This is a genomic window from Egicoccus sp. AB-alg2 (assembly GCF_041821065.1).
GTDB lineage: Bacteria > Actinomycetota > Nitriliruptoria > Nitriliruptorales > Nitriliruptoraceae > Egicoccus.
The window spans coordinates 285,443-343,113 of the sequence record NZ_JBGUAX010000003.1 but is presented as its reverse complement, the minus strand read 5'-3'; the positions used below and the strand labels follow the sequence as shown (position 1 = coordinate 343,113).

At 71.4% G+C, this 57,671-nt stretch carries 46 protein-coding genes, 1 tRNA gene and 1 pseudogene (2 of these 48 running past the window's edge); 17 read left to right on the top strand and 31 right to left on the bottom strand.

Annotation, left to right across the window (positions count from 1 at the left end; genetic code table 11):
- From ACERM0_RS06865 to ACERM0_RS06815, 11 genes are all read right to left on the bottom strand, one after another.
- Nucleotides 1-285 carry the 5' end (the start) of an MFS transporter gene (locus ACERM0_RS06865; protein ID WP_373677808.1) on the bottom strand. 1,116 nt of this gene lie to the left of the window's left edge, so the window shows 285 of its 1,401 coding nt (coding positions 1-285); the start codon lies at nucleotides 283-285; its stop codon lies beyond the left edge, outside the window.
- Nucleotides 282-1,262, bottom strand: a complete 981-nt coding sequence (add, locus tag ACERM0_RS06860) for an adenosine deaminase (protein ID WP_373677806.1) — start codon at nucleotides 1,260-1,262, stop codon at nucleotides 282-284. Before add ends, ACERM0_RS06865 begins: the two co-directional genes overlap by 4 nt.
- On the bottom strand, nucleotides 1,259-1,657 hold the full coding sequence (locus tag ACERM0_RS06855; RefSeq protein WP_373677805.1) for a cytidine deaminase: 399 nt from the start codon (nucleotides 1,655-1,657) through the stop codon (nucleotides 1,259-1,261). Before ACERM0_RS06855 ends, add begins: the two co-directional genes overlap by 4 nt.
- Before the next feature lie 47 nt (nucleotides 1,658-1,704).
- On the bottom strand, nucleotides 1,705-2,598 hold the full coding sequence (locus ACERM0_RS06850; protein ID WP_373677804.1) for a dihydrodipicolinate synthase family protein: 894 nt from the start codon (nucleotides 2,596-2,598) through the stop codon (nucleotides 1,705-1,707).
- Entirely contained in the window at nucleotides 2,598-3,404 is an 807-nt protein-coding gene (locus tag ACERM0_RS06845) for an enoyl-CoA hydratase-related protein (protein WP_373677803.1), read from the bottom strand. The genes ACERM0_RS06850 and ACERM0_RS06845 overlap by 1 nt, the downstream gene beginning before the upstream one ends.
- Nucleotides 3,401-4,597, bottom strand: a complete 1,197-nt coding sequence (locus tag ACERM0_RS06840; protein ID WP_373677802.1) for a CaiB/BaiF CoA transferase family protein — start codon at nucleotides 4,595-4,597, stop codon at nucleotides 3,401-3,403. Before ACERM0_RS06840 ends, ACERM0_RS06845 begins: the two co-directional genes overlap by 4 nt.
- Entirely contained in the window at nucleotides 4,594-5,958 is a 1,365-nt protein-coding gene (locus ACERM0_RS06835; RefSeq protein ID WP_373677801.1) for an FAD-dependent oxidoreductase, read from the bottom strand. Before ACERM0_RS06835 ends, ACERM0_RS06840 begins: the two co-directional genes overlap by 4 nt.
- Nucleotides 5,959-6,001: 43 nt before the next feature.
- Nucleotides 6,002-6,838: an ABC transporter permease gene (locus ACERM0_RS06830; protein ID WP_373677800.1), complete on the bottom strand. Its 837-nt coding sequence runs from the start codon at nucleotides 6,836-6,838 to the stop codon at nucleotides 6,002-6,004.
- The gene (locus ACERM0_RS06825) at nucleotides 6,838-7,647 is read right to left on the bottom strand and encodes an ABC transporter ATP-binding protein (RefSeq protein WP_373677799.1); all 810 of its coding nucleotides are present in this window, start codon (nucleotides 7,645-7,647) and stop codon (nucleotides 6,838-6,840) included. Before ACERM0_RS06825 ends, ACERM0_RS06830 begins: the two co-directional genes overlap by 1 nt.
- A gap of 23 nt (nucleotides 7,648-7,670) precedes the next feature.
- Complete coding sequence (locus ACERM0_RS06820) at nucleotides 7,671-8,717, bottom strand: ABC transporter substrate-binding protein (RefSeq protein ID WP_373677798.1); 1,047 nt, start codon at nucleotides 8,715-8,717, stop codon at nucleotides 7,671-7,673.
- Nucleotides 8,718-8,883: 166 nt separating this feature from the next.
- The gene (locus ACERM0_RS06815) at nucleotides 8,884-9,543 is read right to left on the bottom strand and encodes a helix-turn-helix domain-containing protein (protein ID WP_373677797.1); all 660 of its coding nucleotides are present in this window, start codon (nucleotides 9,541-9,543) and stop codon (nucleotides 8,884-8,886) included.
- 325 nt (nucleotides 9,544-9,868) lie between these two features.
- Between ACERM0_RS06815 and ACERM0_RS06810 the strand changes: the two genes are divergently transcribed.
- From ACERM0_RS06810 to ACERM0_RS06800, 3 genes and pseudogenes are all read left to right on the top strand, one after another.
- Complete coding sequence (locus ACERM0_RS06810; RefSeq protein ID WP_373677796.1) at nucleotides 9,869-11,458, top strand: aldehyde dehydrogenase (NADP(+)); 1,590 nt, start codon at nucleotides 9,869-9,871, stop codon at nucleotides 11,456-11,458.
- Between the two features lie 204 nt (nucleotides 11,459-11,662).
- Nucleotides 11,663-13,117: an aspartate aminotransferase family protein gene (locus ACERM0_RS06805; protein ID WP_373677795.1), complete on the top strand. Its 1,455-nt coding sequence runs from the start codon at nucleotides 11,663-11,665 to the stop codon at nucleotides 13,115-13,117.
- A 697-nt stretch (nucleotides 13,118-13,814) separates the two neighbouring features.
- Nucleotides 13,815-14,216 (top strand): annotated as a pseudogene (locus ACERM0_RS06800) (CPBP family intramembrane glutamic endopeptidase); the annotation flags it as partial.
- Between the two features lie 121 nt (nucleotides 14,217-14,337).
- Here ACERM0_RS06800 and ACERM0_RS06795 read toward each other — a convergent pair.
- Both ACERM0_RS06795 and ACERM0_RS06790 read right to left on the bottom strand, forming a co-directional pair.
- A complete protein-coding gene (locus tag ACERM0_RS06795) occupies nucleotides 14,338-14,979 on the bottom strand; it encodes a GNAT family N-acetyltransferase (protein ID WP_373677794.1) in 642 nt (213 codons plus the stop codon).
- Between the two features lie 62 nt (nucleotides 14,980-15,041).
- Nucleotides 15,042-16,889, bottom strand: coding sequence for a hypothetical protein (locus tag ACERM0_RS06790; protein ID WP_373677793.1), 1,848 nt, complete (start codon nucleotides 16,887-16,889; stop codon nucleotides 15,042-15,044).
- A gap of 2 nt (nucleotides 16,890-16,891) precedes the next feature.
- Between ACERM0_RS06790 and ACERM0_RS06785 the strand changes: the two genes are divergently transcribed.
- On the top strand, nucleotides 16,892-17,797 hold the full coding sequence (locus ACERM0_RS06785; protein ID WP_373677792.1) for a DUF305 domain-containing protein: 906 nt from the start codon (nucleotides 16,892-16,894) through the stop codon (nucleotides 17,795-17,797).
- A gap of 381 nt (nucleotides 17,798-18,178) precedes the next feature.
- Nucleotides 18,179-18,619, top strand: a complete 441-nt coding sequence (locus tag ACERM0_RS06780) for an SRPBCC family protein (protein ID WP_373677791.1) — start codon at nucleotides 18,179-18,181, stop codon at nucleotides 18,617-18,619.
- A 212-nt stretch (nucleotides 18,620-18,831) separates the two neighbouring features.
- On the opposite strand, the gene ACERM0_RS06775 is transcribed toward ACERM0_RS06780, so the two are convergent.
- The 5 genes from ACERM0_RS06775 to ACERM0_RS06755 form a co-directional block, all read right to left on the bottom strand.
- Nucleotides 18,832-18,909: transfer RNA gene (locus ACERM0_RS06775), tRNA-Met, on the bottom strand.
- 128 nt (nucleotides 18,910-19,037) lie between these two features.
- A complete protein-coding gene (locus ACERM0_RS06770) occupies nucleotides 19,038-22,037 on the bottom strand; it encodes a UPF0182 family protein (protein WP_373677790.1) in 3,000 nt (999 codons plus the stop codon).
- A 304-nt stretch (nucleotides 22,038-22,341) separates the two neighbouring features.
- Nucleotides 22,342-23,442, bottom strand: coding sequence for a PDZ domain-containing protein (locus tag ACERM0_RS06765; protein WP_373677789.1), 1,101 nt, complete (start codon nucleotides 23,440-23,442; stop codon nucleotides 22,342-22,344).
- A gap of 43 nt (nucleotides 23,443-23,485) precedes the next feature.
- Complete coding sequence (locus ACERM0_RS06760) at nucleotides 23,486-24,859, bottom strand: S8 family serine peptidase (RefSeq protein ID WP_373677788.1); 1,374 nt, start codon at nucleotides 24,857-24,859, stop codon at nucleotides 23,486-23,488.
- 149 nt (nucleotides 24,860-25,008) lie between these two features.
- Nucleotides 25,009-26,076 (bottom strand): NAD-dependent epimerase/dehydratase family protein, encoded by a 1,068-nt coding sequence (locus tag ACERM0_RS06755; RefSeq protein WP_373677787.1) that lies wholly within the window; start codon nucleotides 26,074-26,076, stop codon nucleotides 25,009-25,011.
- 163 nt (nucleotides 26,077-26,239) lie between these two features.
- Between ACERM0_RS06755 and ACERM0_RS06750 the strand changes: the two genes are divergently transcribed.
- Nucleotides 26,240-27,763, top strand: a complete 1,524-nt coding sequence (locus tag ACERM0_RS06750; RefSeq protein ID WP_373677786.1) for a zinc-dependent metalloprotease — start codon at nucleotides 26,240-26,242, stop codon at nucleotides 27,761-27,763.
- Here the strand turns inward: ACERM0_RS06750 and ACERM0_RS06745 are convergent.
- Nucleotides 27,655-28,305, bottom strand: a complete 651-nt coding sequence (locus tag ACERM0_RS06745; RefSeq protein ID WP_373677785.1) for a M48 family metallopeptidase — start codon at nucleotides 28,303-28,305, stop codon at nucleotides 27,655-27,657. The two genes, ACERM0_RS06750 and ACERM0_RS06745, sit on opposite strands and share 109 nt — an antisense overlap.
- A gap of 468 nt (nucleotides 28,306-28,773) precedes the next feature.
- Here ACERM0_RS06745 and ACERM0_RS06740 point away from each other — a divergent pair, with 468 nt between their 5' ends.
- The 3 genes from ACERM0_RS06740 to ACERM0_RS06730 all read left to right on the top strand — a co-directional run bounded on the left by ACERM0_RS06740 (nucleotide 28,774) and on the right by ACERM0_RS06730 (nucleotide 32,152).
- Nucleotides 28,774-29,580, top strand: a complete 807-nt coding sequence (locus ACERM0_RS06740; protein ID WP_373677784.1) for an HAD family hydrolase — start codon at nucleotides 28,774-28,776, stop codon at nucleotides 29,578-29,580.
- Nucleotides 29,571-30,653, top strand: a complete 1,083-nt coding sequence (locus tag ACERM0_RS06735) for a Fic family protein (protein WP_373677783.1) — start codon at nucleotides 29,571-29,573, stop codon at nucleotides 30,651-30,653. The genes ACERM0_RS06740 and ACERM0_RS06735 overlap by 10 nt, the downstream gene beginning before the upstream one ends.
- Before the next feature lie 194 nt (nucleotides 30,654-30,847).
- On the top strand, nucleotides 30,848-32,152 hold the full coding sequence (locus tag ACERM0_RS06730) for an alpha/beta fold hydrolase (RefSeq protein ID WP_373677782.1): 1,305 nt from the start codon (nucleotides 30,848-30,850) through the stop codon (nucleotides 32,150-32,152).
- A 5-nt stretch (nucleotides 32,153-32,157) separates the two neighbouring features.
- Here the strand turns inward: ACERM0_RS06730 and ACERM0_RS06725 are convergent, their stop codons facing one another.
- The 5 genes from ACERM0_RS06725 to ACERM0_RS06705 form a co-directional block, all read right to left on the bottom strand.
- Nucleotides 32,158-33,099 carry an alpha/beta fold hydrolase gene (locus tag ACERM0_RS06725; protein WP_373677781.1) on the bottom strand — a complete coding sequence of 314 codons (942 nt, stop codon included), beginning with the start codon at nucleotides 33,097-33,099 and terminating at the stop codon, nucleotides 32,158-32,160.
- A 14-nt stretch (nucleotides 33,100-33,113) separates the two neighbouring features.
- Nucleotides 33,114-35,156 (bottom strand): thioredoxin domain-containing protein, encoded by a 2,043-nt coding sequence (locus ACERM0_RS06720; RefSeq protein WP_373677780.1) that lies wholly within the window; start codon nucleotides 35,154-35,156, stop codon nucleotides 33,114-33,116.
- 113 nt (nucleotides 35,157-35,269) lie between these two features.
- Nucleotides 35,270-35,701, bottom strand: a complete 432-nt coding sequence (locus tag ACERM0_RS06715; protein WP_373677778.1) for an SRPBCC family protein — start codon at nucleotides 35,699-35,701, stop codon at nucleotides 35,270-35,272.
- Between the two features lie 223 nt (nucleotides 35,702-35,924).
- Entirely contained in the window at nucleotides 35,925-37,700 is a 1,776-nt protein-coding gene (locus ACERM0_RS06710; RefSeq protein WP_373677777.1) for an LVIVD repeat-containing protein, read from the bottom strand.
- A 316-nt stretch (nucleotides 37,701-38,016) separates the two neighbouring features.
- Nucleotides 38,017-39,573 (bottom strand): peptide chain release factor 3, encoded by a 1,557-nt coding sequence (locus ACERM0_RS06705; RefSeq protein WP_373677776.1) that lies wholly within the window; start codon nucleotides 39,571-39,573, stop codon nucleotides 38,017-38,019.
- Between the two features lie 260 nt (nucleotides 39,574-39,833).
- Between ACERM0_RS06705 and ACERM0_RS06700 the strand changes: the two genes are divergently transcribed.
- From ACERM0_RS06700 to ACERM0_RS06690, 3 genes are all read left to right on the top strand, one after another.
- Nucleotides 39,834-42,185: an FtsX-like permease family protein gene (locus tag ACERM0_RS06700; protein ID WP_373677775.1), complete on the top strand. Its 2,352-nt coding sequence runs from the start codon at nucleotides 39,834-39,836 to the stop codon at nucleotides 42,183-42,185.
- A gap of 10 nt (nucleotides 42,186-42,195) precedes the next feature.
- A complete protein-coding gene (locus ACERM0_RS06695; RefSeq protein ID WP_373677774.1) occupies nucleotides 42,196-43,011 on the top strand; it encodes an ABC transporter ATP-binding protein in 816 nt (271 codons plus the stop codon).
- 128 nt (nucleotides 43,012-43,139) lie between these two features.
- Nucleotides 43,140-44,597: an alpha/beta fold hydrolase gene (locus ACERM0_RS06690; RefSeq protein ID WP_373677773.1), complete on the top strand. Its 1,458-nt coding sequence runs from the start codon at nucleotides 43,140-43,142 to the stop codon at nucleotides 44,595-44,597.
- Nucleotides 44,598-44,697: 100 nt separating this feature from the next.
- Here ACERM0_RS06690 and ACERM0_RS06685 read toward each other — a convergent pair whose 3' ends face one another.
- A complete protein-coding gene (locus ACERM0_RS06685) occupies nucleotides 44,698-46,704 on the bottom strand; it encodes a YncE family protein (RefSeq protein WP_373677772.1) in 2,007 nt (668 codons plus the stop codon).
- A 354-nt stretch (nucleotides 46,705-47,058) separates the two neighbouring features.
- Between ACERM0_RS06685 and ACERM0_RS06680 the strand changes: the two genes are divergently transcribed.
- Nucleotides 47,059-48,441 carry an FAD-binding oxidoreductase gene (locus ACERM0_RS06680; protein ID WP_373677771.1) on the top strand — a complete coding sequence of 461 codons (1,383 nt, stop codon included), beginning with the start codon at nucleotides 47,059-47,061 and terminating at the stop codon, nucleotides 48,439-48,441.
- A 93-nt stretch (nucleotides 48,442-48,534) separates the two neighbouring features.
- Here ACERM0_RS06680 and ACERM0_RS06675 read toward each other — a convergent pair whose 3' ends face one another.
- Complete coding sequence (locus tag ACERM0_RS06675; protein WP_373677770.1) at nucleotides 48,535-49,575, bottom strand: hypothetical protein; 1,041 nt, start codon at nucleotides 49,573-49,575, stop codon at nucleotides 48,535-48,537.
- Nucleotides 49,576-49,783: 208 nt separating this feature from the next.
- Between ACERM0_RS06675 and ACERM0_RS06670 the strand changes: the two genes are divergently transcribed.
- On the top strand, nucleotides 49,784-50,599 hold the full coding sequence (locus tag ACERM0_RS06670; RefSeq protein WP_373677769.1) for an aldo/keto reductase: 816 nt from the start codon (nucleotides 49,784-49,786) through the stop codon (nucleotides 50,597-50,599).
- Between the two features lie 30 nt (nucleotides 50,600-50,629).
- Here ACERM0_RS06670 and ACERM0_RS06665 read toward each other — a convergent pair whose 3' ends face one another.
- Complete coding sequence (locus ACERM0_RS06665; protein ID WP_373677768.1) at nucleotides 50,630-51,112, bottom strand: GNAT family N-acetyltransferase; 483 nt, start codon at nucleotides 51,110-51,112, stop codon at nucleotides 50,630-50,632.
- A 106-nt stretch (nucleotides 51,113-51,218) separates the two neighbouring features.
- On the opposite strand from ACERM0_RS06665, the gene ACERM0_RS06660 reads away from it, so the two are divergent.
- Nucleotides 51,219-52,688 (top strand): glutamate--cysteine ligase, encoded by a 1,470-nt coding sequence (locus ACERM0_RS06660; protein ID WP_373677767.1) that lies wholly within the window; start codon nucleotides 51,219-51,221, stop codon nucleotides 52,686-52,688.
- A gap of 87 nt (nucleotides 52,689-52,775) precedes the next feature.
- On the opposite strand, the gene ACERM0_RS06655 is transcribed toward ACERM0_RS06660, so the two are convergent.
- Nucleotides 52,776-53,006: a hypothetical protein gene (locus tag ACERM0_RS06655; RefSeq protein WP_373677766.1), complete on the bottom strand. Its 231-nt coding sequence runs from the start codon at nucleotides 53,004-53,006 to the stop codon at nucleotides 52,776-52,778.
- 413 nt (nucleotides 53,007-53,419) lie between these two features.
- Here ACERM0_RS06655 and ACERM0_RS06650 point away from each other — a divergent pair, with 413 nt between their 5' ends.
- Nucleotides 53,420-53,794 (top strand): response regulator transcription factor, encoded by a 375-nt coding sequence (locus tag ACERM0_RS06650; protein WP_373677765.1) that lies wholly within the window; start codon nucleotides 53,420-53,422, stop codon nucleotides 53,792-53,794.
- A 1-nt stretch (nucleotide 53,795) separates the two neighbouring features.
- On the opposite strand, the gene ACERM0_RS06645 is transcribed toward ACERM0_RS06650, so the two are convergent.
- The gene (locus ACERM0_RS06645; protein ID WP_373677764.1) at nucleotides 53,796-55,898 is read right to left on the bottom strand and encodes a PAS domain-containing protein; all 2,103 of its coding nucleotides are present in this window, start codon (nucleotides 55,896-55,898) and stop codon (nucleotides 53,796-53,798) included.
- 22 nt (nucleotides 55,899-55,920) lie between these two features.
- Nucleotides 55,921-56,583 carry a response regulator gene (locus ACERM0_RS06640; RefSeq protein ID WP_373677763.1) on the bottom strand — a complete coding sequence of 221 codons (663 nt, stop codon included), beginning with the start codon at nucleotides 56,581-56,583 and terminating at the stop codon, nucleotides 55,921-55,923.
- A gap of 261 nt (nucleotides 56,584-56,844) precedes the next feature.
- Here ACERM0_RS06640 and ACERM0_RS06635 point away from each other — a divergent pair, with 261 nt between their 5' ends.
- Nucleotides 56,845-57,555 (top strand): hypothetical protein, encoded by a 711-nt coding sequence (locus ACERM0_RS06635; protein ID WP_373677762.1) that lies wholly within the window; start codon nucleotides 56,845-56,847, stop codon nucleotides 57,553-57,555.
- 7 nt (nucleotides 57,556-57,562) lie between these two features.
- Here the strand turns inward: ACERM0_RS06635 and ACERM0_RS06630 are convergent, their stop codons facing one another.
- Nucleotides 57,563-57,671 carry the end of a molybdopterin-dependent oxidoreductase gene (locus tag ACERM0_RS06630; RefSeq protein ID WP_373677761.1) on the bottom strand. Its footprint extends 1,484 nt past the window's final position, so 109 of the gene's 1,593 nt are visible here — the last part of the coding sequence; the start codon falls outside the window, past its right edge; it ends in the stop codon at nucleotides 57,563-57,565.

Below are 57,671 nucleotides of genomic sequence, written 5' to 3'. Positions count from 1 at the left end.
TGAGACGGCCGCCATGGTCCCGCCCCCCACGAAGAGCACGGCCCCCCACACCCAGGCGCGACGCGGACCGAGACGGTCGCCGAGCTGCCCGAACAGCACCGTGCCGATGGGAAACGTGACCGAAAACGACGCCAGCACCCAACCGGCGGCGGACGTGTCGAGCTCGAGGTCGCGAGCCAACTGTGGGATCACCACGGAGACGGCCGAGGACGCGAGCACGCTCAGCGCCGTCACCAGGGCGTAGGCGCCGACCGTGCGGCGCCCGGGTGAGCCGTCACCGCTCATGTGGCTGGCGTCGTCTGCGACGCGAGAGCGCGAAGTGCCGGGCCGCGCACATGATCAGGCGCCGCGCTGTGCCTCAGGGAGTGCGCAGCGATCGCCGCCACCGGGAGTCCGTGTGCTGCGGCGGTCGCGTACTCCTGGGCGACGTCGCTGCCGAAGAAAGTCGGGTCGTCGCTGTTGAGGCTGACGGCGACTCCGGCCGCCACCAGCCGATGGATCGGGTGTGCGCTCCAGTCCTCGGCCACACCGAGCCGCAGGTTGCTGGTCGGGCAGACATCGAGGCATCGCTGGGTGTCAGCGAGCTGCTCGAGCAGCCCCGGGTCACGAGTCGCGGTGATGCCGTGGCCGATGCGATCCGCGCGTAGCAACTGCAGCGCCTCGAGTACCGCGTGCGGCCCCTGCGTCTCACCGGCGTGAGGGACGGCGAGGAGCCCAGCTTCCCGTGCCCGGGCGAACAGCGGCGCGTACGGACGAGCGGGGTGGCGCTCGTCCCCGACCAAGCCGAGTCCGACCACACCACGACCGGCATAGCGTTCGGCGAGTACGAGGGTGCGCCGTCCCAGGTCTGTGCCGTGCGCACGGTTGACGGCCAGCACCACGGCAGCCCCGGTGGCGTCCCCCTGTGGTTCGGCCAGGCCGGCCAACACTGCCTCCAGGAGTGCTTCCTCCCGGCCGAGTCGACCGCCGTAACTGAACGGCGCGAAGTGCACCTCGATCCAGACGCAGCCCTGTTCGAGGGCGTCCTCGGCGACCTCACGCGCCACCCGCTGTAGTTCGTCGAGGGAGCCGATCAGATCGCGCGCCGTCTCGTAGGCGACCACGAACGCGGCCAGGTCGGTGAAACCCTCCAAACTCGCGGCCGGAACGTCGCGCCTGCGCGCGTACTCGACCAACGTCGCCGGGCGAGCTGCACCCTCGAGATGCAGGTGCAGATGCGCCTTGGGCAGCCGCTCGGAGCCCCCGTCACCGTTGGCACTCACCGGCTGTCTCGCACGTACTTCACCGGGAGCAGGTCTCGTCCCGTCATGACCTCGGGCCCGGCATCGCCGGGCACGACGACCTCGACCGCCTCACCCCCGTAGTCATGCAGCATCTCGCGGCACATGCCGCACGGCGAGCAGACGACGGGCGGCAGCTGTGCGTCCGGCTTGTAGACCGCCACGGCGCGCATGATGGGGCCATCGGCGGCCATGACGCTCTGACCGAGCGCGATGGGTTCTGCGCAGACCGCGATACGCGACACGTAGGCCTGCAAATTCACGCCCGTGTAGACCGCACCGGACGCCCCGCGGACGGCGGCGCCGACGAAGTGCCAACCGGGCCGGTACACGGCCTCGACGGCCGCACTTGCTGCGGCCAGAAGCTCGCTGTCCACTGAAGGCACCGGGTCGTCGCAGCTGCTCACACCAGACCTCCGAGGAGTCAGATCGCCGGGACCGTGTCCAGGTGCTGCTCGATGCGGGCCGCCACCACAGCTGGCAGCGGTGCCGCCGGCGGCCGCACGACCGCGCACCGCATCGCCCCACGCCGGCGCAGGATCTCCTTCCGGATCGCCAGCGCGATACCGAGTTGGGCCTCGAAGTTTGCGATCGGCAGCCAAGGGGCATAGACCTCGCGCGCAGCCGGGAAGCCGTCACGGTCGAACGCGTCGACGCAGGCCTTGAGCGCCTCGGGGAACGAGAAGCCCGTCATCGCGCCGGCCGCGCCAGCGTCGAGTTCGTCCAACAGGCCCACTCCCCCGAGGCCCCCGAACACCGGCACGTTGGTATGGGGTGCGAGGTGGGCAACGGCGACAGCACTCGGTACCGCCTCCGCCTTCACCGCGACGGCCACCTCCGAATCGTCCACGGCCTGACGCAGCGCCGACGCGGAGATGTGGACGCCGGACTGGGCGGGGTAGTCCTGCGCGATGACCCCGACGCCGGCCGCCGCCGAGACGCGCCGAAGGTGTTCGGTCGTCACCTCGGCGTCGGCCGATGGCGCCTTGGTCATGACAGCCCGCAGACCGGGTGCCTGGGTCACGAGACGGGCTGCCAACTCCGTTGCCGGGGCAGTTGCGAGGGCGTCGATGCCGGCGACGACCGGAAGCTCCCCCGCCGCCTCGACGACCGCGGCCAGGACCTGCTCCTTCTCCGCGGTGGACAGACGCGCGGCCTCACCGAACACGCCCAGGGCGACCACGCCCGTGGCACCGCGCTCGCGCAGGAAGTCGACGCCCGTACCGACCGAGTCGAGGTCGACCTCGAGATCCTCGCGGAACGGGGTGGGGAGGATGCCCCACACCCCCCGCTGGAGTGGTTCGAACTGTGCCGCCATCAACGACCCTTCCAGACCGGAACCCGCTTTTCGCGGAACGCGCGGGGGCCTTCCTGCCCATCCTCGGAGTCGAAGGCCGCGAGCACGGTCGGCAGGCGGATGCCTTGCGCTTCCTGGGGTGTGAGGTGTCCCGTCCGCTGGACGAGCTGCTTGATGGCCTTCACGGACAGCGGGGCACAGGCCAGCACCTGCTGGGCCAACTCGTCGACGGCATCGTCCAGGTCGGACATCGGCACCACCCGGTTGACCAGGCCGAACCGCAGCGCTTCCTCCGCGCTGATGCGTCGACCCGTGAGCAGCATCTCCATGGCAAAGACGCGTGGGATCCGCCGCGGTAGCAGCGGCATGCCACCATCCGCCGGGAGACGGCCGACTCGGGGTTCTGGCAGCGCGAACTGCGCATGGTCGGCCGCAACGACCAGGTCGGCGCCCAACATCATCTCGAACCCGCCGCCCAATGCGTAGCCGTTGACACGGGCGATCACCGGGACGTCGAGGGTGTCGCGCAGCGACAGACCACCGAACCCGCCGGCACGTTCCTCGGCCCAATAACGCAAGCCGTCGGGTCCGTCGCCGTCCTCAGCGGACATGTCCGCTCCGACGCAGAACGACCGCTCGCCTGCGCCGGTGAGGATCACCAGCCGCACGTCGTCGTCGGTCTCGAGTTCGTCCCAGATGTCCTGCAGGCGCCGAAGCGTCTTCTGGTCGACCGCATTCAGGACCTTCGGCCGATCGATCGTGACCCGAGCAAGGTGGCCCTCACGCTCCAGGCGGACTTCGTCGGTCGGCCCAGTGTCGTCGTTCATCCCAGCACCCCTTCTGCTGCCAGTCGGTCGATGTCGGCCTGGTCCATGCCGAGCACGTCGGTGAGCACCTCGGCGGTGTGCTGCCCGAGCTTGGGTGGCGGCGACGGTTCACGCATCGGGGTGGAGGACAGCGTGATCGGGGACGCGATGGTCCGGACGGGAGCTTCGTCGCCTCGAGGGATGTCGACGACCATGCCGTTGTGCTTGGTCTGCGGGTCTTCCAGTGCCTCGCCCAGCGACTGGACCTTCGCGCACAACAGGTCCTGGTCCTCCAGGCGTTCGAGCCAGTACTCCACGCGGTTCTTCGCGAACTCGCGTGTGAAGACCGCCTGCAACTCCTCGCGGTGGGCCATCTGACCATCGAAGGTGGCGTATCGCTCCTCCTGCGACAGGTCCTCGATGCCGAGGGCGACGCAGATGTCGCGCAGGGGGTTCTGCTTGAAGGCGCCGATCAGGACGAAGGCACCGTCCGTGGCGTGGAAGACACCCGAGAGCGGATAGGCGGCCCAGTTCAGGATCTGTCCGGTCATCAGGTGGGCGGTGGCCTCCTGCATCTGCATCGACAGCAGCGCGTTGAACAGGGAGGCGTCCACCCGCTGCCCCTCGCCGGTCAGGTCGCGTGCACGCAGCGCGAGCAGTACGCCCTGCACGAGGTGCATGCCGGCGGAGTAGTCGGCGAAGGTGGTGGCGTAGACGGACAGCGGGATGGACTGGTCCGCTCGACGTTCCATGACGCCGGTCAGCGCCTGGGCGAGCGCATCCTGACCACCCTTGTGCTGGTACGGGCCGGTTGGCCCGAACCCCGAACCGACGGCGTAGATCAAACGCGGGTTGATGGCGCGGCACTCCTCGTAGCCGAGGCCGCGGCGCTCCATCGCGCCGGGTCGGAAGTTGTGCACCAGCACGTCGCAGTTGGCGACGAGGTCACGGATGATTCGCCCACCCTCGGGTGACCGCAGGTCGACCGTGATCGAGCGCTTGTTGCGGTTGAGACTCGCGAACACGGGGTTGTCCAAGCCCGCAGCCTCGCCCATCGCCGAGCGCGAGAGGTCACCGGCTCCAGGCCGTTCAACCTTGATGACCTCGGCACCGTGGTCCGAGAGCAACTGCGTGGCCGAGGGGCCGAGCATCACCTGGGTGAAGTCGAGCACCCGGATGCCGGACAGCGGCTGCACGTCTGCGTTCCCGTTCATGCCGGCACCTCCGCCGCCTCGAGGATGGTCGCGTTGGCCGACGGAACGTCACCGGGGTCGGCGCCTTGGGCGCGCAATCGCCGCTGCACCTCCGCGACGTCAACGTCGCGGACGCGTACACCGCGATCCAGCGCCGTCGCTGCCGCCACACCGGCGGCCTCGCCCATCGACATGCATGGCGGAATCTCCCGCGACATGCGCTGAGCGTCGGGGGTCGCCGAGTAGTGGCGCCCGGCGAGCAGCAGTTGGTCGACGTGCTGCGGGACCATGGCCCGGTAGGGCGTGTAGTAGTCGCGGCCGCGCGCCACGGAGTCGGCGAAGTGGTGGCGTCGGACGATGTCCTCCTTGGTCACGACGTACTCGCCTTGGATCAACCGGGACTGGCGCACGCCGATCTGGGGGGCCACGTCGACGACATGACAGTTCTCGAAGCCGGGCAGGTTCTCGCGGGCGAAGTCGACGAGGTCATTGATGTGGCGTCGCCCCTCGAACTGCGCGTTGGTCAACGCGACCGGGTCGGTCGCCGAGAAACCCCGCATGTGGGGACAGTTGCACCACACGATCCCCTCCAGGGGCGTGCGCAACCACCACAGGTCCCACGAGCCGCCCAGGATGCGCTTGGCCTTGCGGTTCAGTTCACGGGCCTTCTCCGGCTCCTCCCACTCGAACCGTTCGGCGGCGTCGACGTCGACATTGCCGAGGCGGAACACCGGAGTGACGATGTAGCTGTCCTCGATCAGCGGTGCGCCCGCCGACCAGGCGACGTCGGCATCACCGGAAGCGTCGATCACCACGTCGGCGAGGATGGCCTGCGGGCCCTCCTTGGTCTGCACCACCACGCCACGGACCGTGCCGTCCTCGACGAGCGTCTCGGAGAACCAGCTGTGCAGGCGCAGCTCGACGTTGCTCTCCTGCACCAACTCGTTCGACACCTCCTTCCACCCTTCGGGATCGAACGCGACCGCGTACACGATCGGCTTGGGGCGGCCATTGCTGTGGATGTCGAACGCGCCCCAACGCGTCCACTTGCGGATCGCGGCCTCGTCCAGGCCACGTTCGGCCTCGGACGGGTACGCGGCCAGCCCCTTCGCGGCCATCCTCTCCACGAACTCGTCCACGAGACCGCGGACCGTGATCTCCTGCCCGTTGACCATGTCGTCGAGGACGAGCACGAATCCGCCGGCGGCCATCCCGCCCAGGGCTGCGTAGCGCTCGACGAGTGTGACCCGGGCGCCGTTGCGCGCCGCGGAGACGGCGGCCGTGGTTCCGGCGGGGCCACCGCCGACGACGACGACGTCGGTCTCGGACACCACCTTTGCGTTGCGCTCGGCAAGGCGCACCGTGCCGTCACTGATCCTCATGGTTCACTCCTTTTCGAAACGTTTCTCAATCGGTCGCAGCCGATCAGGGGGAGGACTCGACCTCCCAGGTCACGACGCGCCGCTCGATCAGGCCGATCAGGAAGAAGAACCCGAGCGCCAGCAGTGAGGCGAACACCATCGTGGAGTACAGCAGTGGTGTGCGGAAGTTGAAGGTCGCGTCGATGATCAGTGCCCCGAGACCCTGGTTGGCACCGATCCACTCGGCCACGATGGCGCCGATGACCGACGAGGTCGCGGCGATCTTGAGCGAGGAGAAGAGGAAGGGCAGTGAGCTGTAGGCACGGACCTTCCAGAAGATCTCCCACTGGCTGGCCGAAAGCACGCGGAAGAGTTCGATCGCCTGCGGGTCGGCGCTGTGAAAGCCCCGGACCATGTTGACCAGTGTCGGGAAGAACGAGATCAGTGCGGCGATGGCGATCTTCGGGGCATAGCCGTTGCCGAGCATCAGCACCAGCACGGGTGCGATGGCGACGATCGGGACGGTCCGGATGACCACGGCGACCGGGAAGAGCGAACGCTCCAGGGTCGCGTTGTGGACGAAGACGATGGCCAGCAGGATGGCCACCACGTTTCCGATCAGGAACCCGGCACCCGACTCCAGCGCAGTCGGCCAGACATTTCTCAGCAGCAGGTCGAAGTCGTTGACCAGCGAGGCGGCCACGTCGGCTGGCCCCGGAACGACATAGAGGGGAATGTCGAAGACCCAGACGACGAGTTGCCACAGGACGACCAGCCCGACCGCGCCGGCCACGCTGGTGAGCGCCGCGACGACGGGGTTGGTCTTCTTGATGCCCAGCGACAGGGGGACCTCCTTGCCGCTGGTGTCGAGCCCGGTCAGTCGCTTCGGGTTCGCGGTCATCAGCAGGTCTCCAGGATCTGCCGCAACTTGGCGGTGTGGTCGACGAATTCCGGGGTTTCGCGCATCGACAGCTCACGTGGGTACGGCAGATCGATGTCGACGAGCTCGGCGACACGTCCCGGGTTGGCGCGCAACACCAGCACCTTCTGTGCCAGGTACACGGATTCCGGGATGCTGTGGGTGACGAACAGCACGGTCGTACCGGTGGCTTGCCAGATGCGAAGGAGTTCGTCGTTGAGGGCGTCGCGCGTGATCTCGTCGAGCGCGCCGAACGGCTCGTCCATCAGCAGGATGCGCGGTTGAGTGACGAGCGCTCGGGCGATCGAGACACGCTGCCTCATCCCGCCCGACAGTTCGTGTGGATAGGCGTTGGCCCGGTCCCCGAGCCCGACCAACGCCAGCAGCTCGTGCGGGTCGCGGGCGTGGTCCCCGACCGGACCCTTGCCCACCTCCAGCGGGATACGAACGTTTTCCAGCGCCGTGCGCCACGCAAGCAGGCCGGCGTCCTGGAAGACGAAGCCCAGGTTGCGCTCGCGGCGCGACCGTTGCGGGCTGTGGCCGAGCACCTCGACGTGTCCCTCCGCGGGAGGGACGAGGTCAGCGACCACGCGGAGAAAGGTCGACTTGCCGCATCCCGACGGTCCCAGGATCGACAGGAAGCTGCCCTGCTCCAGGGTCAGGTCGAGGCCTTCGATCGCGGTGACGACGCCGGACTCCGTCCCGAAGCGGACCGAGAGGTCCTTGACCGAGACGGCCGGGGCCGTCGTGTGCGTCGGATTGCTTTGCTGTTCCATCATCGGGGCGGCCATCGGCTTCCTCCCTCTCGGTCGCCTCAGCGGACCTGGCGAGCGTCCGCGGTGGTGTCCAGCAGCTCGAGCGTGACGATGTCCTCCAGCGCCGGCTTCTCTCCCTGGAACTGACCCAGTTCGTCCCACAGGTCGAGCTGCGCCTGCCAGACGTCGGGGTCCATCGCGCCCCAGCCGTCCGCGAGGGCGGTTTCGGCCATCACGTACTCGAGGATCACCTGCGCGCCCTCTTCCTCGGCTTCGCGCTCGAGGTTCGGGTAGGCCGCCAGCAGGTGGTCGATGGCGACGTCGAAGTTGTCCTGGGCGAACTGCCAGCCCTTCGCCGTCGCTCGAAGAAAGGCCTCGAGCACCTCGGGGTCGTTCTCGATCAGGTCCGTGCGGGCGTAGTAGGGGAGGGCATACAACTGAACACCGGCATCCCACAGGCGCAGCTGGTGGTGTCCCTCCGGCAGCTGGTTCAGCTGCTGAGTGTTGGTCAGCCAGCCGGTCCAGACGTCGACCTGCTCGGCGAGGAGGGGCGTGATCTCGGCGCCGATGGCCGTGAAGTCCGCAAGGTCGTCCCGCGACATGTCGTTCGCGGCCAGCAGCGCATCCAGCAGGATCTCTCCGGTTGCCTGCGTGCCGACATGGAGGCCGGCCAGGTCCTCGGCAGAGTCGAGCGGCGTCTCCGGCATCGAGAAATACGTGTAGGGATGTTCCTGCGCTCCCGTGGCGAATGCCTTGACCGGGATCCCCTCGGACACCGCCAGCATCAGCGACGGGCTCGACGACAGCTGACCGATGTCCGCCTGCCCCGACGCCACCAGGGCGACACCGTCGACGTTCGGGCCTCCCGGCTCGATCGTCAGCTCGATGCCCTCCTCGGCGTAGAAGCCCTCGGCCTGCGCGACGATCTCGCCAAGCTGGTTGTTCGAGGCGATCCACCCGAGTTGCATCGTCAGTTCACGGGTCTCGCCTGCGTCGGTTGCAGCCGCACCGTCGCCTTCCGCGCTACCGGAGGTTTCGTCTCCCCCGGCAGCAGCAGGCGCCTCCGGCGACTGGCTGCCACCGCAAGCGGCCAGCAGCATCGTCATGCTCAGCACCAGCGCGCCAAGTGCCGTTCGGCGAGCAGGTCGCAACGTGAACCTTGCCATCTCTCTCCCTTTGCAGTTGCTCCACCACCTCCCAGTGATGGAGACGTCGTCAGCCAGGCGACGGGCCGTTCGCCTCGCCACCGGTATCGCCGACCTGCCTCGCAGGTCAGAACGTTGGCGGTGTGATCACCCAGATCGCACGCACGGGCTCGGGGCCCGGGTTGCGGTACCAATGCGGAATCGAGCTGAGATACGAGATCGAGTCGCCGGCCTCCAATACGTAGCTCTGGCCGCCGACGTTCACTTCGTGCCGGCCCTCGATCACCATCCCGAACTCCTCACCGGCGTGGCTGAACGGCTCGTTCTCCGTCGAGTAGCCAGGAGGCGCTTGAATCTCGATCACTTCCAACTGCTGGTTCAAGCTCGGGGTGAGCAGTTCGTGGATCGCTTCGATGCCGGTGGTGCCCGCGGCATGGACGTCGAGGCGGCGCCGTTCGTGGCGGCGAACGACCGGCGACTGGTCGGGGCCGGTGTGTAACAACGCGGCGATCGGAGTGTTCAACGCATGGGCGATGCGGGCGAGCGAGTTGAACGCCGGATTGCCGATGCCGCGCTCGACCTGGCTGAGCAGCCCGACGGAGACGCCCGATCGGTTGGCCAACTCCTCGAGAGTCAGTCCATGCACTTTTCGCAGTGACCGGATCTGCCGGCCGACGCCCGACATGACCGCCTGGATCTCCGGACCGTCGCTGACGGCGGCACCGCCGTGCGCTTCGCTCGCTGCGGCGATCTCGGTCGCCGGCTGCTCTTCCGACCTTCGCGCCATGTGGCTTCTCCCTGGTCGTCGATCGACTCCCGCAACCGACCTGGCTTCGCTGACTTCACGATTCTTCACGTCCATGAAGTCGCTTCATCTTCACGATAATGACGGAGCTTCATCTGTCAAGGGTTTTCTTCAATTTGCTGCGGGACCGGGCTTACGGGTGCGCGGACTGCCGCAGACACCGATTCTCTCTGGCGTACATCGCCGTCGTTCCGGTAAGCCATCGGGTGCGAACACCCGCCGTTGATGCCTGCAGGCGCCGGACAGACAGCCACCGGCCCGGGCGTCGAGTCGACGGCGACATCGATGGCCGCTGCAGGGAGCAGGAATGAGCGAGATCAAGATCACCGGGGCGAATCTCATCGCCGGGACGCACTCGACCGAGGGGAGCCAACTTTTCCAGGCCCGCAACCCGACCACGGGGGATCTGCTCGATCCGATCTTCACCGAAGCGACTCCTTTGGAGGTCGCACGTGCGACCGGAGCAGCCGGCGAGGCGTACCGCGAGTTGCGGACGTGGAACGGCCCGAGGCTGGCCGAGCTTCTCCGCCAGATGTCCGCGCAGCTCCTCGACGTCGATGGCCAGCTGCTGCAGACGGCGCACGATGAGACGGGCCTGCCGATCGAGCCACGACTGCGGGGTGAGCTGGCACGCACGTGCGCACAGTTCGACATGTTCGCGGATCTGGTCACCTCCGGTGAGCACCGCGACGTCGTCATCGACCATGCCGACGCGACGCTGTCACCGCCGCGGCCCGATCTGCGGCGCATGCGGATCGGTGTCGGGCCCGTCGCCGTGTTCGGTGCATCGAACTTCCCACTGGCCTTCAGCGTGCCCGGCGGCGATACGGCTTCTGCCTTGGCGGCCGGGTGCCCGGTGGTGATCAAGGCGCACCCGAGCCACCCGGCGACGTCGGAAATGGCCGCGACGGCGTTGCTCCGCGCCGTGGAGCTGGTGGGTGCGCCGGCCGGCAGCGTCAGCCTTGTCCACGGTCTCGGACACGAGGTTGGCGAAGCGCTCGTCACGTCCGAGGAGATCCGCTCCGTTGGCTTCACCGGCTCCCCGGCGGGTGGACAGGCGCTGGCGAAGCTGGCCGCCGGCCGTCCGCATCCGATCCCCGTGCACGCCGAGATGGGCAGTCTGAATCCCGTCCTCGTCACGCCGCGGGCACTGGCGGTCCGTGGCCGGGAGATCGCCGAGCAACTCGCCAGCTCGCTGAAGATGGGCGTAGGTCAGTTCTGCACCTCGCCAGGCCTGGTGTTCGTCCCCTCAGGCGAGGACGGGGACCGGTTCGTCGACGCGCTCGCGGATCAGTTGCGTTCGACAGGAGAAGGCGTACTCCTCAACCAGGGCATTCTCGGGGCGCTGTCCAGACGACTCGCAACGACCCGGGCGGTCGACGGGGTGACCACCTTGCTCGATGGAGGCGCGCAACCGACCGACGGGCCAGTTACGTGCGCCCCGTCGTTGTTCAGCGTGGATCTGGACGCCTACCGAGCCAGCGACCACCTGCGTGAGGAGCACTTCGGCCCCGCGTCGATCGTCGTTCGGTACGACGAAGGTCGCCTGCCCGAGGTCGTACCGACGCTCGAGGGGCAACTCACCGTGACCCTGCAGGCCGAGCCCGAGGACGTCGCGGATCTCGTCGACCTTCGGGCGGATCTGATGGAGATCGCCGGACGCGTGCTGTTCAACGGCTTCCCGACCGGCGTCTCGGTGACCGCCGCACAGCATCACGGGGGCCCCTTCCCCGCCGCCAGTGACCCACGTTTCACGTCGGTCGGCACCAAGGCCATCGACCGCTTCCTGCGACCGGTCACGTTCCAGGACGTCCCCGACCCCTTGCTGCCCGACGAACTCAAGGAAGCAAATCCCCTGAACGTGCCGCGCCGTGTCGACGGACGACTTCGAGGCTGAGACGTGCCCGCCGCCTGTCGAGCTCCCCTCGGCAGGCGGCCGCGCTGCCGGTCGCGACAGACATCCTCACGGCCACCGCCGCAGTGGGGCCAGTGTCGGCAACTACTCGCCACGGTTCCACGGTGACGGTGGCCGCCTGCTGCACCGAACGTGACGTCGCGAAACTGCCAGTGATGGGTCGGCCCGCGTCATAGCGTCCCGCGCATGACCAACGGAGCCACCATCATCGAACTCGACGCGACCAGCCAGCAGCGACTGCTCACCTCGGCCGTGTCACGGATCCTCGCCCACCGGGAACAGGTCGGCGACCTCCCGGTCGAGCGACAGGTACCGCCCAGCGACCTGCGGCGGCGACTGTCGACGTTCGACCTCGAGTCCGGGACCGGCGACGTCGACCTCGTCGTGGCGCGAGCCGCCGACCTGCTCGAGGAACACGGTGTCCTCACCTCGCACCCTCGACACTTCGGTCTGTTCAACCCGACACCGCTCGCCGCCGGCATCGCGGCGGACATCCTCACCGCCGGGTTCAATCCGCAGTTGGCCGTCTGGAACCACGCCCCCGGCGCCGTGGAGATCGAGGCCCACGTCGTCCGCACCTTCGGCCGCTGGCTCGGTATGCCCGAGGCGGTCGGCTCGTTCACCAGCGGCGGCGCCGAAGCCAACGCCACCGCGGTGCTGCTGGCATTGCAACAGGCCGCGCCGGAGGTCGCCGAGCGCGGACTTCGAGCCCTCGGCTCGCAGCCGGTGATGTACGCGTCCACGGAGAGCCACCTCGCCTGGCTGAAGATCGCGCAACAGACCGGCATCGGCCGTGACGCCGTCCGGCTGGTGCCGGTGACCGAGGACCTGAAGCTCGACGTCGACCGCCTCCAGCAGATGATCGAAGCCGACCGTCGCGACGGCTGCCTGCCGTTCCTCGTGGTCGGCACGGCCGGTACCACCGGTGCCGGTGTCATCGACCCGCTGGTCGATCTCGGTCGCGTCGCCGACGAGGAGGACCTGTGGCTGCACGTCGACGCGGCCTGGGCCGGAGCGGTGGCGGTCTCGCCGGTGCTCGCCCCACTGCTCGCCGGGGTCGCGCGCGCCGACAGCGTGACGGTCGATCCGCACAAGTGGCTTTCCGTGCCGATGGGCGCCGGCATGTTCCTCACTCCCCACCATCGGTTGCTGGATCGCGTCTTCGCGGTCTCGACGTCGTACATGCCGTCGAAGGCCGACGACGCACGTGACCCGTACACGAGCTCGATGCAGTGGTCGCGTCGAGCCGCCGGCCTCAAGCTCTTCCTCACCCTGGCCGTCCACGGTCGCACCGGTTATGCCCGCCTGCTCGAGGAACACGTCCGACTCGGCGATCGGCTGCGCCGACAACTCACGGCCGCCGGCTGGCAACTCGCCAACCCCACACCGCTTCCGGTCGTGTGCGCCGTCGACCCCGCTCGCCCGGACGACGAGGCACACCACCGCTCCCTGGCGCATCGTGTCGTCGACACCGGACGCGCATGGGTCTCCTACGTGGCGGTGGACGGCCGGCCGGCCGTCCGTGCCTGCGTCATCAGCCACCGCACCACGGAGGCCGACGTCGACGCGCTGGTAGAGGCCATGGACGACGCGCGCGAGGCGGTGCCGGGAGCACCGACCGCAGAAGCGATGACGCACTGACGGCCTGCCGCCGACGCGATCAGGCACCCGCCCGTGATCGCAGCGCCGCCCGCCATGGGTGTCACCGCTCTTTGCCGTAGACGCGGTGAAACAGCCCCGCGAGCTCCATGGGCTGCGCGCCCGCGGGCGTGTACCGGTGCGCCGGGCCCTGCTGCTCCAGCGGAGCGCGAAGACGGGACGTGGCCCGCCGCACTCCGATGGCGCGCCGGGCACCGGCTGCAGGTCGCTGCGACAAGACGGGAGCCGATGCGCGCGTGCCCGCAACCAGCCATCAGCGCGACCACAGCGCTGTGACAGCGCGTGACAGCACCGTGAGCTTGCGCGCGACGCACGCGGTCGCGCTCGTCGTGGTGATGGCCGTGCTGCCGGCCTCACCACGGTCCCCCTAGCGAACGGCACGACTGTGACGCTTCACACCGACACCCCGGCCCACGACCACCAGGCGACCCGGACGTCCAGGGGAGCCGTCGTCGGCGGCAGCGTGTTCCTGCTGTTGGTGGCGGCCTTCGCCACGAACGTCGTGCTCGGCGGCGTGCTGCCGCCAGAGTGGCCGCTCCCGCTGCTGCAGCTGCTCATCGCCGCCGGCACCGTCGCGGTGGCCGTGCCGCTGACGGCCTGGACCGGGCGGCGCCTACGACCGGCGCGGCCGCTTCGCGGTCGCGGGCTGCGGTGGGAACGTGGCCGGCACCTCGATGCCATGGCCGGCATGGCGATCGGCCTCGTCGCAGCGACGCTGCCGCTGGGTGTCGGAATCGCGGCCGGAGCATTCACGCCGGTCGCCACGTTCGACGGCGGCGACCTCGGTCTGTTGTTCGGGCTCGGCCTGCTCGTGGCCGCCATGGTGCTGGTGGCCACCTGGGAGGAGCTGCTCCTGCGTGGCGTCCTCGTCGACGAACTCGTCCACGCGCTGCGTCGTCGCCTCCCGTTGCACGGGGCTGCGGTGCTCGCGGTGACCATCGGCGCGGTGCTGTTCGGGCTCGGCCACGCGGGTCAGCCCGACCGCGCGGTCCTGCTCACCACCTGGGTCGTGGCCGGCCTGGTCTTCGGGGCCGTGTTCGTGCTCGACGGGCGGCTGGCCCTCGTGATCGGCGCCCACGCCGGCTTCAACATCGCGCACAACGCCGTGGTCGTCCGCGCCGGCGTCGAAGGGACCGAGCGACTGTCCGCGCTCGTGCGCGTCGAGCAGGTCCACGACCACTGGTGGCTGCTGCCCGGCGGCATCATCGAACTGGCCGGCTTCCTGCTGGTCGGTCTCCTGGCCCTGCTGTGGCTGCGCGTGCGGGACGGCCGGCTGGGTCTCCGGGACCTGTCCCTCGCCATTCCGAGGCCAGGAGCCCCATGACCAACACGTCGTGGAAGCGCCCCTCCCAGGACAGCGCCTCCCGCAGCGTGCCCTCGTGGCGGAAGCCGACCTTCTCGTAGACGTGGCGTGCACGGACGTTGAAGTCGTACACCTCCAGCCCCACGCGGTGCACGCCGACCGTCGCGAAGGCGTGATCGAGGATCAGCCGCGTCGCCTCGGTGCCGTAGCCGCGGCCGAAGACCGACGGGCCGAGGAGTGAGATCCGGAACGAGCAGCTGCGGTTGTCCGGATCGAGGTCGTTCAGCACCGCCTCGCCGACGAACCGATCCGCGTCCAGGGTGGCGATCGCCAGGTCGAGGCGGTCGCGGTCCTGTCCACGGCTGCGGTACCAGCGGTCGGCTGCCTCGCGGGTGAACTCGGTGTGCGTGCCGGTCAGGCGGCGACCCTCGTCGTCGCAGAGCATCTCCCAGGCGGCATCGAGGTCGCCCTCATGGATCGGGCGCAGTCGCACCGTCCCACCGGTGAGCACCACCTGTGGGTCGAACGCGAGCCCGCTCATCCGAGATGCCTCACCGTCGCGGACCCTCGCCGCGCACGCGCCAACGGCGTCGCCGCCGTCGGTCATTCCGCTGGCGGCGGGAATCCGCGCCAGTGCCCTGCGAAGTCCGAGTTGATGCGACCGGTCGGCGCGACACCGGTCAAGGCAGCTACCGCGTCGAGCATGTCCTCCGCGAGGTCCCACCCGGCCGACATCGTCTCCTCGTAGTGGCTCTCGGCCCGTCCGAAGGCCTGCCCGTAGCGACAGCTGGCCGCGATCGCCTCCGCAGCCGACGCCGGGTAGCCCTCGAGCAGTCGCGGGTCCTCGGTCACGGCCTTGCACTGCTCACCGGACACGCCGTCGGGATGGTCGATGAACCCGGCGGCGTGGAGTTGCCGGCAGGCGGCCGCACCAGCGACGCAGGCGATCCGGTAGTCGGACAGCGGCACGATGTAGCCGACCTCGTCGTTGCCCATGCCGATGGTCCACTTGTATCGGTCAGGCATCATCGCGCGGACGTACCCGGGCAACTCGTACTCGTCACCGGCGGCGTGCAGGTTCAGCGGCCCCTCGAACCAGCGCGCGGGATCGGCGTCGAACCCTGCCGGCAGGCCGATCACCAGTTCGCTCGCGACCTCGCCCGGCATGAAGATCATCCCGACCGGACCGATGCGCAGGTAGGCGACTTCCGTGCGCATGTGATCACCGACCCGGATCGGACCCACCATCGGGTCCACCTCTGCGGCGAAGTCGTCGGGGTGGCAGGTGTCGGCGGTCTTCGCTCCCGTGGCCGGGCAGGTGTAGAGCATGCCGGGTGTGTACCCGAGGTTCGTCCGCCCCTCGTCGTCGACCACGAGCAGGTGACGGAACCCGATGTTGCTCAACCGCGTGTACATCGGGACGCTCTGGTAGACCACCGGCACGGTTCCGGTCAGGTCCTCGCCGTTGTCGAGGAGACGAAGAGCCGCCAGCGCTGCCTGCTCGCCCAGCACGGCGGCGCGCCGGAAGTTGCCCTCGGTGAAGGTCGCGAACTGCTCGCCGCCAGCCGGGACCGCACCTGCGGGCGGGGTGTAGTGATCGCCGAGCCCGACGGTGTCGACCTCCCACATCGGCACCCGCAGCGGTGCGATCAGCGCGCCGAGAGCACCGACGAAGTAGACGGTGGTGCCGCCGACCTCACGCTCGATCGTGTTGGCGAGATGGCCGACGTAGTCGGCGGTGAAGTAGCGGTTGCGGAGCGTGCAGCCCGCACCTTCACCGAGCCGGTCGCAGTCGGCACTGCGATCCTCCGGCGGTGTCCACCCGAGCGTGACCTCCGGGTGGTTGTTCCACTGGATCGCGGTGGCGATGACCTCGCCGTTGGTGGCCGTGGCCTGCAGCACGTTCATCGTCGGGTCGATGATCTGGGCGTCACGGGTGTCGCCCATGCCGAACCAGTGCTCCCCCTCGGCCACGCGCAGTGTGGCCGGCCGCCGGCTGGTCACCGCCTCGGCGGCCGCCGCAGCCGCCTGATCCATCATGTGCTCGTACCAGCCGGGGTTGACCGTCCAGGCCGTGTCGGGCCCGTGGTGGTTGTGCGTCGTCATGACGGCGACCGTGGTGCGCTTGGCGATCCCGGGTGGCAGCAGGTCGAGGGTCCGGGCCCGAATCTCCTCCACGTCGGGGTGGAAGATCATGTAGAGGTCGGCGGACAGCAGGACCGTGATCTCCCGCGACCGCAGGTCCTCGATCGCCATGGCGCGGGCGAGCAGGTCGTCGCGAACCCAGTGAGCATCGTCGTGGCCGTTGCCGACGCCGATGATCCCGTCGTCCCACTCCTCGACGAACACACCGACCGACGTGGCGTCATCCGGCCCGGGCAGTTCGGCCTCGTCGAGGTAGGCGTACGAACCGTCGACCAGGGGCAGGACCGACCTCGTCGCTGCACCCACCGATGCGACCGGCCTGCCTCGGGTGGCAGCGTCGGCCGCCTGGTCGGCCGGTCCGCGTTGCTGGCCCGGCCCGTTCCGCGCTTCCGAAGCTGCCGGTGTCGCCCCCACCACCAGCGCGACCGCAGCCAGCACCCCAACGACGACACGCATGCCCCGACTCCCCTCCAGGCCCTCTCCCAGGGAACTGGAACGCTAGGCGCACGAACGTTCCGAGGTCAACCACAGTCGGTCAAACGACCACCACGAGAACGCACCTGCGGGTCTCGCGTCCGATCAGCGGCTCGGTCTGGTTTCCTACCCGGCCGAGCGCACGGGGAGGAACGGTGGTACGGCGGCATCTGCCAGCTGTGGCCGCAGGCCTCGCGCTACTGGCCAGCTGCACCACGTCGAGCGACAGCGCACCGGACGAGGCGATCCCGACTGCCGAGAGCACCCCTGACGCGGCGGCTTCGGTCGACCGAGAATTCCTCGAGATGATGATCCCGCACCACGAACAGGCGGTGCTGATGATCGGTTGGGTCGAGGAGCGCACTGCCAGCGACGAGGTCCGCTGGCTGACCCGGCAGATGGGCCGCGTGCAGGCGAACGAGATCGACCTCATGCGCGGCTGGCTCGACGGACTTCCGGACGGCGTCGCGACGTCGCATGGGCACCACCACCACGACATGCCCGGCATGCTCGACGACGCCACATTGGAAGCGATGGCCTCCGCCGCGGGCCGCGAGTTCGACCGGCGATTCCTCGCCGGGATGATCGAGCACCACGAGGGAGCCCTCGACATGGTCGAGCGGTACTTCACCGAAGCCGCCCCGGACTCGGACCTCATCCGATTCGCGAAGAAGCTCTTCGACGATCAGCAGGTGGAGATCGGCCGCATGCGCGCCCTGCTCCGCGACCTCGACGCCTAGCGACAGGTCGCCCAGCGGCTCCCCGGGAACGGCGACATCCCCCAGTGTCCTGGGGGATGTCGTGTGGTGGGGGCGGGATTTGAACCTGCGACCTCGGAGGATGGCCGGGCCCTCGCTGTGGGTGATCAGCTTCCCGTCCCCCTCCGATCCCCGGCCGGGCATCCGGCACAGCGCCTGCTAGGTCCAGTTACGTGCGGGCGGTGGCGGGGAGGGCAGCAGTCGCTGACGACAGTCTTCCGCCCTGCTGATGCGGCGACCGCGACAATGCGGTGGCTACGCCTACGAAGGATTCGAAGCCCAAGACCGATTTGCGGCCTGATGCGAGGCGTGGTAGTCCGGTGGCGTGCGTCCAGCAGCCCTGTCCGGTCAGGGAGGGCTCTCATGGTCCGTTTCAGCAACACGGTCGAGATCGCACGCCCGCGGGGCGAGGTGTTCGCCTACCTGGCTGACCTCGAGCACACGCCCGAGTGGAACTGGGCCATCACCGAGACGCGCAAGGTGACACCCGGGCCTGTCGGCGTGGGGACAGTCTACGAGCAGAGTCGCTCCGTGCCACGCCGTGCCGCGGAGACCTTGACGGTCAGGCGGTTCGGCGTCGGCGAGCTGCTTGAGCTCGATGGGACGCTGGCCTCACTCCCCGTCCACCTCACCTACGAGTTCCGGGACAGCGGCGGCGGCACTTCGGTGGTCAATACCGTGCAGATCACCGCGACCGGCGCTTCGCGACTGCTGGCCGGGGCCGCTGGGAAGCGGATCGCTGCGGCCGTCGGCGAGAACTTGGCGGTCCTGAAGAGAATCTTGGAGCAGGGCCGCCACGAGTAGGGGGCGTCCTGTCGTTGGCGGTACTTGGACATGGCACGTGGGCCACCACAGGCGACGGGTGTTCAGCCGGCCGTGCCCGCAATGACGTCCGCACGGGCAGCGAGTGGCGGTGAAGAAATCCGCCCCCATTCCGCCCCTGCAGCCACCCCCTGCTCCAAACCTCAACTTCCCCGGAGACAGCGAAATCCCCCAGTTTCCTGGGGGATTTCGTGTGGTAGCGGGGGCAGGATTTGAACCTGCGACCTCCGGGTTATGAGCCCGGCGAGCTGACCGAACTGCTCCACCCCGCGGCGATGGGCACAACGTACCCGCTACCCCCCGGGCGGCGCCAATCGAGGTCCGAGGCCGGTGCACGCCCCGCACCGAGACGACGCGACCCGGGCGCGCAGCCCGGGTCGTGTCGTGTCAGCGGTGGCGATCAGGCGCCGTCACCGGCCTCACCCCCGGCGTCACCGCCCTCGGCGTCACCGGCGCCGGTCTCGCCCTGCTCGAGGTCCTCGAGCAGCTCGGCGTCCGACTGCTCGTCGTCCGGCTCGACGAGCTCCTCGACGGTGATGCCCTGGGCGTCGGCGGCCTGCTGCAGCAGGTTGCGGGCCTCCTCGACGGCCTGCTGGTACTCGGCGAGGTTGCCCTCGCGCAGCGCCTCCTCGGCCCGGGCGAACGCCGCCAGCGCATCGCGCAGCAGGTCCTCCGGAACCGGGACGCCGTCAGTCGGCTCCTCGGCCTCCTCTTCCTCGGCACCGTCGGGCGCACCGGGCTCGTCCTCGGTGCCCTCCTGGGTGTCGACGCCGGGATCGCGCGCCTCTTCCTCGGCGATCGACTCCGGTACCGGGATGCCCAGCAGCTGCCCGAGCGCGCCGGCGAACGTGGTGTCGAACGCCGTGCGGGTGCCCATCACGAGCGCCACACGGGCCAGTTCGGGGATCTCGGCCTGCGGGTTGAGCAGGAACAGCGGCTGCACGTACAGCAGCGAGTCCGCGATCGGCAGCACCTGCAGGTTGCCGCGGCGGACCTGCACACCCTCGCGGTCGCGCAGGGTGATGTAGGCGGAGATGTCGTCGTCCTGCTCGATGCGGGCCTGGGCCTGCAACGGCCCGAGCACCTGCGAGTCCGTCGGGAAGCGCACCGCGAACAGCTCGTTGAGGTTCGCGCCGTCCGAGCGACCCGCCAGCCACGCCACCATGTTCTCCCGGCCCAACGCGAGGTAGGGCTGGATCAGGACGAACTCCTCGGTCTCCTCGCCCGGCAGACGCATCAGCAGGTAGTAGGGCTGCATGAGCCGCTGGTTCTGCGCCCCGGTGAGGTCCGTGGTCGCGCCGGTGCCCTGGTTGGCGGCGAAGGCCGGGTCACGCGGGATCGACCACTCGTCGGCGCGGTTGTAGAACGGCGCCGCGGTGGGGATGTGGTAGGTGCGGTACAGGTCCGCCTGCAGACGGAACAGGTCCTGCGGGTAGCGGAAGTGCTGGACGATCTCCTCCGGCGCCTCGCCGGCCGGCACGACGATGTCCGGGAACACCTGCTCCCAGGCGTCGAGGATCGGATCGTCCTCCTCCACGCGGTACAGCGTCACGTCTCCGTCGTAGGCGTCGACGACGGCCTTGACCGAGTTGCGCACGTAGTTGACCTGCACCTGCCGCTGCCCCAGCGTCAACGTGCCGCGCTGCGCGTAGGGGTAGGAGTTGGAGGTCGTGTACGCATCGACGATCCACTGCACGCGCCCGTTGCTGACTACCGGGTACGGCGCGGAGTCCAGTTCCAGGAACGGTGCCACCTGGCGAACCCGGTCGGTGACCTCGCGGTTGAAGATGATCCGCGACTCGTCGGTGATGAAGTTCGTCAGCACCAGGTTGTAGTCGCCGAAGCGCAGCGCGAACGCCAGCCGGCGGAAGAACCCACCGATGTCCACGCCACCGGCCCCGTCGTAGACGGTGGGCACCTGCTCGGTGCCGTCGGGCGACTCGAAGTCGAGCTCGACCGCGTCGGTGCGCACCAGGTTGTAGGCGGGATTGGCGAACGTGCCGAAGTAGATGCCCGCCTCCTCACCGGGGACGACCTCGTCCTCACCGGCGGGCGGGATGTTGGCCGCGAGGAAGACCGGCTGGCCCTCGGCGTTGGCGGTGTTGACCTGCGAGGCGACGACCCCGAACCCGTGGGTGTAGGTCAGGTGGCGGTTCTGCCACGAGTCGCTCTCCGGCGGCAGCTCGGACAGGTCGCGCGTCGCCAGCATGACCTGGCGCAACTCGCCATTGATCTCGTAGCGGTCGATCGCGACCTCGTTGAACTGGTAGTACGGCCGCAGCGCCTGGATCTGCTGGTAGGTGGTCTCAAGGACCTCCGGCTCCCACAGCCGCACGTTGCGCAGGGTGACGTCGTTCTCGATGACGTCGGCCTCGTCGAGATCGTTGGCGATGTCGAACGGCTGCAACGCCACGTCGTCCAGTCCGAACGCCGCCCGGGTTGCGGCGAGGTTGCGGTCGATGAACTCCTCCTCGCGGGCCAGCTCCTGCGGGTCGACCCGCAGCCGCTGGATCGCCGCCGGATAGGCGCCCTGGAGGATGATCGAGGCGACGACCAGCAGCGCCAGCGCCGCGCCCGGCAGCAGGAAGCCACGCTGGCGGATCGACAGCAGCACCAGCACGATCGCGATGGCGCTGACGCCCAGCAGCAGGTACAGCGCCGGTAGTTCCGCGTTGACGTCGGTGTAGGCGGCACCGGTGACCGTCCCGCGCTCGGAGTACAGCAGCTGGTAGCGGTCGAGCCAGTAGCCCCACCCGCGCACCGCGAGGATCGCCGCGACCAGGACGGCGAGGTGCGCCTTGACCGACGGCAGCACCTTCTCGCCCTGCGCCTCGGGCCGGATGCCGCCCAGCAGGTAATGGGCACCGGCCGTCAGCATCGTGGTGAGGATCAGCGAGGTGAACAGCCAGGTCTGCAGGAACGACAGGAACGGCAGGTCGAACAGGTAGAAGCCGAGGTCGACGTCGAACAGTGCGTCGGTGCTGCCCACCTCGACACCGTTGAGCCACAGCAGGAACGACTCCCACTGGGCGCTGACGGCGACCCCCGAGGTGAAGCCGAACACGGCGGCGACGCCGGCGATCAGCCACGGCAGGTAGGGATCCGCCATCTCGCGGTAGCGCTGGATCTGGGCCTGCTGGGGCGTCGAGGGGATGTAGAACGGCCGTAGCCGTCGCGCCACGAGCAGGTTGACGGCGATCAGCGCGGCCAGGAACAACCCGAATGCGAGGCCCAGGCCCAGGCGGGTGCCGAGCAGCGTCGTGAAGACCTGCCGGAACCCGCGCTCGTCGTACCACCACAGGTCGGTCAGCAGCACGGCGATGCGGTTGGCGCTGAAGAGCACGAGCAGCACGCCGAGCACCACGATGGTGCCGAGCCGCCGCCGTACGAGTTCACCCACGTCCGGCCTTTCAGTGAAGCCTCAGGATGTCCCGTGCCCCGGGATACGATGACGTCGCCGCCTGGGCGGGCAGACCGGGACGAGGCACAGCCGGCTGCGACGTTCCCCGCGCCGTGTGGCGGTCCGCGAGCGGCGCCGCGTCCAACGCACGTTGGATACGGCGACGGCCGCGGATTCGCGCTCCGCGGGAACGACGAGGCTAGCCATCCACACCCCCCGGGGCCAGTTCGGCGCTCACCCGTGCGCTCGCCCGACACTCCCCCATCCGGCCCGCGGCGACCACCGCCGCGGCCGGAGCGCGCCGTCACTCGGCGGCGGCACGCCTCGGCGACGGCGTCAGCGTGGTCGCCTCCTCGGGCAGACGCCCTTCGCCGACCGCGGCCAGTGCCGCGATGGCCTCGTCGAGCGTGCCGACCGGGACCAGGTGGATCTCGCGCTCGACGGGCGTGCCGAGCGCCTCGTCGAGGTTGCCTCGCGGCACCAGGAACACGCTCGCGGGCCGGCCGCCGTCCTCGCGGAGGGTCGCACCGAGCATCTTCTGCCGGATCCCGCCGATCGCCCCGACCGCCCCGTCCCGGTCGAGTGTGCCGGTACCGGCGACGACCGCACCGTGGGTGAGATCGTCCGGACCGAGCACCTCGACGATCGACAGGGCGAACATCAGGCCGGCCGAGGGGCCGCCGATGATGCCGGCGTCGATCGACACGTCGACCGGCAGGTCGAGCTCCGTGGACAGCAGCACCCCGACATAGGCGCGTTCGGCGTCGTCGGCCGCGGCGCCCAGCACCACCTCGACGTCGCGTTCGCCGGCCCCGTCGCGGACCTGCAGCGTCAGCCGGTCGCCCGGCGAGCGTGCCTGCACGGCCGCGACCACGGCCGCGTTGTCGGTGACGGGCCGACCGTCGACCGCGGTGATGACGTCGCCGACCACGAGCTCGTCGGTCACCGCGTCCTCCACGACCGCGGTGACCAGCGCTCCCTCACCGGTGACGTCGTAGCCGAGCTCGTCGAGGGCGGCCAGCGTCGCCGTCAGCTGGCTGTCGGCCATCAGCGCGGCGTTGTACTCCGCCACCTCGTCGCGGTCGCTGCCCGCGGGGAACAGCTGCTCGCGCGGCACCGGTTCGATGCCGGCGGAGACGTTGGCGCGCAGCCACTCGGTCAGACCGAGCTCCTCGTCGACCGCGACGGTGGTCAGCAGTAGCTCGCCGGTGGCGGTGTAGGCGCGGGCGCCACGCACCTCCAGCAGCTGCAGCACGTCCTCGGCCGGACCTGGCCGCAACGCCACGTAGCAGGCGGGTTGGGCCGCGAGGACCTCGCAGGGCACCAGTCCGCGCGCGATCGCGCCGCCCGTCGTCAGGGCGACGACGGCGCCGACCACGACGACGAACACTGCCAACCGGCGCAACGTGCCCTCCACGCAGCCCGAACGCGCGGAGGGTAGCCCCGGGTCATGCGTGCCGTCGGGCCACCGCGGACCAGATCCACAACGTCACGGCGAGGCACGCGACCGCGACGAGGTGGACCCCTGACCCGTCACCGTGGGATCCCGTCGCGCGGGCGGGGTCGTCGGCCGGCAACGCCACGACGGGCGGGACCCGGACGTCCCCGTTGCCGTCGGCCGCGGGCTGCCGCGTCGGTACGGCCCGGTCGGCAGCCGCGGCGTCCGGTGCCGCCGTCTCCGTCGCCACGGCGGGACGCTCCGGTGCCTCGCCGTCGGGCACGGCACGCTCACCGGTCGCCGTCGGGGCCATCCCGTCGGCGGCCATCCCGTCGGAGCCCACCGCGTCGGAGGACACCGCGTCAGAGGGCACCGCGTCGGCGAAGGCGGCGCCCACGTCGATGCGTCCGTGGCCGTGGGCGACGTCCGGCCCCGGCTCACCGAGGTCGACCGCCGTGGCGCGCAGCCGGGCCACGGCGTCCTCGGGGGTGAAGCCGGCCGCGATGAGCAGCGCGATCGCGCCGCTGACGTGCGGCGCCGCGAAGGAGGTTCCCTCGGCGACGCCGTAGGTGTGGGTGCCGGGTTCGCAGCGTTCGGCACCCGGCGGGCGGCACCAGGTGCTGATCACCTCCACCCCGGGGGCCAGCAGGGCGTCCTCACGCACCTGCGAGGAGAAGTCGGCACGCCGGTCGTCGCGGTCCACCGCGCCGACGAGCACCACGGGCGAGTCCGCCGGGTAGGCCGTGTCCGGCGCGCCGGCATTGCCGGCCGCGACCACGACCACCACGCCGCGTTCCCAGGCGTAGCGCACCGCCGCCGTCGGTGCGCCGGGCCCGGCCGGAGCGGCCTCGTCCCCGGGCACGCTCTCCAGCGACAGGTTGACGACGTCGGCGCCGTGGTCGACGGCCCACCGGATCGCACGGTCCACGTCCCCGCCGGCCCCGCTCCCGGCCTCGTCGAGCACCCGGATCGGCAGCAGGCTCGCGCGCGGGGCGACGCCCGCGATGCCGACGCCGTCGTCGGCGGTGGCGGCGACGATCCCGGCGACGAGCGTGCCGTGCCCGTGCGCGTCGTCCGGGGCACCGCCGTCGACGAGGTCGAGCCCGACGACCTCACCGTCCGCGTCACGCACGAACCGGTCGCGCAGGTCCGGGTGGTCGAGTGCGACACCGGTGTCGACGATCGCGACCACGGTCCCCTCGCCGCGGTCGCCGCCCGCCCAGGCGACATCCGCGCCGATGCGGTCCAGCGCCCACTGCTGCTCGCGGTACGGGTCGCCCGGCGCGAGCGCGGACGCCGGCGCGGACGGCAGCGGCGGCGGTGCCAGGACCAACAGCGCCGGCGCCAGGACCAGGGTCGCCAGCACGAGCGCCACGGTCGTCACGGCCGACCGTGACACGGCGCCCCGTGCCCGTGTCCGCACCTTGCTGCCCTCCCGCCGTCATCGACGCGTACGACGAGGGCAACGAGCCAGGCGCGTCCTGGCAACACCGCGACCCGGCCGCGGCACCGGCTCGACCGGGGCCCGCGCGCTCAGCGCTCCAGGCGGCGGCGCTGCAGTTGGCGGCGACGGACCTCACGGCTGGCCAGGACGCCGACCATCCCGGCTGCCGCCAGTGACGCCGAGCGCACCGTCCGCCGCTCGGCGCGCAGTCCGACGAGCGACACGAACCGGCCGTGCTCGCGCACCGTCTCGTCCAGGGCGTCGCGGTTGCTGTGCTTGGGCTGCCAGCCGGTCTCGATGAGCTTCGCCGGCGACGCGACCCATGGATGCATGAAGTGCCACACCAGGCCCGGGGGCTGCTCGCCGATGCCGAGCCGCCACAGCCGTTCCGTCACGGAGAAGGCCACCTCCTCGGGCACCGCCACGGTGCGCCGCCCGACGATGGCCGTGACCTCGTCCATCGACAGCCACCCCTCGGCCGTGACGTTGTACGCGCCGGTGAGGTCGTGCTCGAGGACGTGCACGAGCGCCGACACGACGTCGTCGACGTGCACGAACTGCAGCGGCGGCTTGTGGCCCCTGACGAGCGTGATGCGCGGCTGCTCGAAGACCCGCGTCACGAAGTTCTGCGCGCCGGGACCGAGCACGATCGCGGGCCGCAGCACCGTGACGGCGACCTCCGGGTGCGCCTGCGCCCACGGCCACAGCCACTGCTCGACCTCGGCCTTGTGCTGCGAGTAGTTGAAGTCGGGGGTGCCGCGCACCGGGTGGTCCTCGGTGAGCGGCACCTCGTTGTCCGGATGGGCGCCGTAGGCCGCGACCGACGACAGGTACACGACGCGTCGGACGCCGGCTGCGGCCGCCGCCTCGAAGACCCGCTTGGTGCCCTCGACGTTGATCTCGCGCATGGTCGGCTCGTCGTGCATCGGATCGAGCCGGAAGGCGAGGTGGACCAGGGTGTCGACCGTCTCCAGCACCTGGACCAGGTCGCGGTCGCGTACGTCGGCGCGGCGGAACACCAGCTTGTCGGACGTCAGCCCCTTGGGCGCCACCAGGTCGAGGCCGTGGATGCGCTGCACCTCCGGCTGGTCGTCCAGGGCGGCGACCAGCCGTCTGCCGATGAACCCACCCACCCCCGTGATCGCGACGGTGGTCACCGTCCCCTCCTCGACCGCTCGCCGCGTACCGTAGCGAGGGGGTCCGCCCCGACGACCGGCGCACGGACACCCCGGCCGCGACACGGCCGGCCGGCAACACCCGGCCGACACCGCGGCCCTCGACCACCCGCACCACCCGCACCACGAGCCGACGAGGCCTCCCGTGAGCGACGACCCCCGCCTTCCCGGCGACGACGAGCCCGACGACCCGTTCGGCGGCGCGCTACCGCCGGAACTGCAGGCGATGTTCCAGCAACTCGGCGGCAGCGAGGGCCTGGCCGCCATGAGCGCCCAGCTCTCGCAGCTGTTCGCCGGCGGGCTGGGCCAGTCCGGCCCGGTCGACTGGAACCTCGCCAGCCGCGTCGCCCTCCAGGTGGCGGCGGACGGCGACCGCGGCCCCACCCCCGAGGAGGAGACACGGGCGCGCCAGGCGATGGAGCTGGCCGAGCACTGGCTGGACGACAGCCCGCTGCCGGCGTCACCCGACGCCGGCCGGCTGGTGGTCGCCTCGCGCCAGACCTGGGTGAACGCCGCGCTGGCGGCCCTGCGGCCGCTGGTGGAACCGGTGGCGCGTGCCTCCACCGACGCGATGGTGTCGCTGGCACAGGAGCAGCTCGGCGAGCTCGGCGAGCAGGGGCCCGCGGGCCTGCCGGGCCTGGAGGGTCTGCCGCCCGGCCTGGGCGACCTGCTCGCCAACCTCGGCGGCATGGACCTCGGCGCGATGCTGCGGCCCGCGGGTGCGGCACTGATGGGCCTGCAGGCCGGGCAGGTGGTCGGGCAACTCTCCCGTCAGCTGCTGGGCCAGTACGACCTCGGCATCCCGACGGCGCCGCGGGCCGAGGCCTACTCGCTGGCGGTCAACGTCCAGGCCGAGTTCGACGGCTGGGACCTCGACCCGATGGAGGTCGCGGTCGTCCTCGCGCTGACCGAGGCCGCACACCGGCGCCTGTTCCACGCCGTGCCGTGGCTGGAGGCGCACGTGCAGTCGCTGGTCGCCCGCTTCGCCGCCGGTACCTCCATCGACGCCGAACGGATGCGTGAGCTGTCGGAGGAGCTGATGACCGGCGTCGACCCCGACGACCCGGACTCGCTGCGCGAGGCGATGGAGCGTGCAGCGGGCCTGCGGATGGAACCCACGCCGGACCAGCGTCGCGTGCTCGAGCGGCTGCAGGCGGTCGTGTGCCTGGTCGGCGCCTGGGCGCGCCACGAGGCCGACCGCGCCGCGGGCGACCGGCTGCCCGCCCGTGGGCGGGTCGAGGAGGTGCTGCGACGCCGACGGGCAACGCGCGGCGACGGCGAGGAGCTGCTCGCGGCGCTGCTCGGGCTGGACCTCAAGCCCGAGGACGAGGGCGTCGGCGAGGCGTTCGTGGTCGCGGTCGAGGGCGCGCTCGGGCCCGCGGGCCTGCACCGCGCGCTCGCGCACCCGGAGAACCTGCCCGACGCCGCCGAGCTGGCCGACCCGTCCGCCTGGCTGGCACGCACCGCCGGTGACCACGACGTCCCCGACGACCTCAGCGAGCTGCTCGGCGGCGAGTTCGGCGAAGCCCCGGTCGAGGGCAGCGCCGACGAGCGCCTGCGTCAGCAGTCCGCGGGCGACGCGGACGGCGCGGACGGCGCGGGTGCTGACGGCGAGGACGCGGACGGCGAGGACGAGGGCGGCGACGGCAGCGGCGCGGCCGGCACCTGATCGGGCGGGGTGCCCGCGGCGAGCTGACCGGCCGAGAAGCCCTCCAGCCAGCCGCGGGCCCGTTCGGCCTGCGGGTAGCGGGCCACCAGGGCATGGAACGCCGGCCCGTGGTCACGCTCGAGCAGGTGCGCCAGCTCGTGGACCAGCACCGCGTCGAGCACCCATGCCGGCGCGGACGCCAACCGGTCGCTGATGCGGATCTCGCCCGTCGCCGGCGTGCACGAGCCGTGCCGGCGGGCCATGCGCGGCGACCAGCGCACGGACGTGAACCGGACCCCGTCGAGGTAGCGGTCGGCCAGGAGCCGGGCGCGGGCCTCCAGGGCCGCGTCGCCGCCGTTGCGTTCCCGGGAGCGGCGCCGGGTGACCTTGGCGACCAGGTCGTCGATCAGCCGCTCCTCCTCGACACGCTCCAGGCCCGCCGGCAGGCGGATGACGATGCCGGCGCCCTCGGGCGCGGCCGATGCGGACCGGCGCCGCCGTGGGCTGCGGTGGATGCGCAGCTCGGGCCGGCCGGCGGCGGCCGGGCGGTGCTCGACGGACATGGGCGGGCTCCTCGGTGGGCGGGCAGGTAGCAGACGCCGCGGCCGGGTGGGGCGCGGCCCCGGTGTCCCGTGCGAGCCTCGCACGGGCACGAGCGGGCCCTCGTCGGGCCCGCCGTCCACAGCGTGTGGATGCCGTGTGGACGGTCCGACGGCGGCGTGCCCGCCCCGACCTGCGGTGACGCGGCGATCCTCGCCGACGCGGCGCCGTCCACCTCGCGGCCATCCACACCCCATCCACACCGCGGCCCCCACTCGTCCCCAGCCCCTGTGGACGAGACGCTCGACAGTTGCCCGCCCGGCCCCGTACGGTCCCGCCACGAGGTCCCCAGCACCGGACCGGAACGACGCTCCACGGGGAAGGGAGCGCCGCGACGGCACCGGGCTGGGGGCTTCCCGTTTGGGCGGGCCACCGTCACGGCGGACTACCCTCGGGGCCCGAGCCAGCCGCCGCCAGGACCAGGAGCGATCGTGGCCGAAGCCGCTGCCGCCTTCTTCGACCTCGACCGGACCCTCATCGGGGGCTCGTCGGCCTTCCACTTCGGCATCGCCGCGTGGCGCAACAAGCTGATCCCCACCGGCGAACTGGTGAGCGACGCGCTCAACGCCGCCACCTACAAGCTGTTCGGCGCCACCGACGAGCGCTCCGAGGCGGTCCGTGACCGCATCCTCCATGCGGTCACGGGCTCGGAGCAGGCCGAACTCGTGGCGCTCAACGAGCAGATCATCCCGCGCATCCTCGAGCAGGTCCGGCCGGAGTCGCGCGGCCTGATCGACATGCACCACGAGGCCGGACGCGACTGCTACATCCTGTCCGCCTCCCCGGTCGAGCTCGTCGATCCGCTGGCACGCGCGCTGGGCATGGAGGGCGGTCTCGGCACCGTGTCCGAGGTCGCCGACGGCCGCTACACCGGCCGGCTCGACGGACCGTTCCTGTACGGCGAGGGCAAGGCCGAGGCGATCGAGAAGCTGGCCGCGGAGAAGGGCTACGACCTGCGGCTGTGTTACAGCTACAGCGACTCCGCCTCGGACCTGCCGATGATGGAGATGGTCGGTCACCCGGTCGCCGTGAACCCCGACCGGCCGTTGGAGTCGGTCGCCCACCAGCGCGGTTGGCCGATCGTGATCTTCTCGCGCCGCACGAAGCAGGTCGTCAAGGTCACCACCGCCAGCGCCGGGTCGGCGGCACTGGCGGCCGGCACCTACCTGCTCGGCCGCCGGCACGGACGCATCGCCACCGAGGCCGCCGCCGGACGGCGACTGCGGCCGTGGCGCTGACCGGCGTCGTCGACCGGCACCAGGTGAGCGCCCATCTCGGCGCGCTGCTCACCCGCGCCGAGGAGTTGGCGGACCGACTGCGCTCGGCCGCCGACACGGGCGACGCCGCCGCGGCGGCCGACGCCCGCCGCGAGGCGGCACTGGTCGCGTCGTTGCGGCTGGACGGCTCACCGCTGGAAGCGCTGCCCGCCGCCGACGCACCGATCGACGACGCGGACGACGAACTCGGCACTGCGCCGGCCGGCGACGGCCGGGGCGGGTCCTGGTTCGACGCGCTGCGGGCGTTCGACGAGGTGCCGGACGCGACGCTGCTGGCGCGCGAGGCCCGCGGGGTGCGCGCGGCCGCCGCTGCGGACGACCTGCTCGACGACCTCGCCCGCGCGCCGCTGGCCACGCTGGGCGAGCTCCACCGCCGTCTGACACGCGGGCTGCTCGCGCCGGATCGCGCCGCCCACCTGCGCACCAGCGACCAGGCGGTCCACGACGCCAGCGTCGGCCGCGTCATCTACTACACCGTCGAACCCGCGCTGCTGCCCACCGCCGCGGACGCACTCGACGCCTGGCTGCGCGGCCCGGCGCAGGACCTGCCGCCCCTGGTGGCCGCCGGCGTCCTGCACCTCGAGGTCCTGCGACTGCACCCGTTCGAGGCCGCCAACGGTCGCCTCGCCCGAGCCGCCTCACGCCTGTGGCTGCGGCGCCACGGGCTGGATCCGGCTGGCCTGGCCGTCCCCGAACTGGCCCTGGCGGACGACGCGCTCGGCTACCACGAGGAAGTGGCCCGCACGCTGCGGCGGCGCGACGCCACCATCTGGCTCGAGCGGTGGGCGGAGGCCGTCGTCGAGGGGCTCCGCGGCTCGGCGCGCGTCCTCGGGGTGCTGGACGACGCGCCTGGGCCGGCGGCCACGGCGACCGGTCTGGAGCCGGAGTTCACGATCGCCGACCTCCGCGACCGGCTCGGGCTGGCGGATCTGCCGGCCGCCGCGGCCCACCTCGAGGTGCTCCTGGACGCCGGCGTGGTTCGTCGCGTGCCGGGCGCGCGCGGGCTGCGCTACCGCCGTGTGGTCGGTGACTGATCGGTCAGACGGACGTCCGACCTGCCAGACCCGGCCGACCTTCGTGGCAAATCGCCTGGCCAGACGTCCATGAGGTCGGCGTCGCAACCGGTCGGGGGCTGGTGACGTGGCTGACGGATCGCTCTGAAAGCGTCGCGAAACCCGACGTTCAGGGGTGATTGACGCGTACGCTCCTTTCGAGAAAGGGGAGGGACATGACGGTCGCACCGCGGCCCCCGGCCCCGGACGGCGGCACCAGCAACCCCGTCGCGGGTGCATCTCCCCTGGGTCTGCGGGCGCCGGCGACCGACGACGTCCGCGGCGCCTTCCTGCACCTCGCGGAGCGCTTCCAGCCCGAGGAGGCTCGCAACCTCGACGCCAAGTGGGTCATCGAACTCGTCGACCACCCGGCCGCGGCGACCACGTTCCACGTCCGCTCCGGCCGGATCCTCGTCTCCCCCGGCGCGGCCGCCACCCCGGTTGCGCGCCTGCGGACGGACGCCGCCACCTGGCTGGACCTCGTCGCCGGTCGCCAGGACGGCGTCGCGGCCTTCCTGGGCGGGCGGCTGGAGATCGCGGGGGACCTCAACCTCGCCGCCCGCTTCGAGACCATGTTCGCGCCCGGCCCCGAGGCGACCCGGTTGCTGCGGACGGTGGAGACCTCGGTCAAGGGCGTGCGACTGGAGTCGCTGGTCGCCGGCCACGGCGACCCGGTGCTGCTGCTGCACGGGCTGGGTGCCAACAAGGTGTCGTTCCTGCCCCTGCTCGACGGCCTGGCCCACGACCACGAGGTGCACGCGCTCGACCTGCCGGGCTTCGGCAAGTCCGCCAAGCCGCTGCCGACCGGCCGGCGCTACACGATGGCCTGGATGGCCGACGTGGTGCACGGCTACCTGGTGCGCAACCGCATCCGCGACGTCCACGTCGTCGGCAACTCCATGGGTGGGCGCATCGCGATCGAACTGGCCCTGCGCCACCCGGAAGCGGTGCGCAGCGTGGTCGGCCTGGGCGCCGCCGTCGCGTTCGACGAGTACCAGCGGTTCGGCCCGTTGCTTCGCTTCACACGGCCCCACTGGGTCGGCGCAGCTCCCGTGCCCGTGCCGCGCCAGTGGGTCGAGGCTGGTATCCGCGAGCTGTTCTGCGACCCGGCCCGCATCCCTGCGGCCAACTTCCGGGCGGCCGCCGACGACACGATGCGCTACCTCGGCGACCCCGGCTACCGGCTCGCCCTGCTGGCCTGCGCCCGACACCTCGGTGCGGAGAAGGCCGGCGGGCGGCGCAGCTACTGGACCCGGCTGGCCACGCTGCGCACGCCCAGCTACTGGGTGTTCGGCAGCAAGGACCGCCTCGTCCGCCAGCGCTACGCCGCGCGCGTGGCCGACCGGCTGCCCGCGGCCACGGTCGACGTGTGGGAGGACGTCGGGCACGTGCCCCAGTTCGAGGTGCCCGAGCGCGCGATCACGGCCGTGCGGGACTGGATCGCCGGCTTCGGCGCACCCGAGCACGCCCGCCCGGCGTGATCCGGTCAGTCCTCGGCGAGGAAGGCGGCCACGGCCGCCAGGTAGTCGTCGGGCGCCTCCGCCATCGGCACGTGCCCGACGGCCGGTAGCGACGTCAGTTCCCAGTCGGGTCGACGCTCGGCGAGGTGATCGATCACGGCGCGCCCCACCAGTCGGTCCGCGTCCCCCCACACGACCAGGGTCGGCGCCTGGATGTCGTCGACCGCCTGGACCAGCTCGCGGGCGCGGACCAGTGCGGACACCAGCGATTCCGCGGCGCCGACCAGGCCCGGCAGGCGCCAGCCCGCGTCACGTCCGGCGACGAGGTTCTCCAGCCCGATCGCCTGCAGTTCCGGCGACAGCCGCTCGGGATCACCGTGCAGGAGCCGGGCGGTCTGCTCCCACTCACGCTCGGGGCTGACCCGGGCACGCATCGCCCGGACCGCGAGATGGCCGGCACCAGGCACGGCGAAGGGCACGAAACGCAGGAACGTGAGCGGATGGATCTCGTGCATGCGGCTGCGGGCGGTCGGCAGCGCCGGGGAGGCCAGGACCAGCCGCTCGACGCGTTCGGGAGCCCGGTCCGCCAGCAGCACGGCCAGCATGCCCCCCATCGAGTTGCCGTGGACGACGGCGCGCCGCCAGCCGAGCCGGCGGAGCAGCGCGTGCAGGAACGCGACGTTGGCCGGGACGCGGCTCGCGCGCGGGTGCGGTGGCTCGGTCCTGCCGAAGCCGGGCAGGTCGGGCGCCACCACCGGTCCGTGCTTGGCGAGCCCGGCGACCACCTCGATCCAGTTGGTGGCCGAGCCGCCGAGGCCGTGGACGAGCAGTTGCGGGATGCCGTCGTCGGGGCCGTCGGCGCGCAGCACGTGGACGGCGGTGCCGGCCAGGTCCACGATCTCGCTGCGCACCCCGGCCCAGCGGCCGCTGCGCTCGCCCCAGTCCTCGACGAGCCGGTCGTCGCTCACACGGGCCCTTTCGCTCACACGCGCAGCAGTGCCGCGAGTTCGTCGGGTCGCGTGACGGGCCGCTCGCAGGCCAGGTCCCGGCACACGTAGGCCGCCGGGGCACCCTGGACGGGTCCGCGCCCCGCGAGCAGCGGCACGCGGTCGTGGTGGGCCGGGTCGGTGACGACCACCAGCGTGCCCGGATCGAGCATGCCGTTGGCGACGCGGGCGAGCGCGTCCCGGTCGGGGCCCGGCTCGCCGACGATGGCGACCTCGCGCATCCCGCCGACCAGCGCCTCGGCCTGCCGCAGCAGCCAGCCGTAGCCGGTCGGCATGCGCCGAGCACCGTCCTGGAACAGCCGGACCCCCTCCTCGGCACGGGTCCGCCACCCGAGGTCGCCGGTGAGCCCGGCCAGCAGCCGGCACACCTCGACCATCACCGACGTGCCCGCGGGCGTGGCGTTGTCCCACGTGTCCTTGGGGCGGGTGAACAGCGTCTCCGCGTCGTGCGCGGTCTGGAACCAGCCGCCCTCGGCGTCGTCGTGGAAGCGCTCCTCGGCCTCGTCCGCCAGCGCCCTGGCACGGTCGAACCAGATCCGCTCGCCGGTGGCCTGGAACAGTTCCAGGTCGGCCAGGGCCAGTCCGGCGACGTCCTCGAGGAACGCCGGCGCGCCGACGTGACCGTCCTTCCAGGAGTGGTGCAGGCGGTCGGCGACGACCAGGTGCTCGTGCAGGAAGCTCGCGGCGGCGGTGGCGGCCACGACCCAGCCGTGCTCGTCGAGCAGCCGGCCGGCGCGGGCCAACCCCCGGATCGCGTAGGCGTTCCAGCTGGTGATGACCTTGTCGTCCACACCGGGCGGCACGCGCTGTGCCCGCCGCTCGAGCAGGGCCAGTCGGATGCGCTCCCACTCGTCCTCGAACGCGTCCAGGTCCAGCCCGCGCCGTTCGGCGAAGGTGTGGCGCGGCACCGGCTCGTGCAGGACGTTGACGCCCTCCCAGTTGCCCTCCGGGGTCGCGCCGAGGAAAGCGGCCCAGCGGTCGGGATCGGCGTCGGCCTCGCGGATCACCTCGACCAGCTCGTCGTAGGGCCACACGAAGTAGCGACCCTCGACGCCCTCCGAATCGGCGTCGGTCGCCGCGACGAAGGCACCCCCCGCCGTCCGCAGCTCCGCGAGCAGGTAGGTCGCCGTCGAGTGCGTGACACGGACCAGGTCCGGCCCGCCCGTGAGCGCCGCCGCGGTCGCGTACGCCGACAGCAGCAGCGCGTTGTCGTAGAGCATCTTCTCGAAGTGCGGGACCAGCCAGCGGGCATCGGTCGAGTAGCGGGCGAACCCGCCCGCCAACTGGTCGTGGATGCCGCCGCGGGCCATCGCGTCCAGCGCCTGCACGCTGGCGGCCAGGGCGTCCGGCTCGGCGGTGCGGGCATGGCGTGCCAGCAGCCACTCGATGGTCATCGCCTGCGGGAACTTCGGCGCGCGCCCGAAGCCACCCAGCTGCCGGTCCCAGGCCTGGCCCAGGACGAGCCGGGCCGCCTCGTCGACGAAAGCGGGGTCGATCGTGTCCGCCAGCGACGCGTCCCGGTGCGCGTCCAGGGCCGAGGCGATCGAGGTGGCGGACTCGAGCACCTCGTCGCGGCGCTCCTGCCAGGCGTCGGCGACCGCCACGGCCACCTGCGGGAACGAGGGCATGCCGTGCGCGGGCTGCTTCGGCCAGTAGGTGCCGGCGTAGAACGGGCGTCCCTCGGGGGTGAGGAACACGCTCATGGGCCAGCCACCGTGGCCGGTCATGGCGGTGACGGCCTGCATGTAGACCGCGTCGACGTCGGGACGTTCCTCGCGGTCGACCTTGACGTTGACGAAGCGCTCGTTGAGCAGCGCGGCGATCTGCTCGTCCTCGAAGCTCTCGTGCGCCATCACGTGGCACCAGTGGCACGACGAGTAGCCGACGGACAGGAAGATCGGCGCGTCACGTTCGCGGGCGGCGGCGAAGGCGTCCTCGCCCCACGGGAACCAGTCCACCGGGTTGTCGGCGTGCTGGCGCAGGTAGGGCGAGCTCTCGTGCGCGAGCCGGTTGGCCATGACCGCTCCAGTGACGACGCCCGGCCTTCGCGCCGGGACACGGGTGGGCCACCCGAGCGTACGAACCCGACCGACGACGAGGATGGCGGGCCCCCCACCGACGACCGGGGTGGTCAGGACGCCGAGGACAACGAGGTGGCGGCCGCGGTCAGACGCCGGCTGTAGGTCCCGAGCACCATGGCAACGAAGCGTGCGCGGAGCCAGCCGCCGCTGAACCTCGACGTCCACGTGACGGTGGTGCCACCGTCGGTGGGCTCCAGCGTCACGTCGCTGCGGTAGTCGCGCAGCGGCAGACCGGACAGCAGCACGTAGGCGAGGTGCCGCGGCGCCTCGTGGGCGACGACCTGCTCGCGCGTGGTGCCGGTGGGCGTGCGCAGGGCGTGGATGGCACCGAGCCCGTCACCACCGCCGGCCGCCGGCAACTCCAACTCCGCACCGCGGACCGGAGCCCACTCCGGCCAGCTGGTGATGTCGCCGAGCAACGCCCAGACGCGCTCGGGTGGTGCGGGCGTCCGACGGGTGACCGTGACGGTACGGGTTCGCATGATGGTCTCCTGGGCGTGACGTCGGGGACGCGGCGTCGTCGACACGCTCGGCCGTACGAGCATCCGCGATCCCGACCATCCACGCCCGGGCTTGAAGCTGCCTTGAGCGACGCATGAGGCGCCGCGCAGCTGACGGGGCGCCGACTGGCGGCCGAGGGGGCGTCATGGCGGAGGGGGCGCCGTGTGGCGCCCCCTCCTGGGTGCTGCGGATCCTGCCTCGGGATCAGGCGTCGGCCAGCGCTCGCAGCGACGCGGACAGGTCGTCGTACCCACCGACGTCGTCGAGCTGGTTGGCCAGCGCGCGCAGGTTCGCCTTCGCGGCCTGCGCCTGCGGGCCGGTCTGGAACCGCTCGGCACGGTCGATGAACTTGTCCACGTTGGCGAGCAGGTCGGCGTCCATACCGGCCCGTGCCGCCTGGTCACGGTAGGCCCGGCTGAGCGTGAAGCTGGGTTCGAAGGCGAACCGCTCCTGGCCCTGGACGTTGCGCTGACGGAAGTCGACCGACTCCGCCACCGCGATCTCGTTGGCCGACAGCTGGTCGGTCTCGGCGAGCGCGAACGAGTCGAGCCCGCGTGCGATCTCCGAGCCGTAGATGTTGCCGTCGTACCAGTAGGCCGACCAGTAGCCGCCGCTCACCAGCGCGGTGCCCGTGCCGATCGGACCACGGTCGAAGTAGGCGATCTCATACGGGTTGGCCGTGTCGGTGAAGTCGAAGATCGACACGCCACCCTGGTACCACGCCTGGACCATGATGTCGCGACCCGGGACGGGGATCAGCGAGCCGTTGTGCGCGACGCAGTTCTCCTGGGCGGTCTGCGGCACGGGCAGCTTGTAGTAGCTCGCGAACTCCATCTTCGGGCCGTCGTCGGTCTGCACGATGTCGAACAGCGCGTTGGCACCCCACTCCTCGCGGTGGTTGGCCATGCAGCGTGCGCCGCCGCCGCCACCCCACTCGTCGGTGAAGAGGACCTTCGTGCCGTCGTTGTTGAACGTCGCCGAGTGCCAGTACGAGAAGTTCGGGTCCGCCACGTCGTCCACCCGGACCGGGTCGGCCGGGTCGGTGATGTCGATCAGGAGGCCGTTGCCCTGGCAGGCGCCGGCGGCCAGGCCGATCGCCGGGTAGGCCGTGATGTCGTGGCAGGTGTTGGTGTTGGGGGTCGGCGAGTAGTTCGCGCCGGCCGGGGCGCAGAAGAAGTCCGGGTCGGGGTCCTGGTTGCAGGGGTGACCGCCCGGAGGCGCGCTGTTCTGCAGGCCGTTGACCGCCCCGGTTTCGAAGTTCCGGAACAGCCGAGCCTCGGTGACGACCTGGGCGTCCTCTGGGCTCGCCAGCGGCACCTTGATGACCTCGATCATCCACTGCGACGGGTTCGCCCCGGCTGCGGACGTCTGGCCGCAGCGCCCGGACATCTCGCCGTCGGGCGTCGAGACGACCTCCGCGGACGAGCGCTGCCCGGCGGTACCGGACACGTAGACGTACACGTGGTCGGGATCGTTCGGGTCCTCGACCACCGTGTGGGTGTGCGAGCCACGACACGTCTGGACGTTCTTGACCAGGTCCGGGTTCACCGGATCGCTGATGTCCCAGATCCGGACGCCGCGCATGCGGTTGGACGCGTTGACGCCGCCGGTGGTGCAGTCGATCTTGCCGCCGGTCGCTTCGACCGACTGGAAGGCCAGGTCACCGAACACCGAGATGTCGTTCTGGCTGCCCGGACAGAGGACCTCCGTGACCAACTCAAGGTCCGACGGGTCGCTGGCATCGAAGACCTGCAGACCGTTGTAGTTGCCCATGAAGACGTAGTCGCCCTGGAAGGCGAGATCGGAGACGGTGTTCGTCAGCGTCCCGTCGCGCTTCTGGAACCAGTCGAGGTGCTCGAGGCCGAGGATGGCGTCGGACGCGTCATACAGGCCGGGGCTCAGGCCGACGCGCGGGTCGACGTCGTCGGCCACGGCCGCCACCGGCAGGACACTGATGAGCATCGCCGCGGCGGCCAACATCCCGACGCTCCGTCGGGTGGCGTGCTTCCTTCGGAGCACGCGTGACGAGAAGACTCCCATTCGTTCACTCCCATGGGTCGTCGCCCACGGCGGGCGACGACGCGCCGCGCTCAGCTCCCATGCCCGCCCCGCACCGCCGGGATCGCCGGTGCGCGCGAGGCGCGAAGCGCGACGGCGTGACGCTAGACGGCCACTCACATGAAGTGGTCACGCGAACACGATCTGCGACGGCAGTCGCACACTCGTTGGTATCACCCGCCCGTCACGGGCTGGGTGGTCCCGCCCAGCGGCCGCGCGCTGACGACGCCGCCGCGAGCTACGTGAACAGCACCTGGTCGAGCGTGAGCTCGGGGTGGTCGGACGCGACGCGTTCGGCCACCCAGCGGCTGCGGAACAGGGCCATCGGGACGTCGTCGGAGCGGTAGTACACCGACACGTCGCGCAGCGTCCGGAGCTTCGGCACCGACGCGTCGTCGGTCGCACGCGCCGACTCGTACGACGCGGCCCGCAGCCGCACCGGGGCACCGAATTCGTGCTCCAGCCGCCAGGTGGCGACGTCGAACTGGAGCTGACCCACCGCGGCCAGCAGCGGTTCCTGGTCGCCGAGGTCCGGGTGGCGCAGCACCTGGATCACGCCTTCCTGGTCGAGCTGCTCCAGGCCGCGGCGGAACTGCTTCACCTTGCTGCGGTCGGCCGGCGTGCAGACGGCGAAGTGCTCCGGCGTGAACGTCGGCGGGGGCGGGAACTCGACCTTCTTGCCGTCGTAGAGCGTGTCGCCGATTCGCAGGTCGGTCGCGTTGACCAGCCCGACGATGTCGCCGGGGAACGCCACGTCCACCGTCTCGCGCTCGCGACCGAAGACCTGGTGGGCGTACTTCGCGACCACACGCTTGCCGTTGCGGGCGCACGTCAGCGCGGTGCCGCGCTCGAACGTGCCCGAGCACACCCGCACGAACGCCAGGCGGTCGCGGTGACGCGGATCGAGGTTCGCCTGGACCTTGAACACGAAGCCGGCGAACGGCTCGTCGATCGCACGATGGTCGCCGTCGCGGGTCGCCCGCGGGCCGGGCGAGGGCGCCAGTTCCGCGACCGCGTCCAGCAGCAGCCGGACGCCGAAGTTCGCCAGCGCCGAGCCGAAGAACACCGGTGTCGCCTCGCCGGCCAGGAAGCGCTTGACGTCGACGTCCTTGCCGAGCTCGTCCAGCAGCGCCAGCTCCTCGCCGGCCATGCCGGTCGCGTCCAGCTCGTCACGCCACGCCTCGGTCGACTCCGTGCCCGTGTGGCTGCCGTGCGCCGAGTCGCCGTACACGTGGAAGCTACGGTCGCGGCGGTCGACCACGCCGGCGAACCGGCCCTCCGGCACGACCGGCCAGGTCACCGGATGGGTGTCGATGCCGAGCTTCGTCTCGATGTCGTCGAGGATCTCCAGCGGCTCGGGTGCGGGCCGGTCCATCTTGTTGACGAACGTGATGATGGGCGTGCCCCGCCTGCGGCACACGGCGTAGAGCTTCTCCGTCTGCGGCTCGACGCCGTTGACCGCGTCGATGACCATGACCGCCGCGTCGACGCCGGACAGCACCCGGTAGGTGTCCTCGGAGAAGTCGCGGTGTCCGGGCGTGTCGAGCAGGTTGAACACGTGCCCGTCGTGCTCGAAGCGCATGACCGCCGAGCTGACCGAGATCCCGCGCTTCTGCTCGAGCTCCAGCCAGTCCGAGGCCGTCGACCGCTCGACCTTGCGGCTCTTGACCGCCCCGGCCTCCTGGATCGCGCCGCTGTACAGGAGGAACTTCTCCGTCAGCGTGGTCTTCCCGGCGTCGGGGTGCGAGATGATGGCGAAGGTGCGCCGCCGCGCCGCCTCACGTTGCGGATCCATACGTGTCGTTCCTGCCTGCGTTCGCGTCCGGTTCGGCGCATGCGGGCGATATGACGCGGCTGGCCGACGTAGAGGTACGGGGTGGGAAGGTATCCGCCCACCGCCGGTGGTGGCGCTGGCTGCGAGGCCACCCCGCGTCGCGGCGGTCCCGCGCTCCCCAAGGGCCGATCGGTGCCGGACGTGTGCCCAACGGCCCTGCGCCCCGCAGCGTTGCCGACCGACGATGGCACTCGGCGGAAGGGTCTGCCGTGTACGCCCGGATGATCGCTCGGGACTTCGTGCGCAACCGCAGCGTCACCGCACTCCTCGTGGTGTTGATGATGCTGGCGGTGCTCCTCGCGGCCGCGAGTACGGGGACGCTGTCCCGCCTCGTCGGCACGTCCGGTCGCTTGATGGCGCAGGCCGCCGCGCCGCACGTGCTCCAGATGCACGCGGGACCGTACGACCAGGCGGAGGTGGATCGCTGGGCGGCCGCGCGGCCTGACGTCGTTCACCACCAGTCGATGCTGATGCTCGGCATCGACGGGGCGAACCTGTCGTTCGACGGCGTGCCGCAGACCGCCAGCATCCAGCAGAACGCTCTCGTCGTGCCCAACACGGAGCGCGACCTGTTGCTCGACCTGGACAACCAGCCGCTGACGGACGTGGCCCCCGGCACGATCGTGCTGCCGGTGATCTACGAGGTCGAAGCCGGACTCGAGGTCGGCCAGTCGGTCCGGATCACGGCTGCGGACGGCTACGCCAAGGACTTCACGATCGCCGATTTCGCCCGCGACTCGATCATGAACCCCGCCGTCGCCAGCTCCAAGCGCCTCGCCGTGGCTGCATCGGACCTGGAGGAGGTTCGCGCGCACACCGGCGAGGTCGAGTACCTCCTGGAGTTCTGGCTCGATGACCCGGCCACACAGACCGCCGCGTTCGAGAAGGCCTACCTCGACTCGGACATGCCGAAGGTCGGCCAGATGGTCGACTCGGCGACGTTCAGGACGTTGACGGTGATCGGCGACGGGATGGTCGCCGCCGTGGTGATCCTGGTCGCGTTGCTCCTACTCGCGGTCGGTCTGCTTTGTCTGCGCTTCTCCTTCCTCACCGCGACCGAGCAGGACTACCGCGAGATCGGTGTGCTCAAGGCCGTCGGCGTCGCCCCTCGCGACATCGGCAGGATCTACCTCACCAAGTACGCCTTGCTCGCCGGCATCGCCTCGGTGCTCGGGTTGCTCGGCGGCTGGGCGCTGACCCCCTTGCTGACCCGAAACATCACCCGCTACCTGGGCTCCGCGCCGACGCTGTGGAACTGGCTCGCCCCGCTCCTCGCCGCCGTCGTGGTGTTTGCCGTGCTCGTGCTGTTCGTCCTGGTGCTGCTGCGCCGCTTCGACCGGATCAGCGCGGTCACCGCTCTGCGGGCCGGCACGACCAGCCGGCAGCCGAAGGCGGCCCGCCTGCGCCTACACCGGTCGAGGATGCCCGTGCACGTGAGGCTCGGCGTGATGGACGTCGTCGGGCGATGGCCGACCTATCTGCTGCTGTTCTTCGTCTTCGCGGTCAGCACGTTCATCATGATCGTGCCGGTCAACTCCGCCACGACGGCGAACTCGCCGGGCTTCATCAACTACATGGGGATCGGCGCCGTCGATCTGCGCATCGACCTGCGCCACGCCGACGACGCCTCGCCGGGGCAGTTCGCGCGCATCGTCGACCGGCTCCGAGCCGACCCGCAGGCGCTGACGACCGCGCAGATGGTCACGACCCGCAACGACACGGTGGACATGGACGGCAACGCCGTCAGCCTCTACGTCGAGAACGGCGACCACACCCGGCTGCCGTTGACCTACGCCGAGGGGCGCGCTCCGACGAACGACGCCGAGATCGCACTGTCGCTGCTCGCGCTGAACGAGACCGGGCGTGGCGTCGGCGCGACCCTCCCGGTCGAGGTCGGCGGCCGGACCCGCGAGTTGGCGATCGTGGGCAGCTACCAGGACATCACCAACGGCGGGAAGACCGCCAAGTCGTCCCTGCCGATCGAGGGTGACGAGGTGATGTGGTACATGGTCGGTGTCGACCTCGCTGCCGGGACGGATGCCGGCGCGAAGGCCGCGGCATATGCGGACGAGTTCGCGCCGGCCAAGATCGCCGACATCGGACAGTGGCGCGTCCAGACCCTCGGACCCATCGCCCAGCAGATCACGACGGCCGCCGTCGTCGCCGCGATCGTCGCCGTCGCTCTCGCGATGCTGATGACGGCGCTGTTCAACCGCATGCTGCTCGCCAGGGACGGCGGCCAGGTCGCCATCCAGCGGGCGATCGGCGCCGACGACGCCGGCCTGCGCCTGCAGTACCTCACCCGGATGCTGCTCGTACTCGCTCTGGGCGTCGTGGCCGGCACGCTCGCCGCGAACACCGCCGGCGAGACGCTGTTCAACCTCGTGTTCGAGGCGATGTTCGGCGGGTTCGACGCGCTCGGCCGCGGCACCAGCCGCATCGCCTTCGACGTCCGACCACTACTGGCGTACGTCGTCCTGCCGGCCGCGCTGGTCGTGTCCGTCACCGTGGCGACCGCGGCCAGCTCCCGGGCCATCTCGGACGCCAACATCTCCGCCCTCAACATCGAATGAGGGGGTCGCCATGAGCGCCGCACCCGCCATCGTCGTCGCGAAGAACCTGACCAAGGCCTTCGACGGTCACCCCGTGCTGAACGGCGTGGACCTGGAAGTCGGCAACGGCGAATTCGTCTCCGTCATGGGTCCATCGGGCTCCGGCAAGTCGACCCTGCTCTACAACATCAGCGGCATGGACACGATGACGTCCGGCACCGTCGTCTTCGACGGGCAGGACCTCGGGACGCTCGGCCAGAAGAAGCTGGCCCGTCTCCGGCTCACGAGGATGGGGTTCGTCTTCCAGCACGTCCACCTGCTGAAGAACCTGTCCCTGCTCGACAACGTCGTCCTGCCCGCCTACCTCGCCGGTCTCGCCCCACGCGACGAACTCGACGATCGTGCGCGGCGGTTGCTGGAGCGAACCGGGGTCGCGGGCCTCGCCGACCGTGACGTTTCGGAGGCTTCTGGCGGACAACTCCAGCGCATCGGCATCTGCCGCGCGCTGATGAACCAGCCGACGATCCTGTTGGGCGACGAACCGACCGGCGCGCTCGACTCGGCCGCCGCCTCCGAGATCATGGACATCCTCTGCGAACTCAACGCGGACGGCACCACGATCATGCTGGTCACGCACGACGCCAAGGTCGCCGCCCGCACCGGTCGCGTGCTCTACATGGTCGACGGTCGCATCGTCGCCGACCGGCATCTGTCCGGCTCCCTCGACACCGACCTCGAGCAACGGCACGCCGAACTCACCGAGTGGCTGCTGCTGCAAGAGCGGGCGCGGTCTCGCGGCACGCCCGCCGCTACAGCGCCGGCGACCCGGCGCGCCGGACGCCCGTGATGCGGACCGCCACTCCTCGGGGGTGAGTCATGAACGCCAGGACGATCTCGCGACGGGACACCATGGCGACCGGCGCGACGGACGCCGGCAGGACTGGGCCCCGTCCGCGGCGCCCGGAGGGCCTTCGCGTGCTCCTCTCCGACCTGCGGGTGCGCCTCCTCCTGGCCGTGGTTCTGAGTACGACCGCCGCCCAGCTGTGCGCCGACTTCCTGCCGCGCGGACCGATCACCCGAGTGGAGGCGCTGGTCGCCATACCCGCTGCCGCAGCCGTCGGCCTCGCCGCCGGCGCGCTCGTCCGTCGGCGCTTCGCCGTGCTGCTGGCCCCGATGGTGTTCGTCGTGGTGGTCGAGCTCGGGCAGATGAACCTCGTCGGCCCAACCGTCGATCGCCCACGGCTCACGTTGATGGGTGTGCTCGCCTGGGTCGCCGTCCGGCTCGCCCTCGGCGCGTTGCTGGTCGCGCCGATGGCCGTCGGCGCCGGCTGGGGCGTGCAGCTCGCAGCGCGCCGCACTTCCAGCGTCCACCGCTTTCGCCGAACCGGGACGGCCGTTCTGGCCCTGACGAGTCTGGGCATCGTCGCCCTGGCCGTGCTCGTGGCGGTGCCGGCGTCCACCGCACCGATCCTCGGTCCCGATGGTCAGCCGCGGCCGAACAGCATCGCCGAGCTCATCACCATCGACGTGAACGGGCTCGACCAGTCCCTGCTGATCCGCGGCGTCGACGCGGACGCCCCGGTACTGCTGCACCTCGCCGGTGGACCCGGCGGCACGGACCTCGGCGCCATGCGCCTGGACACCAGCCTGGAGGAGCACTTCGTCGTCGTCACCTGGGACCAGCGCGGCACCGGCAAGTCCTACCGGGCCATCGATCCCACGTCGACGCTCACCATCGACGGCGCCGTCGCCGACACGCTCGTGGTGACCGACTACCTGCGGGAGCGGTTCGACGAGGACCGCATCGTCATCACCGGCCAGTCCTACGGCACCGTCCCGGCGGTCCTCGCCGCAGCCCGCCACCCTGAGCGCTACCGCGCCGTCGTCAGCACGGGCCAGATGGTCGACGTCACGGCAACCGATCGGCTCTTCCACGACGACGTCACCGCCGAGGCACGTCGCCGTGGTGACGAGGCGGCGCTCGGCCGGCTCGCGGCGCTCGGCCCCCCACCCTACGAGCGGTGGGAGGAAGACCTGGTGCTCAACGACCTGGAGCGCGGGCTGTTCACCTACCCGGAGTTCGACGGCCACACGGAGATGACCTCGACCATCTGGGGTCCTGAGAACAGCCTCATGGACCGGCTCGCCGCCATCCGGGGACTTCTCGACACCTACGCGCTCCTCTACCCGCGGCTCCAGCAGGTCGATCTTCGCGAATCCGTGCCCAGGCTGGACGTGCCGCTCTACGTGGTCATGGGCGAGCACGAGTCCCGCGGCCGCGTGGTGCCCGCCCGCGCGTGGTTCGACCGGCTCGACGCGCCGGCGAAGGAGTGGGTCGAGCTGCCGGCCTCCGGCCACCGCGCCAGCTTCGAGCAGCCTGCCCGGTACACCCGACTACTCGTCCGCGTCCTCACCGAGACCGACGGAGCCTGAAGCCCGCCGGCCGCACGCGGGCGCGCGGGGCACGCGATGACGCGTCGGCGGCCACGACCCACGTGGGTTGTGGCCGCCGGCTGCCGGCGCGCGGTTGCGGTCAGGCCGTGACCGGCAGGCTGCAGTGGACGCCGAAGGTGGCAGGGTCGGACCGGCGGGCGTCGAGGCTCGCGCGAGCCACCGTGGCCGCCTCCGGCACGGTGTCGCCCTCCTGTGGCACACGGACCCCGATGCCGTGGACGTCGTTGACCAGGCGACCGTCGACGTCGGTGACCGGCGCCTGGGTCAACACGCCCAGGCGTCGCCCCGATGCCACGTCGACGACGGCGACGCCGGGCTGCTGGCCGCTCGCGGCGTGGATCGCCCCCGACCGCGGTGTCGGCCCGCGCTGCGTGATGTAGAGCAGCGCGCCGTCCGGGCTGTAGTCGAGGATGTCGGGTGTGTCGGCGATGTTCGGCAGGCGACGGGTGACCTCGAGCGTCTCCGCGTCGATCACCAACGCGTTGTCGGAGGCACGGTTGACCTGCCAGTAGCTCGACCCGTCGGGGGTCAGGCGCAGGCCGTGGGCGTCGAAGCCCTCGGTGTCCTCCGTGCGCTGGACCTCGTAGGTGTCGGGGTCGATCACGTACCACTCGCCGTTCGTGTCCTGGTCCGCGACCACCCGGCCGCTCCAGTTGACGATGACGCGCTCGTCGGTGACGGACACGCCGCAGTTGGCCTTCACCTCGGCCGGGTCGAACGCCGCCTCCTCGACCAGCTCGCCGGCGTCGAGGTCGAGCACGACGAGGCCGCCCTGGTTCCAGCCGGGACCAAGCGTGATCCAGGCCTGCGTGGCGTCCGGGTCGTACTGGTGGCAGACCGGGCTGAACGACGGGTACTCCCAGTCGTTGGCGGCCTCGAGCGGTGCCACGAGCTCGTCGAGGTGCAGCTCACGGCCGATGGCGAACGTGGGCGCCTCGGCGTCGAGGTCCAGCGGGATCTCCACCATCTTGCGGTCCTGGGCCGGCAGCGGGTCGCCGCCGTTCGGGTCAGGGCGCGTGTCCGCGCGGCCGGCGGTGCCGATGACGGCGACCCACACGGCGCCGTCGTCCGGGGTCACGGCCGCCATGTGGCTGCCCGGCCCGGTCGGCAGCACCTCGACGACCTCCTTGCTGCGGGCGTCGACCACGATCGTCACGCCGCCGGCCGTGGCCGCGATGAACGCGTAGCGCTGCTGCGAGTCGAACTCGATCATGTGGGGGACGGTGAACTGCCCGGTCGGCGCCGCCGCGAAGCCGGCGTCGCGCAGCGTCTGCGGGCGCACGTCGATCGACGTCAGCTCGGTGAAACCGTCGTCACCGTCGTGGACGTGGATGCGGTCGGTGCCCTGGTCCAGCACCCACACCTCGCCGCCGGCCAGCCGGTTCGGGCGGTCGGACGCGCCGAAGCCACCGCCGCGTCGAAGCTCGCGGAGCAGACGGACGGCGACGCTGGCCGCCTGGTCGCGCCGCGTGTCGGCCTTCGGCGCGAAGGTGCCGTCGGCACGCCCCTGCAGCACCCCCTGCTCCTCGGCGGCGTCCACGTTCGCGCCGTGCACCTCGGAGTCGACGTCCGGGAAGGCACCCGAGGTCACCGCCAGCACGTCGAGGCCCCGCGCGACCGACAGCGCCCGGACGGCGAGGCTCGCGAACTGTTCGCGGGTGACCGGTGCGGACCCCGCGAACGTCCCGCCGGCGCGGCCCTGGACGATGCCGGCCGCCTGCAGCCGCCGCACGTTGTCGCGGTGCGCGTCGGGCACGTCGGGGAAGTCGCGCCCGGCCGTGGCGGGCGGCAACTCGACCCGCGCCGCGTCCAGGGTCCTGGCCACCAGCGACGCGGCCTGCGCCCGGGTGACGGAACGCGCGGGCGCGAACCGGTCGGCCGTGACGCCGAGCAGCAGGTCGAGCTCGTGGCCGCAGTCGATCGCGGGTGCGTGCGTGCTGTCACGTGTGACGTCGACGAACGGTGCCGGCGGCGCCCCCTCGGGGCAGGGTCCGGAGCCCTCGTCGACCTGGGCGACCGCGGGTACGACGCCACTCGTGACGGCGAGCACACCCGCGAGCACCACCGTCGTCCACCTGCGCACCATGCGCCTCTCCTCACGCTTCGATTCGCCCCACCGCGGCTCACCGCGGCGGCCGCGCCGGTCGATCGACCGGGCCCCGTCGCGCGGACGCTAGGAACCCCGAGGCGGTGGACGCCGACCTCGTCAGGCAAACGGTGGGAACCGCGGGCGTCGGGCGGCACCCGCCCAGCCCCCGCGCACCGAACTCTGCCTCGACCGGACCTTGACCTCGACCTAGCTCGAGGTCGTAGCGTCGCCGATGCGGACGCGACGGATCCGTGTCCCGTCATAGCGTCGACCACGGGCCCTCGGCCGTGTCGCGATGACTCCGCGGCCGGGCGGTCGTCCACCTCAGGTGACCCTTCGGAGGAGCCGCCCATGCACGCCCCGACACCGAGTGTCCTGCCCATCGCCCTCGACGACGTGCGCCGATCGGTGCGCGGGGACGTCCTGGCCCCGGACCATCCCGACTACGACGCCGCCCGCACGCTCTACTACGGCGGTCTCGACCGGCGACCCGCCCTGATCGTCCGACCCGCGGACGCCACCGACGTCGCCCAGGTCGTCCGCCTCGCGGGCGACGCCGACCTCGACCTCGCCGTCAAGGGCGGCGGGCATGGCGTCGCCGGCCACGGCGTGATCGACGGCGGCCTGGTCCTGGACCTGTCCAGCCTGCGCCGGCTCGAGGTCGATGCCGGGGCGCGCACCGTCTGGGCACAGACGGGACTGACCGCCGGGGCCGTCACGGAGGCGGCGGCGCGGCACGGACTGGCCGTCGGCTTCGGCGACAGCGGTTCCGTCGGCATCGGCGGCATCACGCTGGGCGGCGGCATCGGCTTCCTCAGCCGCGCCCACGGTCTGACGCACGACCAGTTGCTCGCGGCGAAGCTGGTCACGGCCGACGGACGCATCCGTCATGTCGACGCCGACACGGAGCCGGAGCTGTTCTGGGCCATCCGCGGCGGCGGCGGCAACTTCGGCGTCGCCACCGCGCTGCACTACCGGCTGGCCGAGGTCACGACCGTCCACGGCGGCATGCTGGCGCTGCCGGCCAGCGCCGAGGTGATCGCCGGGCTGGTCGCCGCGGCGGACGAGGCGCCCGACAGCGTGTCGACGATCGCGAACGTGATGGTCGCCCCGCCGCTGCCCTTCCTCCCCGAGGAACTGCACGGGCAGCTGGTGGTCATCGCACTGATCGTGCACGCGGGACCGGAGTCGGAAGCTGACGCCGCCATCGCGCCGTTCCGCGCGCTCGCCCGGCCGCTGTTCGACGACGTCCGCTCCCGGCCCTACCCCGAGCTGTACACCGAGGAGCCGGCCGACTTCCATCCGCGCGCCGCGCTGCGCACTTTCTACCGCGACACGCTCGACGCCGGGGTCGCCGCGACCATCCTCGAGCGTCTCGCGCTGGCCACGGCGCCGATGGCGGCGGTGCAGCTCCGGGTCCTGGGCGGCGCCATCGGCCGCCTTCCGCTCGGCGCGACCGCCTACGCCCATCGCGGACGCCGGATCATGGTCAACGTGGCCGCCATGTTCGAGGGCGACGAGGAACGAGCGCGCCACGAGGACTGGGTGACCGACAGCCACGACGCGCTGCGCGAGGAGGGCGTCACCGGCGCCTACCTCAACTTCGTCGGCGCGGACGGCCCGGCCCGCATCCACGAGGTCTACCCGGGCGCGACGCTCGAACGGCTCCGCGCCGCCAAGCGGCGTTGGGACCCGGACGGCCTCTTCCGGCACAACCTCGACGTCGCCGGCTGAAGCGGTCTCGACCCTGACACCTCGACCGAGACCGGGGCCAGCGCCGTCGGACCCGTCGGGCCGTCGGACCCGTCGGTCGACCGGCCCCGCCGGTCACGCCGTGCTGTGCGCCGCGCGTTCCTGGACGGCCTCCGTCGCCGCCTCGGGGTCCTCCCGGCCGGCCGCACGCGCGTACGCGTCGCGCTCCAGCCGGTACAGGTTGCGCCGGACGTTGTTCCACTCCTCCTTGTCCAGCTCCAACGTGGCGAGGTCCTCGGCCAGCTGACGCACCTGATCGAGGTCGGGTTCGTCGCCGTCCTCGAGCTGTCCGCGCAGCTCGCGCATCCGGTCCTCCAGCCGCTGCGACTCGTCGTCCCAGGTGAAGTAGACGACGCGTTCGTCGAGTTCCTCGGCGAGCACGGGCAGGACCCGGCACGCCTGCTTCTGCTTGCCGACGACCGACAGGTCGGCTGCGTGGATCGTGACCTCGAACCAGCCGCCGTCGGCGTCGTGGCCGCGCACGGCTTTCATCTCGTCGGCGACGTCGCGGCAGAAGATGTGTCCGAGCACGAAGCCGAGCAGCCGGAACATCAGCTTGATCGAGCGTTCCGGCTCGGTGACCTCGACCTGCAGCCCGCGTCGGCGCAGCGAGGCCACGACGTGTTCGACCGCGTCGTCGTAGGTGCCGGCCGGGATCATCACCATCAGGCGCTGCACCGTGAAACGCTTGACCAGGTAGGACGTCTTCACGAAGGGCACCACGACGATCACGCCGCAGACCGCGGCGCCGATCACCGGCGTGTACCAGAAGCCGTGGAGCAGGTGCATGGCGGTCGAGCGGGACGCGTTGCCCTCGTTGTTGTGCATGCGGCTGACCGCGTAGCCGACCAGTAGCGGGATCACCAGTGCGGTCCCGAGGGCGATCAGCCGCACGACCTGTTCGTCGTCCGGCGCGAAGGGGATGACCATCTCGCCCAGCGCGGGGACGGCGACCGCTGCCACGACCGGCACCCACGTGACCGCCAGCACGCCCACGGCGGCCAGCTTGTCGTCGTCCCGTGACGGCATGCGCCCGAAGAACGCCATCGTCGCGAGGCCGAAGACCTTGCTGAGGGTCTTCGCGATCCCGTACACGACGAAGCGCACCAGCGGCACGACGCCCCCTTCCTCCGGTCCGGCCGCGCCGACCGTAACGGGGCACGCCGGCCCCCACCGGCCCGCAACGTGACCACGGGGACGGTCCTGCTGTCCGTCCGCCCGCCGGTCCCGCGCAGAGCCCGACCGATCGACCGGGCCGGTTCGCCGGCCGGGCGGCACGGCTTCGTAGCGTCGGGTGCCCGACCGCGACCCGAGGAGACCCCTAGTGCACGAGTTGACGATCGACGACCTGCGCGTGCCGACCCTGGGCTTCGGCACCTGGCAGCTGACCGGCCGCACCGCCTACGACGCGACCCGCGCCGCGCTGGAGGTCGGCTACCGGCACGTCGACACGGCGCAGATCTACCGCAACGAGGCCGAGGTCGGTCGCGCGATCGCCGACAGCGAGGTCGACCGTGACGAGGTGTTCCTCACCACGAAGGTCTGGCGCGACCAGGCCCAGGCGCCGGACGTGCGCGCGTCGACGCGTCGCAGCCTCGACGAGTTGGGGGTCGACCACGTCGACCTGCTGCTCCTGCACTGGCCCTCCGACGAGTACGCCCCGCTGGCGGAGACCCTGAGCGCCCTGACCGAGCTGCGCGACGCCGGACTGGCCCGCGCGATCGGCGTCTCCAACTTCCCCTCGCACCGCCTCGCCGAGGCCTTCGATCTCGCGCCGATCGTCACCGACCAGGTCGAGCATCACCCCTACCTCGCCGTCGACCCGATCCGGAAGGTCCTGTCCGAGCGTGGCGGTTTCCTCACCGCGTACTCCCCGATCGCGCAGGGCAGGGTGCTCGACGACCCGGTGCTGCGGGAGGTCGGCGAACAGCACGGGCTGTCCCCGATCCAGGTGACCCTGCGCTGGTTGCTGCAGACCGGTGGCACGGTGGCGATCCCGCGCTCGAGCAAGCCCGAGAACATCGCCGCCAACTTCGCGGTCTGGGACGTCGAGCTCAGCGACGACGACATGACCCGCATCGCGGCACTCGATCGCGGCGAGCGGCTGATCGACCCCGATTGGATCGACGACTGGGACTGAGCGTCGAATCAGCCCAGCGGCTTGGCCGGCTCAGGCCAGTGGCTTGGCCAGCAGGCTCACGCGATGCTCGCCGACGGCCTGCTGGCCGACCTCGACGAACCCCCGTGCGGCATGGAAGGCCAGCGAGACGTCGTTGCGGGGTTCGAGGTTGACCTCGCACGTGACCTCGGCGCGTCCCGTGGTCCGCGCGTGGGCCTCCACCGCGTCGTAGATCGCCGAGGCGACGCCGCGGCGACGGGCGTGTGCCGCCACCGCCACCCGGTCGACGTACAGGTGGTTCGTGCCACGACGCTCGAAGAACCCGTAGTTGGGGCTGCCGTAGGGCGCGCCGGGGGCGAACGCGACCAGCATGCCGGCCAGCCCATCGTCGTCGACGGCCACCAGTGACAGCTCGCTCAGCGCGACGAGCTCGGCGAGGGTGGTGGCCGTCAGGGGCCCGACGTTGGGCACCTCGGCGGTGTTGAGGGCGAGCACCGCGGCGAGGTCGGCGGGCTGCAGCGGTCGTATCTCCACGGTCGCACCTCGTCGCACGATGGTTCCGAACGTCGGGTGACGCTAGCGCCCCCCGAGGAGGGGCCGCGTCCTACGCTTCGGGTCCGTTCGGCAAAAGGCGACGACCATGGGTCGCGACATCGACGAGGTGCGCTTCACGCGGGAGGACCGGCAGCGCTACCGCGAGAAGGTGAAGCGCGACGTCGACGTCCTCCGCCGCATGTTGGAGGCGGGCGCGTTCGAGACCGAGCGCAAGCTCATGGGCGTCGAGGTGGAGTTCTACGTCGTCGACACCGACGGCGCGCCGATGATGATCAACGCGGAACTGCTCAGCCGGCTGGAGTCCGAGGACTTCCAGACCGAGCTCGCGCAGTTCAACATCGAGTTCAACCTCGCGCCGCACAAGCTGGTCGGCACCGTGTTCCGCGAGATCGAGGAGGAGCTGGAGACCTCCTTCCTGCACGCCCACCGGCGCGCGCAGGAGCTGGACGCACACGTGGTCATGATCGGCATCATGCCGACGCTCTCCGACCTGGACATCGCGATCCAGAACCTGTCCCCCAACCCGCGCTACCACCTGCTCAACGAGCAGATCCTGGCCGCCCGCGGCGAGGATCTGCAGGTGGAGATCGAAGGGCCGGAGAAGCTGCTGACGCGGGTCAGCTCGATCACGATGGAGGCCGCGGCCACGTCCGTGCAGCTACACCTGCAGGTCAGCCCGGAGGGCTTCCCGACGGTGTGGAACGCGGCGCAGGCGGCCGCCGCCGCCCAGGTCGCCGTGGGTGCCAACTCGCCGTTCCTGCTCGGCAAGGAGTTGTGGCGCGAGACCCGCATCGCGCTGTTCGAGCAGTCGATCGACACCCGCACGGAGGAACTGGCGGCGCAGGGCGTGCGGCCGCGGGTGTGGTTCGGGGAGAAGTGGATCGGCTCGCTGCTGGAGCTGTTCGACGAGAACGTGCGCTACTTCCCGTCGCTGCTGCCGCTGCTGGACGAGGAGGAACCGGAGAAGGTGCTCGAGGACGGCGGTGTGCCCCACCTGCCGGAGCTGGTGCTGCACAACGGCACCGTCTACCGCTGGAACCGGCCGGTCTACGCGGTCGCGCGCGGCAAGCCGCACCTGCGCGTGGAGAACCGGGTGCTGCCGGCCGGACCGTCGGTGGTCGACACGGTCGCCAACGCCGCGTTCTACTTCGGCCTGGTCCGCGCGCTGGCCGAGCTCGACCCGCCGATCGACCGGCAGCTGTCGTTCGCCGCCGCCTGTGACAACTTCTTCTCCGCGGCCAAGCACGGCATCGAGTCCGAGCTGTTCTGGCCCGGCGCGGGCACCGTCCCGGCCAGTGAACTGGTGCTGCGCACCCTGCTGCCGCTGGCCCACAAGGGGCTCGACGCCTGGCAGGTCGACCGCCGCGACCGGGACCACTACCTCGGGATCATCGAGCAGCGCTGCCTGCGGCGCATCACGGGGGCCGGCTGGCAGGTCCGCACCGTGCGCAAGCTCCTCGACGAGGGCGCGAACCGCCAGGACGCCATCATCGAGATGACCAGGCGCTACATGGCGGGGATGCGCAGCAACGAGCCGGTCCACACCTGGGGCTGAGGCCGCCGCGGCGTCGTCACCGCCGGCCGCAGTCGGTGCAGCCGACGTGGGTGGTGACGTAGATGCCGTGTGGACAGTAGGTGCCCCTCACGGCTCGTTCCTCGGCGCTCGGCGCGGCCGGTCGGCTTCGTGTCGCACGAGGGTGGCGACGGCGGCGCGCTCGGCGCCCAGGTCGTCCGCGGTGTACGCGGCCTCGACCGCGCGGGCGTGGTGCCGGCAGAACCGGAAGGGGCGTCCGTGGATGTGGACGGTCGTGCTGCCGCGCGCGCTGCAGCGCGATTCGCAGGCGTGTTCACGGTCGTAGCGACTGGTGAGCATCGGGGATCTCACGGTGCGGGGGCTGGTGGTGGGCGTCGAAGCGCTCGGTGGAGGCGACCGGAGGGCGGCCCACCCACGTCCGGGCCGGGCGACGGCCGGCACACGAACTGCCCGGACGGGGGGAACCGTGCAGTGGTGCCGGCCGTCGGCGGGGGACCCGGGGAAGGGGAACGTCGACGCCGTGGCCATGATGCACGGCCTCGGCGACGTCCGGCAGCCACAGTCGTGCTGTTCGTACATGACTCAGATGTGTCCGGTGCCGGTTGACGGACCTGGGGCATGCTCCGCGGGCGGTCGTCCCGGACCATGTTGGCGGCGTCGCCGGGCCCGTACCACCCCGGCGTGCGCGGGTGACCGCGCCGGCACACGACGTGTCGGCTGCGCCCATCGATGGAGGACGGTTGACTGCGCCGGTGAGGATCGTGGTGGCGGACGACGATGCCCAGGTCCGCGAAGCGCTGATCGAGGTTCTCGAGGCAGCGGCCGGTCTGACGGTCGTCGCGGAGGTCGACAGCGCCGACGCCGCTATCGCGGCATGCGGTCGTCTGCGGCCGGAGGCCGCGGTGCTGGACGTGCGGATGCCCGGCGGTGGTGCCGCGGCCGCGCGCGGCATCCGGGCGGTGTCGTCCGGCACCCGTCTGGTGGCGTTCTCCGCCTACGACGAGGCGTCCAGCCGGCGGGAGATGTCGGAGGCGGGCGTGGACGCCTACGTGGCGAAGGGCGAACGCAGTTCGCGGCTGATCGCCGTGGTACGTGAACTGACCGCCGAGTCGACCGGCGAGCGCTGAGTCACGCGGGCAGGCGCCAGCGCACGGCCGTCCCGCGCGGTCGCCGTCGCACGACCTCGACGTGGCCCCCGAGCACCTCGGCACGTTCGCGCATGAGCCGCAGGCCGAGGTGGCCGGGTGGCGCGGTGACACCGTCGGGGATGCCGCTGCCGTCGTCGAGGACCTCGCCCCGCAGCCAGCCGTCGTCGGTGCGGCGGACGACGACACGCACGTGGGTGGCATGCGCGTGCCGACGGACGTTGGCGAGGGCCTCCTGGATGATCCGGTAGGCACCGAGGAGCGTGTCGTCGTCGAGGTGCTCCTCGACGGCGAAGCTGGTGGTGACCTCGATGCCGTCCACGGCGAGGAGCCGGTCGGCGTAGTTGCCGACGGCCGTCTGCAGGCCCTGGCGCACGATGTCGGCGGACGCCAGTTCCATGATCGTGCGCCGCAGCACGGCGATGGCATCGCCGACGGGCTCACGAATGCGGTCCAGCGGTCGGTCGACGGTCTGCTCGGCCAGGTCGAGCCGCAGCAGCGCGGCGCTCAACGACTGCACCACGTCGTCGTGCAACTGTTCGGCGACGCGTTGCCGCTCGTCGTCGGCGGCGGTCACGCTGCGCCGCAGCAGGTCGGCGCGCTCCTGCTGCAGTGCCCGCTGCTCGGTCACGTCCTCGAACGCCATGCCGTAGCGCTGGCGCGGGAGCCCGAACGCCACCACCTCGAGCACGCGGGACCCGAAGCGCGACGGCAGCCGGACGTCGCCGAGGTGGACGGTGACGCCGTCCGACAACAACCGGCGCAGGTCGTCGTCGAACCGCTGCGCCAGGTCGTGACCGAACACCTCGCGCAGCGTGACGCCGATCGGCGACTCCGCCTCCACCTCGTACATCCCGTCGAAGGCGGGATTGACGGCGAGCACCCGGAGGAGGGCCGGCTCCGGCACGCCCACGCCGTCCCACACGACGATCCCGTTGGGCAGGTGCTGGGCCAGGGTCGCCCAGAGGCGGGCGCGCTCCGACAGTTCGGCCTGTTCGGTGATGTCCTGCACCGTGCCGAACATCGCGACCGTCTCGCCGTCGCGGACCACGCACTCGCCGCGCTCGTGGACCAGTCGTCGTACGCCGTCGCGACGGACCAGGCGATACGTCGCCTCGAAGCGACCTCCCACGGCGAGCGCGTCGCGGACCCGCGCGTCGAACCGTCCCCGGTCGGCGGGCTCCAGCATCGACAGCAGCACCGCGTAGCTGAACGGCTCGTCGGGTTCCAGGCCGAACATCGCCCGGAGCCCGTCGGAGACACGTGCCACGTCCGGGGCGATCTCCCACTCCCAGCTGCCGAGTGCGGCCAGTCGCTCGGCCTCGGCCAGCAGCCGCTGACTCTTCGCCGCTTCTTCGGCCTGCCTCACCCGGACCGTGGCGTCCCTGACCACGACCCCGACGCCGGCTTCGCCCGCGTCCAGCTCGATCGGGAAGTAGCTGACCAGCCAGTGACGGATCTCGTCCGGGTCGGTGACCGCCGGGCCCGTCAACGGCGCCTCGACGATGTGCCAGCCCGACAGACCCTGCTGCAGCAGCGGTTCGACCTCCGGGAACAGGTGCGGCGCGATCTCCACGAGGCGCCGCCCGAGATGCTCTTCGGCGGAGCGGCCGTTGGTCGCGGCCAGCTCCTGGTTCACGTAGCGGAACCGGAAGTCCTGGTCCATGATCCCGAGCCCGACCGGTGCCGCATCGGCGAGGCGTGCCGCGAGCCGGTTCGGGCGCGGCCCGTCCGCCGGCTCGGACGGTGCGGGCAGCAGCGTCACGACGAACCGGTCGGCGCCGCTCCGGCCCTCGACCGGCGACACGTGTACCTCGTGGGGACCGACGCCCGCGCGGAGGCGTGCCCGCAACGGCTCGTTCGACGCGCCACGTCGTACACGCACCCACCACGCTTCGGCGGCGGCGACGTCGGCGGGGGCGACCACGTCCGTCCATCGGGCCGTTGCGGCCGCGTCGTCGGTCGGGAGTCGCAGCACCGCGAGCGCCTCCCGGTTGGCGTGGTGCACGCGCCCATCACCGTCCGTCACGAGGATCGGTCGAGGCACGAGGTCGTAGAGGGACCACTGCGCGAGCGTGTCCGTCATGCCCACCCCGATTCGCCACAGGTCAGCCGGCTTCGACGAGTCCTTCGCGGGTCGCGACCGCCACCGCTTCCAGCTTGGTGTGGACGCCCAGCTTCTCGATGATGTGGCGGACGTGGTTGCGGACGGTGTGCGGGGAGATCACCAGGCGGGCCGCGATGTCCTCGGTGGACGCGCCCTCCGCGAGCAGCCGCAACACCTCGCGCTCCCGGGGTGTCAGCAGACCGCCGCGCCGGTGCTGGCGCCGCAGGTGATCGGCGGCCAGCCGCACGTCCTCGGGGCTGAACAGCACCGCGCCCTCGTCGACCCGCTCGATGGCCTCGAGGATCTGCGCCAGCCCGGCGGTCTTGGGCAGGAAGCCGGCCGCACCGGCCTCCACGGCGCGCGCGCGGACGTCCCGGCTCGTGCTGGCCGAGAGCAACACGACCTTGGCCTCCGGGCGGAGGCGCAGGAGGTCCGGGACCCCGTCGGCACCATCACCGTCCGGCAGCCGCACGTCCATGACCACGACGTCCGGTTCGCAGGCCGCGGTCAGCGTGTGGGCCTCCGCGAGCGTGGTCGCGATACCGCACACCTCGACGCCGGTGGCGGCGCCCAGCGCTTCGGCCAGGGCCTCGGCGAGCACCCGATGGTCCTCCACCAGCAGCACGCGGGTGGAGTCGGCGGTGTCGTCCACGTGCTCCGGCAACGGCGTCCTCTGATGCTCCGCCAAAGATGGTGGTGCTGACACCACCCTTGCGCAAGTGGTGTTGTCCCCAATATGCCCGGGAAACGGAGGGGCCGCACGATTTGCGCGAGGACACTGCTGTTGCGCTTCGTTCGGCATCGGCACATCTTCCGCAACCGCGTGTCAGACGGCGTACCGCCGTACCCCGTGCTCTCCCTTGGTCGGTCTGCCGTCACACGTGAGGCGGGTAGCGTGCCGCCGCCCCCGCACCCGAGGCCCGTCGTGCCCCGCCCTCGTATCGCCGTGCGGCCCGAGCAGGTGCGCGCCGCCGTGCTGCTCGGCGCCCCGTTGCTCCTGGCCCTGACGCTCTGGGTCGTCGCCCTGGTCACCGACACCGGCCCCTTCGACGCCGGGACGGTCGCCAGCCGGCCCGACGCGGTCGAGTCCGGTACCGGCGCCGGAGGCGACGACGACGCCGATGACGACGCGGACGCGCCCGCGGACGGCCGGGCCGAGGACGACCAGGCCGAGGAGTCGGCCGAGTCCGAAGAGGGCCGCGACGACGCGGGCGACGAGCCCGAGGTCGTCACCGTCGAGTTCGACGACGTGTGCGCGGTGGAGCTCGATCCCAGCGAGCACGACGACCCGCGGCCGTGGGACTTCGAGGACTGCGAGCGGGCGCCGATCACGCTGGGCGACGGCGAGCGGCAATGGGTCGTCGTCGTGGCCTCGCTGTGGGGGGACGACTTCACCGAACGCGAGGCCCTCGCGCGTCTGGACGAGCGTGGCCGCGGCCGTCTGCTGTGGTCCTCGCACTACCCCTCGCTGAACCCTGGCCTGTGGGTCGTCGTCGAAGGCCCGTTCCCGGACGAGGAGGCGGCGGAGCGGGCCGCGGAGCGCATCGGGAACGGCGCGTACGCACGGGAACTGTCCGACGACGAGGGCGACCGTTACTGCATCGCGACGGACGGCTGCGTCGGCGAGACCCGCTGACCGGACATCAGCCGGTGACGAGCACCGTGATCGTGTGCCAGCCGGTCGCACCGTCGGGTCGCACGCCCGTGCGCGTCTCCGGCTGCGTCACGCCGTCGCCGTCGGTGGCGCGGACG

What these genes read in the sequence shown, in the direction of transcription:
- ACERM0_RS06850 (WP_373677804.1), bottom strand. Translation starts at nt 2,598, where the DNA reads ATGGCGGCACAGTTCGAACCACTCCAGCGGGGGGTGTGGGGCATCCTC.
- ACERM0_RS06685 (WP_373677772.1), bottom strand. Translation starts at nt 46,704, where the DNA reads ATGGTGCGCAGGTGGACGACGGTGGTGCTCGCGGGTGTGCTCGCCGTC.
- ACERM0_RS06645 (WP_373677764.1), bottom strand. Translation starts at nt 55,898, where the DNA reads ATGACGGACACGCTCGCGCAGTGGTCCCTCTACGACCTCGTGCCTCGA.
- ACERM0_RS06720 (WP_373677780.1), bottom strand. Translation starts at nt 35,156, where the DNA reads ATGGCCAACCGGCTCGCGCACGAGAGCTCGCCCTACCTGCGCCAGCAC.
- ACERM0_RS06810 (WP_373677796.1), top strand. Translation starts at nt 9,869, where the DNA reads ATGAGCGAGATCAAGATCACCGGGGCGAATCTCATCGCCGGGACGCAC.
- ACERM0_RS06805 (WP_373677795.1), top strand. Translation starts at nt 11,663, where the DNA reads ATGACCAACGGAGCCACCATCATCGAACTCGACGCGACCAGCCAGCAG.
- ACERM0_RS06795 (WP_373677794.1), bottom strand. Translation starts at nt 14,979, where the DNA reads ATGAGCGGGCTCGCGTTCGACCCACAGGTGGTGCTCACCGGTGGGACG.
- ACERM0_RS06835 (WP_373677801.1), bottom strand. Translation starts at nt 5,958, where the DNA reads ATGAGGATCAGTGACGGCACGGTGCGCCTTGCCGAGCGCAACGCAAAG.
- ACERM0_RS06710 (WP_373677777.1), bottom strand. Translation starts at nt 37,700, where the DNA reads ATGTTGGCCGCCGCGGCGATGCTCATCAGTGTCCTGCCGGTGGCGGCC.
- ACERM0_RS06825 (WP_373677799.1), bottom strand. Translation starts at nt 7,647, where the DNA reads ATGGCCGCCCCGATGATGGAACAGCAAAGCAATCCGACGCACACGACG.
- ACERM0_RS06780 (WP_373677791.1), top strand. Translation starts at nt 18,179, where the DNA reads ATGGTCCGTTTCAGCAACACGGTCGAGATCGCACGCCCGCGGGGCGAG.
- ACERM0_RS06660 (WP_373677767.1), top strand. Translation starts at nt 51,219, where the DNA reads ATGGGTCGCGACATCGACGAGGTGCGCTTCACGCGGGAGGACCGGCAG.
- ACERM0_RS06820 (WP_373677798.1), bottom strand. Translation starts at nt 8,717, where the DNA reads ATGACGATGCTGCTGGCCGCTTGCGGTGGCAGCCAGTCGCCGGAGGCG.
- ACERM0_RS06655 (WP_373677766.1), bottom strand. Translation starts at nt 53,006, where the DNA reads ATGCTCACCAGTCGCTACGACCGTGAACACGCCTGCGAATCGCGCTGC.
- ACERM0_RS06745 (WP_373677785.1), bottom strand. Translation starts at nt 28,305, where the DNA reads ATGTCCGTCGAGCACCGCCCGGCCGCCGCCGGCCGGCCCGAGCTGCGC.
- ACERM0_RS06815 (WP_373677797.1), bottom strand. Translation starts at nt 9,543, where the DNA reads ATGGCGCGAAGGTCGGAAGAGCAGCCGGCGACCGAGATCGCCGCAGCG.
- ACERM0_RS06730 (WP_373677782.1), top strand. Translation starts at nt 30,848, where the DNA reads ATGACGGTCGCACCGCGGCCCCCGGCCCCGGACGGCGGCACCAGCAAC.
- ACERM0_RS06680 (WP_373677771.1), top strand. Translation starts at nt 47,059, where the DNA reads ATGCACGCCCCGACACCGAGTGTCCTGCCCATCGCCCTCGACGACGTG.
- ACERM0_RS06845 (WP_373677803.1), bottom strand. Translation starts at nt 3,404, where the DNA reads ATGAACGACGACACTGGGCCGACCGACGAAGTCCGCCTGGAGCGTGAG.
- ACERM0_RS06715 (WP_373677778.1), bottom strand. Translation starts at nt 35,701, where the DNA reads ATGCGAACCCGTACCGTCACGGTCACCCGTCGGACGCCCGCACCACCC.
- ACERM0_RS06830 (WP_373677800.1), bottom strand. Translation starts at nt 6,838, where the DNA reads ATGACCGCGAACCCGAAGCGACTGACCGGGCTCGACACCAGCGGCAAG.
- ACERM0_RS06695 (WP_373677774.1), top strand. Translation starts at nt 42,196, where the DNA reads ATGAGCGCCGCACCCGCCATCGTCGTCGCGAAGAACCTGACCAAGGCC.
- ACERM0_RS06705 (WP_373677776.1), bottom strand. Translation starts at nt 39,573, where the DNA reads ATGGATCCGCAACGTGAGGCGGCGCGGCGGCGCACCTTCGCCATCATC.
- ACERM0_RS06840 (WP_373677802.1), bottom strand. Translation starts at nt 4,597, where the DNA reads ATGAACGGGAACGCAGACGTGCAGCCGCTGTCCGGCATCCGGGTGCTC.
- ACERM0_RS06785 (WP_373677792.1), top strand. Translation starts at nt 16,892, where the DNA reads ATGCGACCGGCCTGCCTCGGGTGGCAGCGTCGGCCGCCTGGTCGGCCG.
- ACERM0_RS06700 (WP_373677775.1), top strand. Translation starts at nt 39,834, where the DNA reads ATGATCGCTCGGGACTTCGTGCGCAACCGCAGCGTCACCGCACTCCTC.